Origin of the sequence: Pseudomonas gregormendelii (genome assembly GCF_017114825.1) — a bacterium.
GTDB lineage: Bacteria > Pseudomonadota > Gammaproteobacteria > Pseudomonadales > Pseudomonadaceae > Aquipseudomonas > Aquipseudomonas gregormendelii.
In genome coordinates this window covers 1-56,511 of record NZ_JADEVO010000029.1, presented here as the reverse complement: position 1 = coordinate 56,511, position 56,511 = coordinate 1, and the positions used below count along the sequence as shown (strand labels likewise).

55 protein-coding genes (1 of these 55 only partly in view) are annotated in these 56,511 nt (G+C 60.1%); 23 read left to right on the top strand and 32 right to left on the bottom strand.

Annotated features, from left to right (window positions below; all coding sequences use genetic code 11):
* Together IMW75_RS19205 and IMW75_RS19200 are read right to left on the bottom strand one after the other, a co-directional pair.
* Positions 1-584 carry the 5' portion of an NAD(P)H-dependent glycerol-3-phosphate dehydrogenase gene (locus tag IMW75_RS19205; protein WP_045061763.1) on the bottom strand. The gene continues 442 nt to the left of window position 1, outside the view, so only the first 584 of its 1,026 coding nucleotides appear in the window; it begins with the start codon at positions 582-584; its stop codon lies off the left edge, out of view.
* Positions 585-594: 10 nt separating this feature from the next.
* Positions 595-786: a hypothetical protein gene (locus IMW75_RS19200; RefSeq protein ID WP_205893467.1), complete on the bottom strand. Its 192-nt coding sequence runs from the start codon at positions 784-786 to the stop codon at positions 595-597.
* Here IMW75_RS19200 and IMW75_RS19195 point away from each other — a divergent pair.
* The 6 genes from IMW75_RS19195 (at position 780) to IMW75_RS19170 (ending at position 8,297) form a co-directional block, all read left to right on the top strand.
* Entirely contained in the window at positions 780-2,903 is a 2,124-nt protein-coding gene (locus tag IMW75_RS19195; protein ID WP_205893466.1) for a TonB-dependent receptor domain-containing protein, read from the top strand. The two genes, IMW75_RS19200 and IMW75_RS19195, sit on opposite strands and share 7 nt — an antisense overlap.
* A 1-nt stretch (position 2,904) precedes the next feature.
* Complete coding sequence (locus IMW75_RS19190; RefSeq protein ID WP_045061765.1) at positions 2,905-3,837, top strand: ABC transporter substrate-binding protein; 933 nt, start codon at positions 2,905-2,907, stop codon at positions 3,835-3,837.
* Positions 3,834-5,735 carry an ATP-binding protein gene (locus IMW75_RS19185; protein WP_205893465.1) on the top strand — a complete coding sequence of 634 codons (1,902 nt, stop codon included), beginning with the start codon at positions 3,834-3,836 and terminating at the stop codon, positions 5,733-5,735. The genes IMW75_RS19190 and IMW75_RS19185 overlap by 4 nt, the downstream gene beginning before the upstream one ends.
* Positions 5,736-5,983: 248 nt before the next feature.
* On the top strand, positions 5,984-6,499 hold the full coding sequence (gene fabA, locus IMW75_RS19180; RefSeq protein WP_010211704.1) for a 3-hydroxyacyl-[acyl-carrier-protein] dehydratase FabA: 516 nt from the start codon (positions 5,984-5,986) through the stop codon (positions 6,497-6,499).
* 11 nt (positions 6,500-6,510) lie between these two features.
* Positions 6,511-7,731 carry a beta-ketoacyl-ACP synthase I gene (fabB, locus tag IMW75_RS19175; RefSeq protein ID WP_045061767.1) on the top strand — a complete coding sequence of 407 codons (1,221 nt, stop codon included), beginning with the start codon at positions 6,511-6,513 and terminating at the stop codon, positions 7,729-7,731.
* Between the two features lie 377 nt (positions 7,732-8,108).
* Complete coding sequence (locus tag IMW75_RS19170; protein ID WP_045061768.1) at positions 8,109-8,297, top strand: hypothetical protein; 189 nt, start codon at positions 8,109-8,111, stop codon at positions 8,295-8,297.
* Between the two features lie 83 nt (positions 8,298-8,380).
* On the opposite strand, the gene IMW75_RS19165 is transcribed toward IMW75_RS19170, so the two are convergent.
* The 8 genes from IMW75_RS19165 to IMW75_RS19130 form a co-directional block, all read right to left on the bottom strand.
* On the bottom strand, positions 8,381-8,923 hold the full coding sequence (locus tag IMW75_RS19165; RefSeq protein WP_045061769.1) for a DUF2058 domain-containing protein: 543 nt from the start codon (positions 8,921-8,923) through the stop codon (positions 8,381-8,383).
* A 28-nt stretch (positions 8,924-8,951) separates the two neighbouring features.
* Complete coding sequence (gene mazG, locus IMW75_RS19160; RefSeq protein ID WP_045061770.1) at positions 8,952-9,785, bottom strand: nucleoside triphosphate pyrophosphohydrolase; 834 nt, start codon at positions 9,783-9,785, stop codon at positions 8,952-8,954.
* Between the two features lie 143 nt (positions 9,786-9,928).
* Positions 9,929-12,172 carry a GTP diphosphokinase gene (gene relA / locus IMW75_RS19155; protein WP_045061771.1) on the bottom strand — a complete coding sequence of 748 codons (2,244 nt, stop codon included), beginning with the start codon at positions 12,170-12,172 and terminating at the stop codon, positions 9,929-9,931.
* A 74-nt stretch (positions 12,173-12,246) separates the two neighbouring features.
* The gene (gene rlmD / locus IMW75_RS19150) at positions 12,247-13,647 is read right to left on the bottom strand and encodes a 23S rRNA (uracil(1939)-C(5))-methyltransferase RlmD (RefSeq protein ID WP_045061772.1); all 1,401 of its coding nucleotides are present in this window, start codon (positions 13,645-13,647) and stop codon (positions 12,247-12,249) included.
* Positions 13,647-14,549, bottom strand: a complete 903-nt coding sequence (cysM, locus tag IMW75_RS19145; RefSeq protein ID WP_205893464.1) for a cysteine synthase CysM — start codon at positions 14,547-14,549, stop codon at positions 13,647-13,649. The genes rlmD and cysM overlap by 1 nt, the downstream gene beginning before the upstream one ends.
* 108 nt (positions 14,550-14,657) lie before the next feature.
* Complete coding sequence (locus IMW75_RS19140) at positions 14,658-15,680, bottom strand: PDDEXK nuclease domain-containing protein (RefSeq protein WP_045061774.1); 1,023 nt, start codon at positions 15,678-15,680, stop codon at positions 14,658-14,660.
* 190 nt (positions 15,681-15,870) lie between these two features.
* Positions 15,871-17,307 carry a sensor histidine kinase gene (locus IMW75_RS19135; RefSeq protein ID WP_205893463.1) on the bottom strand — a complete coding sequence of 479 codons (1,437 nt, stop codon included), beginning with the start codon at positions 17,305-17,307 and terminating at the stop codon, positions 15,871-15,873.
* The gene (locus IMW75_RS19130; protein WP_205893462.1) at positions 17,294-18,016 is read right to left on the bottom strand and encodes a response regulator transcription factor; all 723 of its coding nucleotides are present in this window, start codon (positions 18,014-18,016) and stop codon (positions 17,294-17,296) included. Before IMW75_RS19130 ends, IMW75_RS19135 begins: the two co-directional genes overlap by 14 nt.
* Before the next feature lie 216 nt (positions 18,017-18,232).
* On the opposite strand from IMW75_RS19130, the gene IMW75_RS19125 reads away from it, so the two are divergent.
* The 4 genes from IMW75_RS19125 to IMW75_RS19110 all read left to right on the top strand — a co-directional run bounded on the left by IMW75_RS19125 (position 18,233) and on the right by IMW75_RS19110 (position 22,922).
* Positions 18,233-20,986 carry a response regulator gene (locus IMW75_RS19125; RefSeq protein ID WP_205893461.1) on the top strand — a complete coding sequence of 918 codons (2,754 nt, stop codon included), beginning with the start codon at positions 18,233-18,235 and terminating at the stop codon, positions 20,984-20,986.
* Positions 20,987-21,013: 27 nt separating this feature from the next.
* Complete coding sequence (locus IMW75_RS19120; protein WP_045061778.1) at positions 21,014-22,006, top strand: 2-hydroxyacid dehydrogenase; 993 nt, start codon at positions 21,014-21,016, stop codon at positions 22,004-22,006.
* A 77-nt stretch (positions 22,007-22,083) separates the two neighbouring features.
* The gene (locus IMW75_RS19115) at positions 22,084-22,518 is read left to right on the top strand and encodes a hypothetical protein (protein WP_205893460.1); all 435 of its coding nucleotides are present in this window, start codon (positions 22,084-22,086) and stop codon (positions 22,516-22,518) included.
* Positions 22,518-22,922 (top strand): META domain-containing protein, encoded by a 405-nt coding sequence (locus IMW75_RS19110; protein WP_045061780.1) that lies wholly within the window; start codon positions 22,518-22,520, stop codon positions 22,920-22,922. Before IMW75_RS19115 ends, IMW75_RS19110 begins: the two co-directional genes overlap by 1 nt.
* Before the next feature lie 80 nt (positions 22,923-23,002).
* Here the strand turns inward: IMW75_RS19110 and IMW75_RS19105 are convergent, their stop codons facing one another.
* Positions 23,003-23,470 carry a TlpA disulfide reductase family protein gene (locus IMW75_RS19105; protein ID WP_205893459.1) on the bottom strand — a complete coding sequence of 156 codons (468 nt, stop codon included), beginning with the start codon at positions 23,468-23,470 and terminating at the stop codon, positions 23,003-23,005.
* Between the two features lie 114 nt (positions 23,471-23,584).
* On the opposite strand from IMW75_RS19105, the gene arsC reads away from it, so the two are divergent.
* The 3 genes from arsC to IMW75_RS19090 are packed head-to-tail and all read left to right on the top strand — an operon-like array spanning position 23,585 to position 24,958.
* Complete coding sequence (gene arsC, locus IMW75_RS19100) at positions 23,585-23,938, top strand: arsenate reductase (glutaredoxin) (protein ID WP_045061782.1); 354 nt, start codon at positions 23,585-23,587, stop codon at positions 23,936-23,938.
* Positions 23,935-24,531 carry an NAD(P)H:quinone oxidoreductase gene (wrbA, locus tag IMW75_RS19095; protein WP_205893458.1) on the top strand — a complete coding sequence of 199 codons (597 nt, stop codon included), beginning with the start codon at positions 23,935-23,937 and terminating at the stop codon, positions 24,529-24,531. Before arsC ends, wrbA begins: the two co-directional genes overlap by 4 nt.
* Before the next feature lies 1 nt (position 24,532).
* Positions 24,533-24,958 (top strand): DUF2069 domain-containing protein, encoded by a 426-nt coding sequence (locus tag IMW75_RS19090; protein WP_045061784.1) that lies wholly within the window; start codon positions 24,533-24,535, stop codon positions 24,956-24,958.
* 99 nt (positions 24,959-25,057) lie between these two features.
* Here IMW75_RS19090 and IMW75_RS19085 read toward each other — a convergent pair whose 3' ends face one another.
* A complete protein-coding gene (locus IMW75_RS19085; RefSeq protein WP_205893457.1) occupies positions 25,058-25,732 on the bottom strand; it encodes a DNA-3-methyladenine glycosylase I in 675 nt (224 codons plus the stop codon).
* Between the two features lie 41 nt (positions 25,733-25,773).
* Positions 25,774-26,598, bottom strand: coding sequence for a tRNA 2-thiocytidine(32) synthetase TtcA (gene ttcA, locus IMW75_RS19080; RefSeq protein ID WP_205893456.1), 825 nt, complete (start codon positions 26,596-26,598; stop codon positions 25,774-25,776).
* Positions 26,599-26,868: 270 nt separating this feature from the next.
* On the opposite strand from ttcA, the gene IMW75_RS19075 reads away from it, so the two are divergent.
* Both IMW75_RS19075 and IMW75_RS19070 read left to right on the top strand, forming a co-directional pair.
* Complete coding sequence (locus IMW75_RS19075) at positions 26,869-27,471, top strand: Yip1 family protein (protein WP_045061787.1); 603 nt, start codon at positions 26,869-26,871, stop codon at positions 27,469-27,471.
* 149 nt (positions 27,472-27,620) lie between these two features.
* The gene (locus IMW75_RS19070) at positions 27,621-28,115 is read left to right on the top strand and encodes a SprT family zinc-dependent metalloprotease (protein WP_045061788.1); all 495 of its coding nucleotides are present in this window, start codon (positions 27,621-27,623) and stop codon (positions 28,113-28,115) included.
* A 175-nt stretch (positions 28,116-28,290) separates the two neighbouring features.
* On the opposite strand, the gene IMW75_RS19065 is transcribed toward IMW75_RS19070, so the two are convergent.
* Positions 28,291-29,472, bottom strand: coding sequence for a CaiB/BaiF CoA transferase family protein (locus IMW75_RS19065; protein ID WP_045061789.1), 1,182 nt, complete (start codon positions 29,470-29,472; stop codon positions 28,291-28,293).
* A 142-nt stretch (positions 29,473-29,614) separates the two neighbouring features.
* The gene (locus tag IMW75_RS19060; protein WP_045061790.1) at positions 29,615-30,949 is read right to left on the bottom strand and encodes a dicarboxylate/amino acid:cation symporter; all 1,335 of its coding nucleotides are present in this window, start codon (positions 30,947-30,949) and stop codon (positions 29,615-29,617) included.
* Between the two features lie 339 nt (positions 30,950-31,288).
* Here IMW75_RS19060 and IMW75_RS19055 point away from each other — a divergent pair, with 339 nt between their 5' ends.
* Positions 31,289-32,287 (top strand): AraC family transcriptional regulator, encoded by a 999-nt coding sequence (locus tag IMW75_RS19055; RefSeq protein ID WP_045061791.1) that lies wholly within the window; start codon positions 31,289-31,291, stop codon positions 32,285-32,287.
* 5 nt (positions 32,288-32,292) lie between these two features.
* Here the strand turns inward: IMW75_RS19055 and IMW75_RS19050 are convergent, their stop codons facing one another.
* The 3 genes from IMW75_RS19050 to IMW75_RS19040 form a co-directional block, all read right to left on the bottom strand.
* Positions 32,293-33,639, bottom strand: coding sequence for an ATP-binding protein (locus IMW75_RS19050; RefSeq protein WP_205893455.1), 1,347 nt, complete (start codon positions 33,637-33,639; stop codon positions 32,293-32,295).
* Complete coding sequence (locus IMW75_RS19045; protein ID WP_045061793.1) at positions 33,636-34,313, bottom strand: response regulator transcription factor; 678 nt, start codon at positions 34,311-34,313, stop codon at positions 33,636-33,638. Before IMW75_RS19045 ends, IMW75_RS19050 begins: the two co-directional genes overlap by 4 nt.
* Before the next feature lie 123 nt (positions 34,314-34,436).
* Positions 34,437-35,033, bottom strand: a complete 597-nt coding sequence (locus IMW75_RS19040) for a hypothetical protein (protein ID WP_205893454.1) — start codon at positions 35,031-35,033, stop codon at positions 34,437-34,439.
* Positions 35,034-35,181: 148 nt separating this feature from the next.
* On the opposite strand from IMW75_RS19040, the gene IMW75_RS19035 reads away from it, so the two are divergent.
* Both IMW75_RS19035 and IMW75_RS19030 read left to right on the top strand, forming a co-directional pair.
* On the top strand, positions 35,182-35,973 hold the full coding sequence (locus tag IMW75_RS19035) for a dienelactone hydrolase family protein (RefSeq protein ID WP_205893453.1): 792 nt from the start codon (positions 35,182-35,184) through the stop codon (positions 35,971-35,973).
* Between the two features lie 108 nt (positions 35,974-36,081).
* Positions 36,082-36,807, top strand: a complete 726-nt coding sequence (locus tag IMW75_RS19030; RefSeq protein WP_201777876.1) for a 4'-phosphopantetheinyl transferase family protein — start codon at positions 36,082-36,084, stop codon at positions 36,805-36,807.
* Between the two features lie 55 nt (positions 36,808-36,862).
* On the opposite strand, the gene IMW75_RS19025 is transcribed toward IMW75_RS19030, so the two are convergent.
* The 3 genes from IMW75_RS19025 to IMW75_RS19015 all read right to left on the bottom strand — a co-directional run bounded on the left by IMW75_RS19025 (position 36,863) and on the right by IMW75_RS19015 (position 39,777).
* Positions 36,863-38,473, bottom strand: a complete 1,611-nt coding sequence (locus IMW75_RS19025; protein WP_045061797.1) for an ATP-binding protein — start codon at positions 38,471-38,473, stop codon at positions 36,863-36,865.
* Positions 38,470-39,183: a response regulator gene (locus IMW75_RS19020; protein ID WP_045061798.1), complete on the bottom strand. Its 714-nt coding sequence runs from the start codon at positions 39,181-39,183 to the stop codon at positions 38,470-38,472. Before IMW75_RS19020 ends, IMW75_RS19025 begins: the two co-directional genes overlap by 4 nt.
* Before the next feature lie 330 nt (positions 39,184-39,513).
* Positions 39,514-39,777 (bottom strand): hypothetical protein, encoded by a 264-nt coding sequence (locus IMW75_RS19015; protein ID WP_045061799.1) that lies wholly within the window; start codon positions 39,775-39,777, stop codon positions 39,514-39,516.
* Between the two features lie 142 nt (positions 39,778-39,919).
* Between IMW75_RS19015 and IMW75_RS19010 the strand changes: the two genes are divergently transcribed.
* Positions 39,920-42,814 carry a ribonucleoside-diphosphate reductase subunit alpha gene (locus tag IMW75_RS19010; RefSeq protein ID WP_205893452.1) on the top strand — a complete coding sequence of 965 codons (2,895 nt, stop codon included), beginning with the start codon at positions 39,920-39,922 and terminating at the stop codon, positions 42,812-42,814.
* 265 nt (positions 42,815-43,079) lie between these two features.
* Here IMW75_RS19010 and flgE read toward each other — a convergent pair whose 3' ends face one another.
* From flgE to IMW75_RS18975, 7 genes are all read right to left on the bottom strand, one after another.
* Complete coding sequence (gene flgE, locus IMW75_RS19005; RefSeq protein ID WP_045061801.1) at positions 43,080-44,402, bottom strand: flagellar hook protein FlgE; 1,323 nt, start codon at positions 44,400-44,402, stop codon at positions 43,080-43,082.
* Between the two features lie 31 nt (positions 44,403-44,433).
* The gene (flgD, locus tag IMW75_RS19000; protein ID WP_045061802.1) at positions 44,434-45,159 is read right to left on the bottom strand and encodes a flagellar hook assembly protein FlgD; all 726 of its coding nucleotides are present in this window, start codon (positions 45,157-45,159) and stop codon (positions 44,434-44,436) included.
* Positions 45,160-45,174: 15 nt separating this feature from the next.
* On the bottom strand, positions 45,175-45,618 hold the full coding sequence (gene flgC, locus IMW75_RS18995) for a flagellar basal body rod protein FlgC (protein WP_045061803.1): 444 nt from the start codon (positions 45,616-45,618) through the stop codon (positions 45,175-45,177).
* Positions 45,619-45,621: 3 nt separating this feature from the next.
* Positions 45,622-46,029, bottom strand: coding sequence for a flagellar basal body rod protein FlgB (gene flgB, locus IMW75_RS18990; protein ID WP_045061804.1), 408 nt, complete (start codon positions 46,027-46,029; stop codon positions 45,622-45,624).
* A gap of 169 nt (positions 46,030-46,198) precedes the next feature.
* Positions 46,199-46,387: a hypothetical protein gene (locus tag IMW75_RS18985; RefSeq protein WP_205893451.1), complete on the bottom strand. Its 189-nt coding sequence runs from the start codon at positions 46,385-46,387 to the stop codon at positions 46,199-46,201.
* Positions 46,388-46,437: 50 nt separating this feature from the next.
* Positions 46,438-47,265: a protein-glutamate O-methyltransferase CheR gene (cheR, locus tag IMW75_RS18980; RefSeq protein ID WP_045061805.1), complete on the bottom strand. Its 828-nt coding sequence runs from the start codon at positions 47,263-47,265 to the stop codon at positions 46,438-46,440.
* Between the two features lie 46 nt (positions 47,266-47,311).
* Positions 47,312-48,244, bottom strand: coding sequence for a chemotaxis protein CheV (locus tag IMW75_RS18975; RefSeq protein WP_045061806.1), 933 nt, complete (start codon positions 48,242-48,244; stop codon positions 47,312-47,314).
* A gap of 84 nt (positions 48,245-48,328) precedes the next feature.
* Here IMW75_RS18975 and flgA point away from each other — a divergent pair, with 84 nt between their 5' ends.
* From flgA to IMW75_RS18955, 4 genes are all read left to right on the top strand, one after another.
* Positions 48,329-49,090 carry a flagellar basal body P-ring formation chaperone FlgA gene (gene flgA, locus IMW75_RS18970; RefSeq protein ID WP_045061807.1) on the top strand — a complete coding sequence of 254 codons (762 nt, stop codon included), beginning with the start codon at positions 48,329-48,331 and terminating at the stop codon, positions 49,088-49,090.
* Between the two features lie 177 nt (positions 49,091-49,267).
* On the top strand, positions 49,268-49,594 hold the full coding sequence (gene flgM / locus IMW75_RS18965) for a flagellar biosynthesis anti-sigma factor FlgM (protein WP_045061808.1): 327 nt from the start codon (positions 49,268-49,270) through the stop codon (positions 49,592-49,594).
* A gap of 48 nt (positions 49,595-49,642) precedes the next feature.
* Complete coding sequence (locus IMW75_RS18960; RefSeq protein WP_205893450.1) at positions 49,643-50,110, top strand: flagella synthesis protein FlgN; 468 nt, start codon at positions 49,643-49,645, stop codon at positions 50,108-50,110.
* Positions 50,111-50,202: 92 nt separating this feature from the next.
* The gene (locus tag IMW75_RS18955) at positions 50,203-50,949 is read left to right on the top strand and encodes a flagellar regulator YcgR PilZN domain-containing protein (protein WP_205893449.1); all 747 of its coding nucleotides are present in this window, start codon (positions 50,203-50,205) and stop codon (positions 50,947-50,949) included.
* A 63-nt stretch (positions 50,950-51,012) separates the two neighbouring features.
* Here the strand turns inward: IMW75_RS18955 and IMW75_RS18950 are convergent, their stop codons facing one another.
* The 4 genes from IMW75_RS18950 to IMW75_RS18935 form a co-directional block, all read right to left on the bottom strand.
* Positions 51,013-52,410, bottom strand: a complete 1,398-nt coding sequence (locus tag IMW75_RS18950; RefSeq protein ID WP_205893448.1) for an MFS transporter — start codon at positions 52,408-52,410, stop codon at positions 51,013-51,015.
* A 70-nt stretch (positions 52,411-52,480) separates the two neighbouring features.
* A complete protein-coding gene (locus IMW75_RS18945) occupies positions 52,481-53,722 on the bottom strand; it encodes a glutamine synthetase family protein (protein WP_205893478.1) in 1,242 nt (413 codons plus the stop codon).
* 199 nt (positions 53,723-53,921) lie between these two features.
* Positions 53,922-54,614: a sensor histidine kinase gene (locus IMW75_RS18940; protein WP_205893447.1), complete on the bottom strand. Its 693-nt coding sequence runs from the start codon at positions 54,612-54,614 to the stop codon at positions 53,922-53,924.
* Positions 54,611-56,215: a tetratricopeptide repeat-containing response regulator gene (locus IMW75_RS18935; RefSeq protein WP_045061814.1), complete on the bottom strand. Its 1,605-nt coding sequence runs from the start codon at positions 56,213-56,215 to the stop codon at positions 54,611-54,613. Before IMW75_RS18935 ends, IMW75_RS18940 begins: the two co-directional genes overlap by 4 nt.
* Positions 56,216-56,511: the final 296 nt, after the last annotated feature.

Below are 56,511 nucleotides of genomic sequence, written 5' to 3'. Positions count from 1 at the left end.
GCGTAGACGTTTTTCAACGCCCCGCCCAATTCCACGCCGTAGCGGTCGGCACTGGCATAAACGCGGAACGTGCGGCCATGCAACGCCGCCTGCACGCGCTGGCACAGCTCTTCGTCTTCACTGGCCACCACTGTGGCGGTCAGCGCATGCTCGGCAATCTCCCGGGCGAGGTTCGGCCCGGAGATCACGCCAATGCGGGCCTGCGGGGCGATTTCCTCAAGGATCTGGCTCATCAACTTGAAGGTGTGGGCTTCGATGCCTTTGGTCAGGCTCACCAGCAACTTGCCGCTCAAACGTTCGGCATGCGGCATCAGCACCGCGCGCAACGCGCTGGAGGGCAGCGCGACGAAACACAGGTCGCAGGCGTCCAGCGTGGCCTGCAGGTCGGTGACCGGCTCCACCGCTGGCAAAATCTTGATGCCCTTGAGGTAACGCGGGTTCTCACGATTGACCCGGATGGCCTCGGCCTGCTCCGGATCTCGCATCCACTGTCGGACCTGATGCCCGTTTTCAGCCAGGAGATTGGCCACGGCGGTACCAAAACTTCCGCCTCCCAGGACCGCGATTGGGCGCTGTTCAGTCATATGCAATCCGTTAATCCATACCAATGGCGATGCCGGCATTATACGGAGCGTCCCGGTCGCGGCCAGCCCTCACGTCAATTAGCCTCGCGAACCGGGACACGCGCAACAAATCCTCGGAAATGCCGGCATCCTCCATGGAAAAGTCGACCGGCTCGGTTAACATGCGCGCCCATTCACCACGATCAGGGATGTGTTGTGTCATTTGGTTCCACGTCATCGCGCTCGCCGCTGGTTCTGGCGCTGGTTTTCAGCTCGCCATTGCTGGCAGACGACCTGTTCCTCGACGGCGAACCCTTGCCGCAAGTCCTGACGGCGACTCGGCTGAAGCAGTCGCCGGCGGCGGTACCGGGCAGCATGACGGTGATCGACAGCCAACTGATCACGGCCAGCGGCGCCCGGGACATCAGCGAACTGCTGCGCCTGGTGCCGGGGATGATGGTCGGCAACATCAGCGGCAACCAGGCAGCGGTGAATTATCACGGCACCAGCGCCAGCGAAGCACGGCGCATGCAGGTGCTGCTCGATGGTCGCTCGGTTTATCGAGCCGGCTTGTCCACAGTGGACTGGAGCGATATTCCGGTGCCCATGGACGACATCGAGCGCATCGAGGTATTCCGCGGTCCGAACACCGTCAGCTACGGCGCAAATGCCTTGATGGCGGTGGTCAATATCATTACCCGCCGCCCCGCCGACAGCCATGGCTCCCGGATGAAAATTATCCGCGGTCAGCGTGACATCAATGATTACTACGCCAGCCAGGGCTTGGGCTGGGATTCCGGCGATCTGCGCCTGTCGCTGTCCGGCCTGCAAGACGACGGCTTTGACTCTGACCGCAACGGCGCCGACTACCGCGACAGCCGTCGCCTCAACCGCATCAACCTCGCCGTGAGCCAGACACTCGATGAACGACAGAGCATTGACTGGCAGCTCAACGCCAAGGACGGCAGCAACCAACGGCCTTACACCTACAGGCCGGTGTTCTCGGGGATTACTGACGCTGGGAACAATTCCGACGTAGTTGCCAAGACCTACGCAGGCTCACTGCGCTGGAACCTCGACGTCGATCCCGATCACAGCCTTTATATCCAGGGCACCGCCCAGCACTGGGACCGCCAGCAGACATGGCGTGCCTGCGATGCCGAAGTGTCATTCAGCCCGGAACTGACCCGGCTGTGGCAGCTCAACCCCAACTACACCGAAGCGCTGGCGCGCAATATTGCACGCTTCACCACCACCGGTGCGCCGCCGGGCCCGGCTGCGGAACGGGAGCTGGGCAATCAGGTGCTGGGGCAATGGAACAACGGCGCCCGCCAGACCCTGTGCGGCGATATCGACCAGAGTACCCGGGAATCACGCTTCGACCTGGAATTGCAGGACACCCTGAGCCTGTCCGACGGCCTGCGCCTGGTCAGCGGCCTGAACTATCGTTACGACCGGGCAGATTCCGAAACCTACTTCAATGGCACCCTGAATGACACTACCTGGCGCGCGTTCGGCCAACTGGAGTGGCGCGCCACCGAGCACTGGTTGCTGCAGGGCGGCGCCATGTTCGAAGACACACGGTTGATCGGCAGCTCCCTGACCCCGCGACTGGCCGTCAACTACCTGATCAACCCGCGCCATGGCCTGCGGGCCGTGTACTCCGAAGCGATCCGTTCGCCGGACATGTTCGAGAACAACGTCGACTGGAGCTACCGGGTAACCAACCTGCGCCCCAGCGCATACGGACAATCCAGTGCGCGCTATTTCGTCAGGACCCGAGGCCCCGGTGACCTCGAGCAGGAACACATGCGCTCCCGGGAGCTCGGCTACAACGGCTACTTCATCGAGCTGGGGCTGGCGCTGGACGTAAAAGTGTTCCACGACGAAATCAGCGGGATGATCAGCGAACCTTTGCGCAACAATCAGTACATTGCCAGTAACGCCAACCAGGCCCGCTTTACCGGGGCCGAAACGCAAATGGACTGGAGCATCAACCGCACCGACCGCCTACGCCTGACCTATGCCTACGTCGATGCTCACGCGAGCAATCCGGAAGATGAACTGCAGACCGCGCGCAACAGTGGCTCGGCCGGCTGGCTGAGAGACTGGGGGCACGGCTGGAACAGCGCCCTGTTCTACTACGGCGACGATGCGCTGAACGGCTACCGCTTCGAACGGGTCGACACACGTATTGCCAAGCGCATTCAGCTGGGTAAAGCCAGCCTGGAACTGGCCGGCGTGCTGCAGCAGCGCCTGGACCATCAACCCACCACCTTTATCGACAACCAGTACGACCAGCGCCAGGTGATGTACTTCAGCGCGCAGCTGGAGTTTTAGAATGCCAGGTCGTTTGTCAGGGAAGACGCCGACCATCGGCCGCCTGTTGGCCGGTTTGTGCCTGGCCATTGGCGGCCTGCTGAACCTGCTGACGGCAAATGCCGCCGACATTCTGCTCACCGGCGCCGACGACAGTCCCGGCATGCGCTCCTTCGCCGCGGCACTGAGCGAGCGGCGGCCGGGCGACCGGGTCCGTTTTGAAGCACTGGCCAATCTGCCTGCGCCGGGAAAACTGCCACGCGACACCCGACTGATACTGCTCGACCCGCCAAGTCTCGACTGGCGCCTGCAGGATGCCCAAGGCCCGCCCACACTGGTGTTGCGCATCAGTCGTCTGCAGGCACGACAGCGCCTGGGCTCCGCCCTCCCCCAGCACCTGAGCCTGCTGTGGAGCGATCCGCCACTTGAACGCCAATTGCGCCTGATCCGCATTCTGTTGCCCCAGGCAAAACGGATCGGCGTGCTCTACGACCAGCACAGTGAGTTCCTGATCAAGGAACTGCGCCAGGCTGCGGCCCCCCTGCGCATGGAGATCGTCGCCGAGCACTGGGACGACATCAACGACAGCCGCCCCCTGCAAAGCCTGTTGAAAAACAGCGACGTGTTGCTGGGCCTGGACGATCCGGACCTGTACAACCCCAAAACCGTCAAAAACCTGCTGCTTAGCAGCTATTCACGGCAAATGGCGCTGGTCGGCCCCAACGCCGCCTTCGTCAAGGCGGGCAGCCTCGCCAGCACCTACAGCGACCAGAACGACTGGCTGGCCGTGCTCGACCGGTTGCTCGACCGCTCGCCAGCCACCTGGCCACGCACGCACTATCCCGATCGGTTCAAAGTCCTGAGCAACCCGCAGGTTGCTCGTTCATTAGGTATTGAACAGATCAATGAAGCATCTGTCGCAACACAGTTGGCCGAAGGAGTAAGCCGCCCGTGACCTTCCATCGTCGTTGGGACATCAACACCCGCACGCAACTGATCAGCCTCGGCCCTGCCCTGTTGCTGACGCTGCTGTTGATCAGCTTTTTTACCTTCGTGCGCATCCAGGACTTGCGCCAGGAGCTCAATCACACCGGTCAGCTGATTGCCAACCAACTGGCGCCCGCCGCTGAGTATGGCGTCATTTCCGGTAACAACGAGGTGCTCGAAGGCCTGCTCAAGGCCACCCTGGCCACGCCCAATGTGCGTTTCCTTGAAGTCCAGGACAGCGCCAACCGCATCCTGGTGTATGTCGAGCAACCTTCCGAAACCCATAACCGTTCACAGCAGGTCGAAGTGTTCCAGGCCCCCGTGCGCCTGCAACGGATCGCGCTCAACAACGATTTCTTCCAGAACAGCCGAGTTGCCAGCATCGCCCCCACCGAGGACTACCTTGGGCGGGTAATCGTCGGCCTGTCGAACGACGCATTCAATCAGCGCCAGCAGGAAATCCTGCTCAAGGCCGCGATCCTGGCATTGTTTGCGCTACTGTTTACGTTCCTGATCGCCAGGCGCCTGGCGGGCAGCCTGTCGCAACCGATTCGCGACATCGGCAACGCGGTCAAGGCCATCCAGGAAGGTGACTACAAGACGCCCCTGCCGATTGTCGATGATACCGAGCTGGGCGCACTGTCTCAGCACATCAACAACCTCGCCAGCGGCCTCGAACAAGCCAGCCGCGAACAGCACCAGGCGATGGAGCAGCTGATCCAGACACGCGAAGAAGCGGAGAAGGCCAACAACGCCAAATCCGACTTCCTGGCGATGATGAGCCACGAACTGCGCACCCCGATGAATGGCGTGCTGGGCATGCTGCAGTTGCTCGAAACCACCGAGATGACCGACGAACAGGTCGAGTATGCAGCACTTGCTTCGGAGTCCACCGAACACCTGCTCAAGGTGATCAACGACATCCTCGACTTTTCGCGAATCGAGCGTTCCGCGCTGGAGCTTGAGCACATCCCGTTCAACCTCGCGGACCTGATCAGCAGTTGCGCCCAGACGTTCCAGCACAGCGCGGCGCAGCGTGGGCTGGAGTTGGCGCTGCTGATCCCCGAAGACATGAGGCCGCTGCAGGTTCAAGGCGACCCGACGCGCATCCGGCAGATTCTGGTGAATCTGGTCGGCAATGCGCTGAAATTTACCGAGCACGGTCGCGTCAGCATCGAAGCGCAATGGCAATCGCTCGATCATGAGCTGTTGTGGTTGACCTGCACCGTGCGCGACAGCGGCATCGGTATTTCGGCCGAAAGCCTGGAGTTGATGTTCAACGCATTCCAGCAGGCCGACAGCTCCATTTCCCGGCGCTACGGCGGCACCGGGCTGGGCCTGCCGATTGCCCGAACCCTGGCCGAACGCATGGGCGGCACCTTGCGCGCCAGGAGCGAAGAAGGCCTGGGCTCGGTGTTCACCCTGGAAATTCCCCTGGCGCTGTATAAGCAGAAGCTGCCTGTCATCACGCAGCGCCTGCCGGCGGACCTGGGGGGTGGCATGGGACGCAACGTGCTGCTGGTGGAGGACAATCCGGTCAACCAGACCGTCATCGAAGCAATGTTGCGCAGTCTGGGCTTTACTGTCAGCGTCGCCGTTGATGGTGCACAGGCGGTACGCAGCGCCGAAAGCCTGATGTTCGAGGCCATCCTGATGGACTGCCGCCTGCCGGTCATGGACGGCTACGAGGCCACCCGGGAAATCCGCAAACTGCCCGGCTGCGACAACGTGCCGATCATCGCCCTGACCGCCAACGCCCTGCAGGGCGATCGCGAAGCGTGTTTAACGGCGGGAATGAACGATTACCTGGCCAAGCCCTTCAAACGCAATGACCTACAGCAAATTCTGCAACGTTGGGTGCAGTAGTACAGGCCTTTTGACCATCTGCGACTGGCGTGAAAGGCGAAAGTGCGGCAGTCTTAGGCACCCGAACAGGCCCGAAAAGGGGCTTGAAAAATAATTTCAGTGCACAAGTGTACTTTCATGTCCTTGGTGCTGTGACTTTCACCACAACGCAATAGTCTATGAGTAGGCTGCTGACTCGAGGCATTAAACGCTTCGATCGGCCGGGAAGATTCGCCCCACCTGCCGCATCGGATTATTGAGGAGCTCGCATGACCAAACAAAACGCCTTTACTCGGGAAGACCTGCTGCGCTGCAGTCGCGGTGAGCTGTTCGGCCCAGGTAACGCGCAACTGCCCGCCCCCAACATGCTGATGGTTGATCGAATCACCCATATCAGCGAAGAGGGTGGCAAGTACGGCAAAGGTGAATTGGTCGCCGAGCTGGATATCACTCCGGACCTGTGGTTCTTCGCCTGTCACTTCGAAGGTGATCCGGTGATGCCAGGCTGCCTGGGCCTCGACGCCATGTGGCAACTGGTCGGCTTCTTCCTTGGCTGGCAAGGCCTGCCAGGTCGCGGTCGCGCACTGGGTTCGGGCGAAGTGAAGTTCTTTGGTCAGGTCCTGCCGACCGCGAAGAAAGTTACGTATAACATTCAGATCAAGCGTGTGCTCAAAGGCAAGCTGAACCTGGCCATCGCCGATGGTTCGGTCAGCGTCGACGGCCGCGAGATCTACACCGCCGAAGGCCTTCGGGTCGGCGTATTTACATCCACTGACAACTTCTAAGGGTTATCCGCATGCGCCGCGTCGTTATCACTGGTCTGGGCATCGTTTCGTGCCTGGGCAATGACAAAGAGACCGTCTCCGCTAACCTGCGTGCAAGTCGCCCGGGCATCCGGTTCAACCCGGAATATGCCGAAATGGGTCTGCGTAGCCAGGTTTCCGGCTCCATTGACCTTCCTCTCGAAGAACTGATCGATCGCAAGATCTATCGCTTCGTTGGCCACGCGGCGGCTTACGCCTACCTGGCCATGAAAGACGCCATCGCCGACTCCGGTCTGACCGATGAGCAGGTCTCAAACCCGCGTACCGGCCTGATCGCCGGTTCCGGTGGCGCCTCCACGCTGAACCAGATGGAAGCGCTGGACATTCTGCGCGAGAAAGGCGTGAAGCGCGTAGGCCCGTACCGTGTCACGCGGACCATGAGCAGCACCGTTTCCGCTTGCCTGGCCACCCCGTTCAAGATCAAGGGCCTGAACTACTCCATCGCTTCTGCCTGTGCTACCAGTGCTCATTGCATCGGTACCGCCATGGAACAGATCCAGATGGGCAAGCAGGACATCGTGTTCGCCGGCGGCGGTGAAGAGGAGCACTGGAGCCAGTCGTTCCTGTTCGACGCCATGGGCGCACTGTCCAGCCAGTACAACGAAACCCCGGAAAAAGCTTCCCGTGCCTACGACGCCAAGCGTGACGGTTTTGTCATTGCCGGCGGTGGCGGCATGGTCGTGGTCGAAGAGCTCGAGCACGCCCTGGCGCGCGGCGCGAAGATCTACGCGGAAATCGTCGGCTACGGCGCGACCTCCGACGGCTACGACATGGTCGCTCCGAGCGGCGAAGGCGCCATCCGCTGCATGCAGATGGCCATGTCCACCGTTGACGCCCCGATCGACTACCTGAACACCCACGGCACGTCGACTCCAGTCGGCGACGTCATGGAGATGAAAGGTGTACGTGAAGTGTTCGGCGACAAGGCCCCGGCCATCAGCTCCACCAAGAGCCTGTCGGGTCACTCCCTGGGCGCCGCCGGCGTTCACGAAGCGATCTACTGCATGCTGATGATGGAAGGTAACTTCATGGCGGGCTCGGCCAACATCGACGAACTGGACCCGGAAGTGGCAGACATGCCGATCCTGACCAAGACTCGCGAAGACGCCACCATCAATACCGTGATGAGCAACAGCTTCGGTTTCGGTGGCACCAATGCCACTCTGGTACTGAAGCGCTGGTCGGGCAAGTAATACGCCCTGCCGCTGCTGCGCTACACAAAAAACGCCCCGACTGGTTCGGGGCGTTTTTTTTGGTTTGGGCGCCGCCATTTCCTGCAGGCGCTGGCGAAACCTGCGATCTTCTGATGTGAAAAATCAGGATCAAAAGATCGCAGGCTTCGCCAGCTCCTACGGGCTATCGTGGGTCAAAATCCTCTTTGAACATGAAGCTTTTGTCATGAAACCAAACGCCCTGCGACCGAATGTCGCGGATTTAAAGGGCTGCAGGGCTTTCTCGATTTTCATGAAAAACTGTTACCCAAATGGCCTGTTTACTTAGCCTGCTATCAAAACTTATAACAGAGACCTGCACATGCCTTGGTGCAGGTAACTGAAATTGGAGCAAGCAGATGACTGTGAAAGTAACTGAACGCGACGATTCACACATGTCCCATGAAGGTGTAGCCGCCGGCATCCGGATCTGGGATGTGCATCAGCAAGACCTGCTGGTCGGCATGTTCCACTCAGAGACCGACGCGCACAACTACAAAGCCGAACTGGAAACACTGGAGCAGCAACGCGAACTTCGTTCCGCCTAGGCGCTGCGCCTGAGTCACTACAGCATTGAAAACGACAAACCCCGCCATGAGCGGGGTATGTCGTCGTTGGGCGCTCTAACGGCTTACCACATCAAGTCGTCAGGGATCTGATAGGCCGCGTATGGATCGTCTTCGGCAGCGACTTCTTCGGTCTGCACATTCATGTAGACGATACGTTGCGGATCCCGCTCCTGGATCTTCAGGGCTGCCTCACGCGGTATGACTTCATAGCCGCCGCCGTGGTGCACGATCGCCAGCGAACCGCTGCTGAGCTTGTTGCGCATCAGCGTATTGACGCAGATCCGCTTGACCTTCTTGTCGTCGACGAAGTTGTAGTAGTCCTCGGTCGTCAACTTCGGCAGGCGCGAGGCTTCGATCAGTTGCTTAACCTGTGCGGCACGGGCCTTGGCCTCTACTTTCTCTTGCTGCTGACGATTGAGCTCCTGGTCACGCTTGACCTTTTCGGCCTGCGCCTCCTGGGCCAGGCGCTGCTGGGTATCATCCTGCTCGGCCTGACCTTTATGGACCAGACGCTGCTGCTTCTGCTTTTCTTTGCCGACCTGTTTGGCCTGCTTCTGGTTGACCAGCCCTGCTTTGAGCAACTGGTCGCGAAGGGAAATGCTCATGGTGCTTAGTACTCACTTAGGCAACTGCTCAACCGCAGTTGGGCATATTCTTTTCCTGGCGTTTGGCTTCGCCCCACAAGGCGTCCAACTCTTCGAGGGTGCAATCTTCCATGGGACGGTGGGTGTCGCGCAATGCCTGTTCGATGAATCGGAAGCGTCGTTCGAATTTGCCGTTGGCGCCGCGCAGTGCGGTTTCCGGATCGACCTTGAGGTGGCGCGCCAGATTAACCACGGAAAACAGCAGGTCGCCAACCTCATCGGCCACCGCCGCAGGGTCGTTATCGGCCATGGCCTGGAGCACTTCATCGAGTTCTTCACGAACCTTGTCCAATACCGGCAAGGCGTCCGGCCAGTCGAAACCGACCTGCGCTGCGCGCTTCTGCAATTTTGCCGAACGGGACAGTGCGGGCAACGCGGCAGGCACGTCATCGAGCAGTGACAGCTGCTGGGGCGTCGTGCACTGCTCGGCGCGCTCTTGGGCCTTGATCTCTTCCCAGCGCTGCTTGACCTGTTCCTCGCTCAAGCGCGGAACATCCAGCGGCGCGTACAGATCGCCAGTAGGGAACACGTGGGGATGACGGCGAATCAGCTTGCGGGTGATGCTATCGATGACGCCGGCGAATTCGAAGCGCCCTTCTTCCCGCGCCAGCTGGCTGTAGTAAACCACCTGGAACAGCAAATCCCCCAGTTCACCCTGCAAGTGATCGAAATCCCCCCGCTCAATGGCGTCGGCCACTTCGTAGGCTTCTTCGAGGGTGTGCGGGACGATGCTGGCGTAGGTTTGCTTGATGTCCCAAGGGCAACCGAACTGCGGGTCGCGCAGGCGGTTCATCAGGTGCAGCAGATCTTCAAGTGAATACATCAATCAATCTCTATCCGCTCTTTGTAGGAGCGAGCTTGCTCGCGATGAACCCGAGAGCGACGTGTTCATCCAGACAGCACGCGTTATCGTTGACGTCCATCGCGAGCAAGCTCGCTCCTACAGTAAAGAGTCAAGCCCCCAACTTAGGGGGTACGGTTACGCCGGGTTTCGATGATGTTCGGCAACTGGGAAATCCGCCCCAGCAACCGACCCAATGCATCCAGCCCCGGAATCTCGATGGTCAGGGACATCAGTGCGGTGTTGTCCTCTTTGTTCGAGCGGGTATTGACCGCCAGCACGTTGATCCGCTCGTTCAGCAACACCTGGGACACGTCACGCAGCAGACCGGAACGGTCGTAGGCGCGGATGATAATGTCCACCGGATAGGTGAGCACCGGCACCGGGCCCCAGCTGACCTGGATGATGCGCTCCGGCTCGCGCCCGCCCAGTTGCAGCACCGAGGCACAGTCCTGGCGGTGAATGCTCACGCCACGCCCCTGAGTGATGTAACCGACGATGGCATCCCCCGGCAACGGCTGGCAGCAACCGGCCATTTGCGTCATCAGGTTGCCGACGCCCTGGATCTGGATGTCGCCGCGCTTGCCCGGTTTGTAGCCGGTGGCTTTGCGCGGGATCAGTTCCAGCTGCTCGTTGCCGCGTTCCGGCTCGACCAGTTGCTGCGCCAGGTTCACCAGTTGCGCCAGGCGCAAATCGCCGGCACCCAGGGCAGCGTACATGTCCTCGGCGGTTTTCATGTTGGCCTTGTCGGCCAGCTTGTCAAAATCCACCGCTGGCAGACCGAGGCGATTGAGTTCGCGTTCGAGCAGGGTTTTACCGGCCGCGACGTTCTGGTCGCGCGCCTGCAATTTGAACCAGTGAACGATTTTCGCCCGCGCCCGCGAAGTGGTCACGTAACCCAGGTTCGGGTTCAGCCAGTCGCGGCTCGGCGTGCCGTGCTTGCTGGTAATGATCTCGACCTGTTCGCCGGTCTGCAGGCTGTAGTTGAGCGGTACGATGCGCCCGTTGATCTTCGCGCCACGGCAGTTGTGGCCGATTTCGGTGTGCACGCGGTAGGCGAAGTCCAGCGGCGTCGCGCCTTTGGGCAAGTCGATGGCGTGACCGTCCGGGGTGAAGATGTAGACCCGGTCCGGCTCGATGTCGACCCGCAGTTGCTCGGCCAGACCACCGATATCGCCTAGCTCCTCATGCCACTCGAGCACCTGACGCAGCCAGGAGATTTTCTCTTCGTAGTGATTGGAACCGGACTTGACGTCGGTGCCCTTGTACTTCCAGTGCGCACACACGCCCAGCTCGGCTTCTTCGTGCATGGCGTGGGTGCGGATCTGTACTTCCAGCACCTTGCCCTCGGGGCCGATCACCGCCGTGTGCAGCGAGCGGTAGCCGTTCTCTTTCGGGTTGGCGATGTAGTCGTCGAATTCTTTCGGGATGTGCCGCCACAGGGTGTGGACGATGCCCAGCGCGGTGTAGCAATCGCGCATTTCCGGCACCAGCACTCGAACCGCGCGCACGTCGTAGATCTGGCTGAACTCCAGGCCTTTGCGCTGCATCTTGCGCCAGATCGAATAGATGTGTTTGGCCCGGCCACTGATGTCGGCATCGACACCGGTTGCCTGCAGCTCGACCTTCAGCTGGTTCATCACGTCGGCGATGAACCGCTCGCGATCCAGCCGGCGCTCGTGCAGCAACTTGGCAATCTGCTTGTACTGATCCGGCTCCAGGTAACGGAAGGACAGGTCCTCCAGCTCCCACTTGATATGGCCGATGCCCAGGCGGTGAGCCAGCGGCGCGTAGATGTCGAACACCTCGCGGGCCACCCGGTTGCGTTTCTCGTCGTCAGCGGTTTTCACCGCGCGGATCGCGCAGGTGCGTTCGGCCAGCTTGATCAGTGCCACACGGACGTCGTCGACCATCGCCACCAGCATCTTGCGCAGGTTTTCCACCTGGCCCTGGGTACCCAGCACCAGGGATTGCCGGGGGCTTAGGCTGGCGCTGATCGCCGCCATGCGCAGCACACCGTCGATGAGTTTGGCGACGACCGGCCCAAACCGCTGGCTGACTGCCGGCAGCTCGATCTGGCCTTCGCGCACGCCGCGGTACAGCACCGCAGCCACCAACGAGTCCTGATCAAGCTTGAGGTCGGCGAGAATTTCGGCGATTTCAAGCCCGGTGCGAAAACTCGAAGTGCCTTCGGACCACAGGTTCTTCGCCGCATTGGCCTGTTGCTCGGACGCGCGGGCGAACTCGCACGCTTGCTTCAAGGCTTCGCGATCCAGTGCCAGATCGACACTGACCGCATGATCGAGCCAAGCCTCGAGATTGATACTGCCGTCGGTGTTGATCGGCTGGTGTGCTCTCACCTGTACCATCTTGCTTACCTTCCCTACGACGCAGATTCAATGCGTCAAATCGCTGACCTTTATTGCCGGGTACGCTCGTGGGGCTAATTCGAGCGCTGTACGGGCGGGTCAGTCGGACCAGACGAGCCGTCCTGGCTCGCTTCAAATAACGCCATGGCCTCGACATGTGCCGTCTGAGGAAACATATCGAGAATCCCGGCACGTTTTAACCGGTAGCCCTGCTTGATCAATTCGACCGTGTCACGCGCCAGCGTTGCCGGGTTGCACGACACATATACCAGGCGCTCGGCGCCCAGCGCCTTGAGCTTGCGCACAACCTCATAGGCACCGTCACGCGGTGGGTCCAAGAGTACCGCACAAAAGCCTTCGACTGCCCACTCGGCATCAGTCAAAGGCTGGGATAAATCGGCCTGAAAAAAATGAGTGTTATGCAGATTGTTGCAAGCTGCGTTGGCGGCTGCACGCTCGACCATGGTCTGCACACCCTCCACCGCCACCACTTCGCGCACCACCTTGGCCAATGGCAGGGCAAAGTTGCCCAGGCCACAGAACAGGTCAAGTACCCGCTCATCCGGCTGCGGCTTCAGCCAATCCAGTGCTTGGGCGACCATGGCCTCGTTGACGCCGGCATTGACCTGAACGAAGTCGCCGGGTCGGTAGGCCAGTTCCAGATCCCAGCGCTCCAGGCGATAGCCCAGGGACTGATCGGCATTCACCGGTTGCGGCTCGCCTTCACCCTGCAGCCACAGTTGCGCGCCATGGAAAGCGCAGAACTCCTTGAGAATGGTCAGGTCCGCCTCGGACAACGGCGCCATGTGCCGCAGCAGCACCGCCAGCGAGGAGCCACTGAACAGTTCAACATGCCCCAGCGCCTGAGGTTTGCTCAAGCGCCGCAACATTTCCGGCAATCGCGTCATGATCGGCTGCAAGGGCTGTACCAGCACCGGACATTCGCTGATTGCAACGATGTCCTGACTGCCAGCAGCACGGAAACCGACTTCGAGTTTCCTGGCTTTCATGTCCCAACGCACCGCCACTCGGGCGCGACGCCGGTAACCGAATTCCGGACCGCTCAACGGCGCTGCCCACTCCTGAGGTTCGACACCGGCGACCTTGGATAATTGCTCGGCCAGCATGCGTTGTTTCAGTGCAAGCTGTTCGTCATGGGGCAGGTGCTGCACGCTGCAGCCACCACAGCGACCGAAGTGTGGGCAAGGTGCAGGGCGGCGCAGCTCACTGGCCTGGAACACCCGCTCGGTACGCGCCTCCACCACCTTGCCGTGAGTACCGAGCACTCGCGCTTCAACTTCTTCACCCGCCAAGGCCCCCAGGACAAACCAGGTGCGACCTTCAAAAAATGCGATCCCGCGGCCGTCATTGGCCAGGCGCTCGATCGTCAGACGCTGCTTCTTGCCAGTCGGGATCTGGGGTGCCTTGCTGCCGCCTGTCGGCTGGAAGCGCAGGCCTCTCTCGTGCTTGGCCATCAGTTGGCCGCGTCGAAAATGCCGGTCGACAGGTAACGGTCGCCACGGTCGCAGATGATCGCAACGATCACCGCGTTTTCAACTTCTTTGGACAGGCGCAGCATCGCTGCCACCGCACCGCCCGAGGACACGCCGCAGAAAATGCCTTCTTCACGAGCCAGGCGACGGGTCACGTCCTCGGCTTCGGCTTGCGCCATGTCGACGATGCGGTCCACGCGATCAGCCTGGTAGATTTTTGGCAGGTATTCCTGCGGCCAGCGGCGGATACCTGGGATGGCCGAGCCTTCCATCGGTTGCAGGCCGACGATCTGCACGCTGTCGCTCTGCTCTTTGAGATAGCGCGAAACGCCCATGATGGTGCCGGTGGTGCCCATGGAGCTGACGAAATGGGTAATGGTGCCTTGGGTCTGGCGCCAGATTTCCGGGCCGGTCGTGGTGTAGTGCGCTTCAGGATTGTCGCCGTTGGCGAACTGGTCCAGCACTTTGCCCCGACCTTCGGCTTCCATGCGCTGGGCCAGGTCACGTGCGCCTTCCATGCCTTCTTCCTGGGTTACCAGAATAAGTTCGGCACCGTAGGCGGTCATGGCGGCCTTGCGTTCGGCACTGGAGTTGTCCGGCATGATCAGGATCATCTGGTAACCCTTGATCGCGGCCGCCATCGCCAGCGCGATCCCGGTATTACCCGAAGTTGCCTCGATCATCGTGTCGCCAGGCTGAATCTGCCCGCGCAATTCTGCACGGGTGATCATCGACAGCGCAGGACGGTCCTTGACCGAACCCGCCGGGTTGTTCCCTTCCAGCTTGAGCAGAAGAGTATTGCTGGTGGCGCCAGGCAGGCGCTGCAAACGAACCAGCGGGGTGTTGCCGACGCAATCGGCGATGGTTGGGTACTGCAATGTCATGGCGTATTCGCAATCCAGACTGCGGGGGCGCCCATCATACCGGCAAACCCGCAAAGGCCATATCACGCAAAGTGCAGTGCTTATGGCTTGTGGGAATAAGCAGCTAATTCAACATCCTGACGACTGCGTCGTGTTCAAGACGTAAAACTCATGCAGCTTGGCTTGCAACAACTGTTTGTCGGGCAGCTGGACCTGGTACTCCGCGATCAGCGCCGGAGAGAGGCTTCGATTAAGCGCGTACTCAACTACTTCGTCATCCTTGCTGGCACAAAGCAAGACACCTATCGCAGGGTTCTCGTGGGATTTACGCTCATGGCGATCCAGTGCCTCCAGATAAAAGTCCAGCTTACCAAGATATTCCGGCTCGAAACGACCGACTTTGAGCTCGATCGCCACAAGACAGTTGAGGCTGCGGTGGAAAAACAACAGATCAAGCGAGAAATCTCTCCCGCCGACTTGGAGCGGATACTCAGAGCCGACGAAGCAGAAATCGCGGCCGAGTTCGATCAGGAATTCCTTAAGGCGAGCCAGTAGCCCGTGATGCAAATCGGTCTCGGCATGGGCGCCCGACAGGCCGAGAAACTCAACCATGTATGCGTCACGGAAGATTTCCAACGCTGAGGGATGAGTTTTTCTCAGCGCGGCCGACACCTTCGCCGGCTCAGTGATGCTTCGTTCAAACAAGGCAGCTTTGAACTGTCGCTCCAGCTCACGCTTCGACCATTTTTCCTGGACGGTCATCCGCAGGTAAAATTCGCGTTCTTCCGGATGTTTGCTCTGACTCAGGATGACAATGTTGTGGGTCCAGGGTAATTGTCTCACCAGCGGTGAGACAATTACGTCATCGCGATATGTCTCATAGAACTGGCGCATGCGGAACAGATTTGGCCGGGTAAATCCACGCAATCCAGGCTGTGTCCAAGCCAAATGCTCGGCCAACTGGCTGATCACCGCATCGCCCCATTCAGCTTGCTCCTGCTTTCGACTGATATACGCACCGACCTGCCAATACAACTCGATCAGACAGGTGTTCACCGCTCGCATCGACTGTTGTCGAGCAGAATTAATCAGCTCCAACACTTCATCGAAACGGTCGTCGGAGGCGTTGCCGGGGACGGTACTTTCATTCATACCAGGCTCCATGGGGACAGTTATAGGCGAGAGCTTAAACCGTCAAGGAAGCTGGAAAATGCCAGCGACATCCTTTGGGAAATATCTTACAAAAAAACAGGAGCATTCCGGCATTCCAGTGGGGCCAGTAACGGCCTCTTAAGAGCAAGTCGAATCTTTGCACCGCCGCTCACACGGCGATTTGCGTCGTTCAGATGACTTGTGACCGACGCGGGTGCACTGTGGGAGTAGCGCAAGGAGCGGGCTCGCCCGCGAAGACAGCTGCGCTGACAGCGCCTTCATCCGCCACCAGTCGCATATTCAGCCGCAAACCAGTCCCGGTATTCTGCGCCCAGATACTTCCGCCCTGGCGCTGCACGGCATTGCGCGCGATGCTCAGGCCCAGGCCGAATCCGCCGTTGCCCGGGCGCGAACCGTCGAGCCGGGTGAAGGGTGAGAAGATTCGCTCAAGATCGGTTTCAGCCACGCCGCCGCCCTGATCCTCCAGCCACAGGTGCCAGAAGTTGCCGTCGCGCCGGCCTCCCAGGGTCACCACTGCTCCTTGGGGCGAATGGCGGATGGCGTTGCGCAGGATATTTCCCACCGCCTGGGCCAGGGTGTTGAGGTTGCCACGCACCCAACAGGAGGCATCCACGGTGCACACCAATTGCCCGCTCGACCAGCAACTCTCGTAGCAGGCATTTTCCGTGAGCATCTCCCACAGTGCCTGAATCTGGATCGCTTCATCGGGCAACGGCGCGCGCTCTGTGTCGAGCCACGCCAGCTGCAGGGTGTCCTCGACCAGCCGCTGCATGCCATCGACTTCCCGACCGATACGCTCGCGCAGTTGCGCCAGGTCCTGCTCGCTGTCGCTGGCCACCCGCAGGCGGCTCAGGGGCGTACGTAATTCGTGGGACAGATCGCGCAGCAGTTGCTGCTGCAGGGTCACTGTGCCCTGCAACCGCTCGGACATGTGATCGAAGGCGCGGCCCAGCTCTCCCAATTCATCCTGTCGATCAGTGGTGCGGCTCGACAGGCGCACGCCCAACTGGTCGGCACGCCAGGCATTGGCCTGTTCACGCAGGTTGTTCAGCGGTACCACCAGCAGGCGATACAGCCCGACGCACAGCAGCAAAGTGAACAGCCCGGGAATCACGCCATTGGTGATGACCCGCCAAAACAGCCGATACTGGCCAGGTACAAAACGTTGCGGCAACTCGATCACCAGGCTGCCCGCGGACGAGTCGCCAGGAAAGGGTACTCGCAGCCACGGCAGGCCTTTCTTGTGGATGGGCCAGTCGAGGCCGCGCAGAAAGGTCAGGTGCTGGATCTCTTTGTCCGTCAGCTCCTGGCTGCTTAACGACTGCAGATCCCCACTGATGACGCCGACCCACCCCGCTTCACGCTGGCGAATGCCCTGCAACCAGCTATCGACGCCGGTCTGCTGGCCCTGCTCCCAGGCGCGCTCGGCCTCGGCGGCGTAGCGCGTCAAGGTGCCCCGGGCTTCATCAGAAAGAAACTGATTGCGCTGTTCCATGTAGCGGCCCCAGGACCAGCTCAGCCAGATCATCAGCAAGCAGAACGCCACCAGCAAAAACGCCAGTTTCCAGAATAGCGAATGCCGCCCCGGCAGGTCAGACCACTTCATCAGCAGCACTCAAGACATAGCCTTTGCCCCAGACCGTGCGTACTTCGCGTTCCAAATAGTCGATGGCCTTGAGTTTGCGGCGAATCTGGCTGATGTGCATATCCAGGCTGCGATCGTGGGCGGCATAGCCGCGCTGCAGGACTTGCTGATAAAGGAAGGCCTTGCTCAATACTTCATCGCCGTTGCGGTTCAAGGTTTCCAGCAGGCGGTACTCGCTGCGAGTCAGGCCTGCGGCCCGATCCCGATAGACGACGTCAAAGCAGCCGTCGTCGAACCGCAGGCAGTCGGCCGCAGGCGCAGGGGCGACCGGCGCCGGTCGACGGTCCAGCGCCACCCGCCGCAATATCGCTTCGATACGCACCCGCAACTCCGCCATGCTGAACGGTTTGGGCAGGTAATCATCAGCCCCCAGCCGAAAGCCACTGATGCGATCGGCTTCCGCCCCGAGCGCCGACATCAGCAGCACCGGAGTCGAATGGCTCTCGCGCAACTGGGTCAGCGCCTTGAGCCCGTCCAGGCCTGGCAGCAGAATATCCATCAGCACTACGTCGAAGCGTTGCTCACGCGCCAGGTCCAGCCCCTCCTGGCCGTTTTGGCACCAGGTCACCTGGAAGCCGCTGCGCTCAAGATGCTCGTGCACATAGGCACCGAGAACGAGGTCGTCTTCGATGGAAAGTATGCGCGGATGATCGCTAGAGATGGGAGTCATGAGTATCTGCAAATAATTCTCAGTTGACAGATTATTCAAGATTGCCTCGCCAGGGGCAACACAAGCTTCGCCCCGGACCTCAATAGGCTAAGTGGGCCGACGAATGACCGGCACAATTTTTACGGGGATCGGCCGCGAGCAAATCGCTACACTGCGCAGGTGGCGCGTACCGGACGTAAGCGCAGGTCATTAAATCGCTGGATGCAGGAGAGATGCGTGCTCAAGAAACTGGGAATAAAAGGCCGTGTATTGCTGCTGACGCTGTTGCCGACCAGCCTGATGGCACTGGTTCTGGGCGGCTACTTCATCTGGATGCAGCAGTCCGACCTGCAAACCCAGTTGATGCAGCGCGGCGAAATGATCGCCGAGCAACTGGCGCCACTGGTCGCCCCCGCCATGGGTCACCACAACAACGAGCTGCTCGAACGCATCGCCACCCAGTCGCTGGAGCAGCAGGACGTGCGCGCGGTCACCTTCCTCGCCGCCGACCGCACGCCGCTGGCTCACGCCGGCCCGACCATGCTCAATCAGGCCCCCCTGGGCGACGGCTCGCAACTGCTGCGCCGCAGCGGCAATGACGCGACGCGCTACCTGCTGCCGGTCTTCGGCAAGCACCGCAACCTGGCCGGCGACCTGATCCCCGACGAGGCTAATCGCCTGCTCGGCTGGGTTGAACTCGAACTGTCCCACAATGGCATGCTGCTGCGTGGTTATCGCAGCCTGTTTGCCAGCCTGCTGCTGATTGTCGCGGGCCTGGGCGGTGCGGCGCTGCTGGCCTTGCGCATGGGCCGTACCATCAACCGCCCGATCGGCCAGATCAAGCAGGCCGTGGCGCAACTCAAGGACGGCCACCTGGAGACCCGCCTGCCACCCCTCGGCAGTCAGGAGCTGGACGAACTGGCGGCGGGCATCAACCGTATGGCCGGGACCCTGCAAAACGCCCAGGAAGAACTCCAGCACAGCGTCGACCAGGCCACCGAAGACGTGCGCCAGAACCTGGAAACCATCGAAATCCAGAACATCGAGCTGGACCTGGCGCGCAAGGAAGCCCTGGAAGCGAGCCGGATCAAGTCCGAGTTCCTGGCCAACATGAGCCATGAAATCCGCACCCCGCTCAACGGCATCCTGGGTTTCACGCACTTGCTGCAAAAAAGCGAATTGACCCCGCGGCAACTCGACTACCTGGGCACCATCGAAAAGTCCGCCGACAGTCTGCTGGGCATCATCAACGAGATTCTCGACTTCTCCAAGATCGAAGCCGGCAAGCTGGTGCTCGACCATATTCCGTTCAACCTGCGCGACCTGTTGCAGGACACCCTGACCATCCTCGCCCCCGCCGCCCACGCCAAACAGCTGGAGCTGGTCAGCCTGGTTTATCGCGACACGCCGTTGTCGCTGGTAGGCGATCCGCTGCGACTCAAGCAGATCCTCACCAACCTGGTGAGCAATGCAATCAAGTTCACCCGCGAAGGCACCATCGTCGCCCGTGCCATGCTCGAAGATGAGCATGAAGACAGCGTGCAACTGCGCATCAGTATTCAGGACACCGGCATCGGCCTGTCGAGCCAGGACGTACGCGCCTTGTTCCAGGCCTTCAGCCAGGCCGACAACTCACTGTCGCGGCAACCCGGCGGCACCGGCCTGGGCCTGGTGATCTCCAAGCGCCTGATCGAGCAGATGGGCGGCGAGATCGGCGTCGACAGCACCCCGGGCGAAGGCTCGGAATTCTGGATCAGCCTGAGCCTGCCCAAGACCCGCGACGACGCCGAGGACCTGCCCGGCCCGCCGCTGCTGGGGCGCCGCGTTGCGGTGCTGGAGAACCATGAGCTGGCGCGCCAGGCCCTGCAGCATCAACTGGAAGACTGCGGTCTTGCGGTGACGCCTTTCAACACGCTGGAAAGCCTGGCCAATGGCGTGACCGGTGTGCACCAGACCGAGCAGGCGATCGACCTCGCTGTGTTGGGCATTACCAGCAAAGACATGCCACCCGAACGCCTCAACCAGCACATCTGGGACCTCGAACACCTGGGCTGCAAAGTGCTGGTGCTGTGCCCGACCACCGAACAGACGCTGTTCCACCTGTCCGTGCCCAACCCCCACAGTCAGCTCCAGGCCAAACCGGCCTGCACCCGCAAACTGCGACGGGCGCTGTCCGACCTGGTCAACCCGCGCCACATCCGCAGCGAGCCGGACGAGCCGTTGTCCAGTCGGGCGCCCAAAGTGCTGTGTGTCGACGACAACCCGGCCAACCTGTTGCTGGTGCAAACCCTGCTCGAAGACATGGGCGCCAAGGTGCTGGCGGTGGAAAGTGGCTTTGCTGCAATCAAGGCGGTACAGAGCGAGACCTTCGATTTGGTGCTCATGGATGTGCAAATGCCCGGGATGGATGGGCGCCAGAGCACAGAAGCGATTCGCCAATGGGAGAGTGAGCGCCACTGCACGCCGCTGCCGATCGTCGCGCTGACCGCCCATGCCATGGCCAACGAAAAACGCGCCCTGCTGCAAAGCGGCATGGATGACTACCTGACCAAGCCGATCAGTGAGCGGCAACTGGCGCAGGTGGTGTTGAAGTGGAGTGGCCTGGCCCTGCGCAATCAGGGGCCCGAACGCGCGGGCGATCGACACAGCGGCGCCCCGGAACTGCAGGTGCTCGATCACGAGGAAGGCTTGCGCCTGGCTGCCGGCAAGGCAGACCTGGCGGCGGATATGCTGGCCATGTTGCTCGCGTCCCTGGAAGCCGACCGCGAAGCCATTCGGTTTGCCCGGGACATCGACGACCACAACGCGCTGATCGAGCGGGTCCACCGGCTGCATGGTGCGACCCGCTACTGTGGCGTGCCGCAATTGCGCGCCGCCTGCCAACGCAGCGAAACCCTGCTCAAGCAGCAAGACCCGCGCGCCTACAGTGCCCTCGAGGAGCTCGACCGGGCGATCAATCGCCTGGCGGCACAGGCCCGCATCAACGCCTGACCGAACGCTGATCAACCGGAGGATCCGATGCGCACCCTTTTATTCAGCAGCCAAACCTACGACCGCGACAGTTTTCTTGCCGCCGAGCTCCCCGCCGACCTCGAACTGCAGTTTCAACCCGCGCGCCTGAGCATCGATACAGTGGCCCTGGCTGAAGACCACGAGGTGGTTTGCGCCTTCATCAATGATGACCTCAGCGCGCCCGTGCTCGAACGCCTCGCTGCGGGAGGCACGCGCCTGATCGCGCTGCGCTCGGCCGGCTACAACCACGTCGACCTGGCCGCGGCCAAGCGTCTGGACCTGCCCGTCGTGCGCGTGCCCGCCTACTCGCCGCATGCCGTGGCCGAACACGCGGTAGCGCTGATCCTGGCGCTCAATCGGCGCCTGCACCGCGCCTACAACCGCACCCGCGAAGGGGATTTCAGCCTGCACGGCCTGACCGGCTTCGATCTGGTGGGCAAAACCGTCGGCATTGTCGGCACCGGGCAGATCGGTGCGACTTTGGCGAAAATCATGCACGGGTTTGGCTGCCAGTTGCTGGCGTATGACCCCTACCCCAACCCGCAGGTCGAAGCCCTCGGCGCTCGCTACCTGAGCCTGCCGCAATTGCTCGCCGAGTCGCAGATCATCAGCCTGCACTGCCCGCTCAACGACCAGAGCAAGCACCTGATCAACCGTGAATCACTGGCGCACATGCAACCCGGCGCCATGCTGATCAACACCGGGCGCGGTGGCCTGGTGGATACGCCGGCACTGATTGACGCACTCAAGGATGGGCAACTGGGTTACCTGGGCCTGGATGTCTATGAAGAGGAGGCGCAACTGTTTTTCGAGGACCGCTCCGACCTGCCGTTGCAGGATGACGTGCTGGCGCGGCTGCTGACCTTTCCGAACGTGATCATTACCGCGCACCAGGCCTTCCTGACGCGCGAAGCATTGGGCGCGATTGCCGCCACTACATTGCAGAATATTGCCGCGTGGGCGGCCGGAACCCCGCAAAATCAGGTGGATGCCGGTTGAACCGGATCGAAGGTCGAAGGCCCACACCATGATCAGCGGATGTCCGTGCTAGCATGCCGCGCATATTTGGAGGACCCATGGTCGAACACGATTTCCGCTATACCCTGATGAACCCGCAGCACACCCTCACCGAATGCCGCGCCCTGGTCCCAGGGCGTTATCAGGTCACCGGCAACGGTGGCTCGATTCGCAACAATGACGTGCTGGTCGTGACGCTCAAAGGCAGCAAGGACCTGGCCATGCGCCTGACCGTGGAAACGGTTCGCCACCTGATCAACCCACCCGGGCAATGGGTGGCGGTGGCCAGTGGCCCGGTGTTCGGCGAACTGGCGATCCACACCTGGAAAGTCAACTGCGACAGTTGTGCCAAAGAGCTGAGTTTCGAGTTTGCAGTCGACGCCAAGCTGGGCAACAAGGCTGAAAAGCCAGCTGCCACTGCGCGGATCGCCGAGTTGGGCTGGAGCACTGTCGGTCAGACGCACCTGTGCCCGAAATGCCAGGAGCCTGCGTGATGAAACGCCTTGCCCTGACCGCATTGGTTGGCGCCAGCCTGCTGGGCTGCGCCGCTCAACCGGTGCAACTGCAACAGAACCGCAGCTACATTCTGGAGTGGATCGGCGAACGTCCTTTGATGGACTACAGTCACCTGACCATCACCCTGGGTGAAGACGGTCGTGCCTATGGCAATGGCGGCTGCAACCACTGGTTCGCGCCCTACACCCTGGAAGGCGACAAACTGAGCTTCGGCAAGGTCGGCAGCACACGCAAACTCTGCGCGCCGGCGTTGATGGAGCAGGAGAAACGTTTCCTCCAGGCCCTGGAGCACGTGCAGCGCTGGGATGTGTCACCGATCGACCAGGTGCGCTTCTGGCCGGCTGAAGGCAAGCCGATGCGCTGGTGGCTTGAAGAGGGTTAAATCCTGAAAAGATCGTAGCCTTCGGAGACCGCTGAACACCGTAGGAGCTGCCGAAGGCTGCGATCTATTCCTGAGCCCCCTTAATTCCTGGCCTGCAACGCCTCCAGCTTCGCCAGCAGCCCCGCCGCTGTCTTCTCACCCATCAATTGCTCACGCACCTTGCCCTTGTCGTCGATGATGTAGGTCACCGGCAACGCCTCGCTACGCGGCACCTCGAACAGCTCTGCAGGATCCTGTGCCAGCACCGTGAAGCCGATGCCCAGCTTCTCACTGGCGCTTTTCAGTTCTTCGCCCTGCACGTTATCGAAGTTGACCCCGAACACGCCGATGTTTTTGTCCTTGAGCTGCTCGGCCAGGGCATTGAGTTCTGGAATCTCGGTGCGGCACGGCCCGCACCACTCGGCCCAGTAGTTGAGCACCAGCCATTGTTTGTCCAGACGCTCGGCAGCCACTTTCCGGCCGTTCTGGTCGACCCCGTAATCGTTGCCACACCCCCCCAGCAATAATGTGCCGATGATCACCAGTGTCGCTGCCAGTCGTCTGTTCATGTCGTGATCCTTGTCAAAAAAAGAATACTGCCGCGACCCATTGCCTCCCGAGGTTCTGGAATACGCGCCGCACAGTTAGAATAGCCGCCACCTTACGCAAGATGCGACCCGCACATGACCGATCTGACGCTTTATCACAACCCGCGCTGCTCGAAATCCCGCGGTGCGCTCGAACTGCTCCAGGCCCGCGGCCTGACACCTGAGGTAGTGCGCTACCTGGAAACGCCGCTGGACGCCGCGCAAATCCAGAGCCTGCTGAAAAAACTCGGCATCGGCGCCCGGCAACTGCTGCGCTCCGGCGAGGACGAATACAAGACCCTCAACCTGGCCGACGCCAGCCTCAGCGAAGCACAATTGATCGCAGCCATCGCCGCGCACCCGAAGCTGATGGAGCGGCCGATTCTTGAGGTAGGCGACAAAGCCGTGATCGGCCGGCCACCGGAGAACGTGCTGGAGTTGCTGCCGTGAGCGCGCCGTACATTCTGGTGCTGTATTACAGCCGCAGTGGCTCGACCAATGAAATGGCCCGGCAGATCGCCCGTGGCGTTGAGCAGTCCGGGATGGAGGCTCGCTTGCGAACTGTCCCGGCGATCTCCACCGAATGCCAGGCCGTATCGCCAGATATTCCGGCAGAAGGTGCGCTGTATGCGAGCCTCGACGACCTGAAAAACTGCGCAGGCCTGGCGCTTGGCAGCCCGACTCGCTTTGGCAACATGGCCGCGCCACTCAAGTATTTTCTCGACGGCACCAGCAACCTGTGGCTGACCGGCGCTTTGGTCGGCAAGCCGGCCGGTGTATTCACTTCCACCGCGAGCCTTCATGGCGGCCAGGAAACCACGCTGCTCTCGATGATGCTGCCGTTGCTGCACCACGGCATGTTGATCACCGGCCTGCCGTACAGCGAATCGGCCCTGCTGGAAACCCGCGGAGGCGGTACGCCATATGGTGCCAGTCACCACGCCGGGGCAGATGGCAAAAGCGGCCTGAATGAACACGAAGTGGCGCTGTGCCGGGCGTTGGGCCTGCGGCTGGCAAAGACTGCGCAAAAGCTGGGGAACTGACGTGGCGAAAAAGCCGAAGGTATTGCCGTCCATTGAATGGCTCGAACCGCGGGTTCGGGCCATGCGAGTGATCAGCCTGCTGTGCTATCTGGGGCTGGTGGGCTTGCTGTGCGTTTATTACCTGCTGATCGCCGACCTGCATGGCGCGCGACCGTGGGTAATCCTGCTGATCGAGCTGGTGCCGCTGTTGCTGCTGGCACCAGGGATGATCCTGGGCAGCGCCCGCGGGCATTCGTGGATGTGTTTTGTGGTGAACCTGTATTTCATCAAGGGCGCACTGGCGGCCTATGACCCGAACCGGCAATTGTTTGGCCTGTTGGAGATGGGCGCGAGCGTGGCGGTGTTCTGCTCGGCACTGATGTATGTGCGGTGGCGGTTTCAGCTCAATCGCAAGTTGGCGGGTGAAGGTGACATCTCCGTCGCCTGATAGATCGCCTTCGCGGGCAAGCCCGTTCCCACAGGGGATTTGTGCACAACCCCAATCCCCGGCGGGAGCGGGCTTGCTCGCGAAGGGTTCAACTCGCTCTCAATGATTCACGGTATATGCCAGCATCATCGAAATCTGGCTCATCGCCCGCCCGCCACTCTGCTCATGCCACTGGTTGAACACATCCTGCACCAAGGCCAGGTCGCGCTGGCTGGTCGGGACCTTGTCGACGATCTTTTGCGCATTCAATCCCGCCACCACGTCATAGCTCGGCACGAACGTGTCCTTGCCGACCATCCGCAGGAATCTCGGCGCCGACAGCCCGCCCAACTGATGGCCACGCTTTTTCAGGAAGGTCCACAGCCCGACGATATCGGTCACCGGCCAATCGGCAATCATCGCCCCGAAACTGCCCTGCTCGTGGGCGACATCGAGGATGAACTGCGCGTTGCGCGGCACGCTCTTGAGTTTGCCCAAATGCCGGATGATCCGCGCATCCTGCATCAGGCGCTCCAGATGTTCGGCACTCATCAGCACGACTTTTTCCGGGTCGAACCTGAAGAACACTTCCTCGAAGGCCGGCCATTTGGCGTCCACCAGACTGTGCTTGAGCCCGGCGCGGAAAACGCGCAAGGCCATGGTGGACAGGTAACGATCATCACTGATCTTGCGCAACTGCGCAGGTGACTTGGGAACGGGCAGATGGGCTTCCAGTTCAGCTGCCGAACCGAAGCGGTTCAGGCAGTATTCGTGTAGCCACTTGTAATCGCGCATGCCCTCTCCTGAGGATTAAAAAAGTAAAACCGGTGTTTTGATCAGAGGTTGACAACGTTGACGAACCGCGACGCGGCGGCTTCATCGATCTTGAGACTGGTGAAGTCGAACAAGGTGCGATCGGCCAGCTGTGACGGGATCACATTCTGCAAGCTGCGGAAAATGCTCTCGGTGCGTCCCGGGGTCTTGCGCTCCCACTCCAGCAGCATGTCCTTGACCACCTGACGCTGCAGGTTCTCCTGAGAACCACAGAGGTTGCACGGAATGATCGGGAATTGCTTGAAGTCCGAATAAGCCCGGATGTCCTTTTCGTTGCAATACGCCAGCGGGCGAATCACCACGTTGCGGCCATCATCGGCGCGCAATTTTGGCGGCATGGCCTTGAGCGAGCCATTGAAGAACATGTTCAGGAAAAACGTTTCGACAATGTCGTCGCGGTGATGACCGAGGGCCATCTTGGTCGCGCCAATTTCATCGGCAAAGGTGTACAGCGTGCCACGGCGCAAGCGCGAGCACAGCGAGCAAGTGGTCTTGCCTTCCGGGATCAGTTCCTTGACCACCGAATAAGTGTCTTTCTCGACGATGTGATACTCGACGCCCAACTCCTTCAAGTAGGCCGGCAGGACATGCTCGGGGAAACCCGGCTGCTTCTGGTCCATGTTCACGGCGACGATGTCGAACCTGATCGGAGCCACCTTCTGCAAATGCAGCAGCACATCGAGCATGGTGTAACTGTCCTTGCCGCCGGACAGGCACACCATCACCTTATCGCCATCTTCGATCATGTTGAAATCGGCGACAGCTTCACCCGCCTGGCGGCGAAGGCGCTTCTGCAGTTTGTTCTGGTTGACGGTAAGAGTGCCCATGACGCGAAATCCGTGAGGTGTGACGAAAGGCGAGCATTTTACGCAAAAAGCCGATCTCGGCGTAATACCCCGGCCAACACACAAACCCATCGCGATTAAGTCGGGCATTTACAGCGCAATTTGCTCTAAGCCCTATCACCTCTACGGTTAAGTCCTTCCTATACTGCGACATAAGGTCGCATGACTATCCAGACCTATCCCTTACTTGGCCACCTTGGCCCGTAGGCGCTCCACCGGGGGGCGATGGTAAAAACAAGAGGAGTGACTGGCATGATCCATCACGTAGTGGGGCTCTTCACCCACCCTGACCAAGAATGGAAAGAGATCCGTGGCGACCAGGAGGAAAGCATCAGCCACATGTATCTCACACACACCCTGATTCTCGCGGCGATTCCGGCCGTGTCGGCGTTTATTGGCACCACCCAGGTGGGTTGGGTCATCGGCAACCGGGCACCCGTGATGCTGACCCAGGAAAGCGCGCTGTGGATGACCATCATGTCTTACCTGGCGATGCTTGGCGGCGTGGCCGTGATGGGCGCGTTCGTGCACTGGATGGCTCGCACCTATGATGCCAACCCGAGCCTGGCCCGCTGTGTTGCCTTCGCGACCTATACCGCAACGCCGCTGTTCATTGGCGGCCTGGCGGCGCTGTATCCGCACATGTGGCTGGGAATGGTCGTCGGCACCGCAGCCATTTGCTACACCGTGTACCTGTTGTATGTCGGCCTGCCGACCTTCATGAACATTCCATCGGACGAAGGTTTCCTGTTTTCGAGTTCTGTACTGGCCGTAGGGTTGGTGGTGCTCGTGGCCATCATGGCGTTCACGGTGATTGTCTGGGGACTGGGCGTGGGGCCCGTCTATACCAACTGACTTCTTATAAAAAATATCTGCCAATACAGGCCGCCGTAAGGCGGCCTCTTAATGTCCGGGATTTGATCGGCCACGACCATTCGGCGCCCGGACGATTCGCAACCACCCGGGGTTGCGGCATACTCGACGTCTCTGGAGACCCATCAAGCATGCCCGAGCAACTCAATACCCGCGTCGAAGATTGCTACCAACTCGCTGAATCCTTCTTTAAACGTTCATTCAAACGCCCTGTGGTGAGCCTCAAGCTGCGCGGGCAGAAAGCCGGTGTCGCGCATTTGCACGAGAACCTGCTGCGCTTCAACCCGCAGCTGTATCGGGAAAATACCGACGATTTCCTCAAGCAGACCGTGGCTCACGAAGTGGCGCACCTGATTGCCCATCAACTGTTCGGCGACCGCATCCAGCCCCATGGCGAAGAGTGGCAGCTGATCATGCGCGGGGTTTACGAACTGCCGCCCAACCGCTGCCACACCTATGACGTCAAACGACGCAGTGTCACCCGCTATATCTACAAATGCCCGTGCGCCGACAGTGACTTCCCGTTTTCTGCCCAGCGTCACGGCCTGGTGAGGCAGGGCCGCCGGTATCTGTGCCGCCGGTGCCGCAACACCTTGGTGTTCAGTGGGGAGATGCGGGTCGAGTAGTACCTTTTTTTTGCAGTGACAGTGCCGGCCCCATCGCGAGCAAGCTTTGCTTCCACAGGGCAATGGCTAAGTGAAGGCTATCCTGTGGAAGCAAACTTGCTTTCACAGGGCAATGGATGAGTGAAGGCTTTGCCTGTGGGAGCAAAGCTTGCTCGCGATGCCGTGCTCAAGGCCGCTACAGAACCACCTTGGCACGCCGTAAGTCCAGGATCCGCTCGGCGCTGAACCCCAACTCCCGCAACACCTCATCCGTATGTGCCCCCAGCTGCGCACCGATATGTCTGGGCTCCGGCAAGCCTTCAGAGAACTTCAGCGCACAGGCGATCTGCGCCTGGGTCGTGCCATCTCCGCGGGGCACCTGCGTAACCACCTGGCGCGCTTGCAGTTGCGGATGCCGCACCGCCTCACCCAGGCTCAATACCGGCTCGACGCATGCATCGAGCTCGGCAAACAGCGCGCTCAATTCGGCAAAGTCGTGTTTCTCGAATTCAATCCTCAACGCGTCCTTGAGCTTTTTCTGATGCTCCGGTTGTGGTGACAGCGCCAGTTTAGCCATGTCTTCCAGGCCCAACGCCGTACACAACTGCTTCATGAACGCAGGCTCCAGGCTCCCCACCGACAACCAGCGCCCGTCGCGAGACCTGTAGTAATCGTAGAAACTGCCACCATTGAGTACCTGGTTTTCCCGCGCAGGCTCCTCACCACAGGCCAGGAAACCCGCACCAGACATGGCATTCAGGGTGAACGCGCAATCGGTCATGCTGACATCGAGGTATTGCCCCAGCCCCGTCTGCTGGCGCGCAATCACCGCAGCCAGCAGGCCGATCACACCATGCAGCGAGCCTCCCGCGATGTCGGCCACCTGCATGCCCAGTGGCAATGGCCCACTGTCGGCCCGGCCGGTATGGCTGGCCAGCCCCGCCAGCGCCAGGTAATTGATGTCGTGGCCGGCGCGATCCTTGTAGGGGCCGGTCTGGCCGTAACCAGTGATCGATACATAAATCAGCCTGGGGTTGATTGCCTTGAGGGCTTCATAACCCAGGCCCAAGCGCTCCATGACCCCAGGGCGAAACTGCTCGAGCAGGATGTCGTGGTCGTGCAGCAACTGCCTGATGACTTCCAGGGCTTCAGGCTGCTTGAGGTCCAGCGCCAGGCTGCGCTTGTTGCGATTGAGATAAGCATGGCTCGCCGACACACCCTGGTCGTGGGGTGGCAACACCCGGAGCAGGTCCATGCGAGTCGGCGACTCGATGCGCAACACGTGCGCCCCCATGTCCGCCAGCAACAGCGAGGCGAACGGCCCGGGTAACAGCGTCGAAAAATCCAGGATCTTCAGTGAAGCCAGTGGCCCGAACATGAGTAACCTCCAATGCGTTCCCCCAAGCCTAGGCAGACGATGGCATTGCAGCAATTACCGGATGCATCAGTCGCAGTGACCGTTGCGCTCAAATCCCAACCATGAAAAACCCGCCGAAGCGGGTTTTGTCAAAACAGCAGTCTTATTTGACGTTGCTTGGGGTCGGACCTTCGGCTACGCCCAGGTCGTCCTCTTCACGCTCTTCGGCAATACCACGACCGCCGGAAGCCAGTTCGGCTTGCATGACATCGACGTCCAGTTCCTTGACCCACTTGGCCACGACCAGGGTCGCAACGGCGTTGCCCACCAGGTTGGTCAGGGCTCGGGCTTCAGACATGAAGCGGTCGATACCAAGGATCAGCGCCAGGCCGGCAACTGGCAGGTGGCCAACGGCGGACAAGGTCGCGGCCAGCACAATGAAACCGCTCCCGGTCACGCCGGCAGCCCCTTTGGAGGACAGCAGCAACACCACCAGCAGGGTGATCTGGTGAGTGATGTCCATGTGGGTATCGGTTGCCTGGGCAATGAACACCGCAGCCATGGTCAGGTAGATGGCTGTACCGTCGAGGTTGAACGAGTAGCCGGTCGGGATCACCAGACCTACCACGGATTTCTTAGCGCCCAGACGTTCCATCTTGATCAGCATGCGCGGCAGTACCGATTCCGAAGAAGAAGTACCCAGCACGATCAGCAGTTCTTCACGGATGTAGCGAATCACTTTCAGCACGCTGAAGCCGTGGGCGCGGGCGATACCGCCCAATACGATCAGGATGAACAGCAGGCAGGTGATGTAGAAGCAGGCCATCAGTTGACCCAGCTGCACCAGCGAGCCAACGCCGTAGGCACCGATGGTGAATGCCATCGCACCGAAGGCACCGATGGGCGCAAGCTTCATGATCATGTTGATGATGTTGAACATGACATGGGCAAAGCGATCAATGAAGTCCAGCAGCGGCTTGCCGTAGGCACCCAGGCGATGCAGGGCGAAACCGAAGATCACCGAGAACATCAGCACTTGCAGGATGTCGCCGGTGGCGAACGCACCCACGATGGTGGACGGGATCACATTCAGCAGGAAGCCAACGACGCTTTGATCAGCACCAGCCGCCACATACTGGGCGACTTTGGACGCATCCAGAGTGCTCACATCAATGTGCATGCCGTTGCCTGGCTGCACGATGTTCACCACCACCAGGCCAACCAGCAGGGCGATGGTCGAAACGATTTCGAAATAGAGCAGCGCGTAACCGCCAGTCTTGCCGACCGACTTCATGTTCTGCATGCCAGCAATACCGCTGACGACGGTGCAGAAGATGATGGGGGCAATGATCATTTTGATCAGTTTGATGAACCCGTCACCCAGCGGCTTGAGGGCTACGCCGGTCTGCGGATAGAAGTGACCGAGCAGGATGCCGATGGCGATAGCAACGATCACCTGGAAATACAGGGATTTGTACAGTGGCTGACGAGTCGTCATTGCAAAGTTCCTCAAGAGTGCCCGCGAACAACATCCATCTGTTGTCCCTGACACCTGAATTGCGAACCCTCCTGCACTGGAGGGATTTGTTTTTTCGAGCTGCGCGATGGCAGACATCTACCCGTTACATCGCAAGGCCCGTGCCACCTTTATAAAACTGCCTGCAAGCCGTTGGACATCAAGCCTTGCAAGTTTTTCAGCATCCCCGGGGCGCCGGGCGCAAGTGGCGGATTTCCGCCCATCAGCCCGATGACGTCCGGTAAATTGGCGGATATCCGCCTTGTTGAGACGCCAGTCTCGTGTCTACTATCCGCCGTTCAACGGACGGACTTTCACTCTATGCGCGAACGCACCATCGCCAGCCACTTCGCCCGCGCCGCCCTCGGTGGTGCTCGCCGAAGCGGGTACGATTATTCAGGCCTGCTCCAGCAACTGGGCATTAGTCCCGAGCTGCTTGAGGAGCCCCGTGCGCGGATTGCTCCAGAGCAATTTACCCGACTGCTCCAGGGACTATGGGCAGCGCTGGATGACGAATTTCTCGGTTTCGGGCCAACAGTCAGTCGGCCCGGCAGCTTCGCGATGATGTGTCACGCCCTGATCCACTGCCGTAATCTGGATAAGGCCCTGCATCGCGGCTTATTGTTTTATAGCCTATTCCCCGACGGCCCGCGCCTGACCATCAGCCGCGAGGGCGAAATGATCCGCCTCAGCCTGGACGATTCGCAGTTCCGTGATCCGGACCACTTCCTCACCGAAAGCCAGCTGATGGTCTGGCATCGACTGGGTAGCTGGCTGATTGGCCAGCGCATCCTGCTGGAACAGGCGACATTCAGCTATGCGCGTCCCGAACACGGCGCCGAATATGACCTGCTGTTCTCCTGCCCCCTCGAATTTGCCGCCAGGCAGAGCAGCCTGGTGTTCCACAGCCGTTACCTGGATAGGCCGCTGTTGCAGGACGAGCGCACCCTCAAGCACTTTCTGCAGCGCTCGCCTGCCGACCTGCTGGCACGCCCCGACGATGGCAACAGCTTGAGCAGCCGGCTGAGACGACTGCTCAGTCGGGACAGTTCGCGCTGGCCTGACCTGGAAGCAGTGGCCGCGCACCTGAACATCAGCCCGCAGACCCTGCGCAGGCATTTGCGCGAGGAAGGTACAAGTTTTCAAGGGTTGAAGGATCAACTGCGCCGGGACATCGCGATTTACCACCTGAGCCGCTCAGACCTGTCGTTGCAACAGATCGCCGAACAACTGGGATTCTCCGAGCCATCTGCGTTCCACCGGGCGTTCAAGAAATGGACCGGATTGACGCCGGGAGCCTATCGGGCGCAGGAAAACTGAGCACTCTAGAGCACCGGAAAATGAATCCGGAACGCCGCCCCCCCCATGGGCGAGTCGTCGAGGGTCAGCTTCGCGCTGTAGCTTTCGATGATGTCCTTGACCACGGCCAGGCCGATCCCCTGCCCCGGATGCTGACGATCCAGACGCTCGCCACGCAGCAGAATTCGCGCACGCTGGTCCGAAGGCACACCGGGACCGTCATCCTCGACGCACAATTCGATGCCCTCTGCGGTGTCGCGCATACTGACTCGCACCTCACCCAGGCACAGGCGATAGGCGTTCTCCAGCAGGTTGCCCAACATTTCCAGCAGCGCCCCCTGTTCGATTGGCACATAGCAAGGCTCTGGCAGGTCAAAGGACACCTGCACACGCTTGTCGCGATACACCTTGTCCAACGTGTCACACAGGCTTTGCAATACCGGGCGCAAGAGCACCTGATGGCGTACCAGACCACTCTTGCGCAGGCTGGCCCGTTGTAACTGGTAGCTGATCTGCTGGCTCATGCGCTCAATCTGGGTTTGCAGCACCCAGGCCTGTTCGCGATTTTCAGGACGCTGCGCCATGTCTTCGCTGACTCCCTGAAGAACAGTCAGCGGCGTTTTCAGGCTATGGGCCAGGTCATCGAGGGAATCACGGTAGCGACTGCGTTGCTCACGTTCACCGTGCAGCAAACGGTTGAGGGAGCCGGTCAGACGCAGCAGTTCACGGGGATGTTGCTCACTCAGGCTTTCACGGGTTCCGCCTTCGATTTCGTCCAGTTCCTGGCTCAGCCGGCGCAACGCGCGCAAGCCCCAGGTCAGGCCGATCCACAGCAACGCCAGCAGCACCAGCAGTGCAGCGCCGAAGCCCAGGTAGAGATTTTCCCGCAGCCCGTCGAGGGTGAACTCGTACTCACGTACCGGCTGCAAAGCGACGATACTGAACGCCGCGCTCTGGCCGCCGAGCAACTTGACCTCGACGTCGTAGACGAAAAACTCCTGGCCATTGGCTTCGCGAATTCTGGCGAACTCGTTGCCGCGCCCGTCGTAACGGGGCGTGTAATTGATGTGTTCCTCCTGGTTACCGTTCGAGCGCCACACCAGGTGACCATCGCGATCGTAGATGTAACCCAGCAGCCGGCCGTCAGTCAGGTTGAACCGCTCGTCAGGCAGTTGCTCCGGCATCTTCAGTCGGTTGTCTTCAACACGGGCGGCAGAGATCAACGTGGTGACGTCCGACGCCAGGCGCTGTTCGATGGAGTCTTGCAATGCCAGACTGAAAGCGCCCTGCATCGCCGGCAGTAACGCCAGCATGAACAACACTGCCAGGATCGTGGCAGCGAGCATCAAGCGCACACGTAGCGAACGAATCAAGTGCAGCGCTCGGTAAACAGGTAGCCGAGGCCACGGACGGTATCGATCGGTTTAAATCCGCCAGGCCCCTCGAGCTTGCGGCGCAGGCGTCCCACCAAGACTTCAATGACGTTCGGATCGCGCTCGTCATCATCAGGGTAGAGTTGCTCCATCAAGCGGTCCTTGGGTACCACCTGCTGATGGTGGCGCATCAAATACTCCAGGATACGGTACTCATAGGCGGTCAGTGCCAACGGTTGATCATCCAGGCAGGCCTGCTTGCGATTGAGGTCGAGCAGCAACGGCCCAGCCACGATCGTTGACTGGGTAAAGCCACTGGAGCGGCGCAACAGGGCATTGAGCCGGGCGTCCAGCTCCTCGAACTGAAACGGCTTGACCACGTAATCGTCGGCGCCAGCGGCAAGGCCTTCGACTTTATCCTGCCAATTCCCGCGGGCGGTCAGAATCAGGATGGGAAAGACCTTGCCCTGCGAACGCAACTGGCGAATAAGGTCGAGCCCGCCCATGCCTGGCAGCCCCAAGTCGATCACCGCGAGATCATGGTTGAATTGCTCGGCCTGGTAGAGGGCCTCTTCCGCATTGGCCACGGACTGCACCACATGACCACTGTCCGTGAGGCGGGTTTGCAGGTGATGGCGCAACAGCGCTTCATCTTCTACGACCAGCAATTTCATAACGCCCTCCCAGGCACACATCAACATCTGCCGAGGCACGACAGCGCACCTCTATGGTTAACACGGCGACGCCGCATCCCCCTGTTCAGGTCGATACGGCGCAAACCTTTCGCGATGTACCGCTTAGAAAGCGTAGTTCGCCGCCAGATACGTCTGGGCGCTGCTGGTCAAATCCACCGAGCCCCACTTGCTACCGCCACGGCTCAATTCGGTGCTGGCATTGCTACGTAGATAACGGTAACCCAGTTCCAACGAGGTTTTTTGAGAAACCTGTTGCAAGATCCCCAACTGCCCTCCGATGGCATAGCCAATATTGCTGTCGCGGCTGAAGCCTCGTGTTTCCTGCGACAATTTGGCCAAACCGGCGGTGGCACCGCCAAACAGTTTGGTGCTACCGCCCACCGGGTAGAACACATCATAGCTACCCAAGAGGTTTTCCTGGCGCAGGTTCAGGCCGTCGTGGTTCATGTCCGACACGTTGTCGTATGTGGCGTAGTAGCGACCTTGGCTGTTTTGCTGACCGACGCGAACACCAAAAGTAGTGCTTTTGTCGATCGCGGCGGCGCTCGGGTGGTTGAAGTTGCTGTTCATGGCATGGGACTTTTTGATCTTGTCGCTGGTCTGTCCAAGAGTAAAGCTGACGAAGTTGTCATTGGCCATGGCAGCGGTACTCGCGCCCATAACGGTGATAGCCAGCAGCAATTTTTTGAATCCAGTCATTAGGTGTTTCCTTGTGTTGTCATGTGCTTGTTGGGTATGGGAGAAGATTACTCAGCTCGCCCTGAACTCACCCTGAACACCTTCTGAACCTGGGCTGAACCAGACAGAACCGACCTTTTTCGATGACTGACTTGCGGGAGATCCAACCATGCGCGCGTTTCTTGCCCTCGTATTAATCGCCTTGAGCGGACTCAGCCAGGCGGCTATCCAGACCCGGGAAATCCCCTACCAAAGCGCCGACGGCACCCGGCTCATCGGTTATTACGCCTACGACGACTCGATCAAGGGCCCGCGCCCGGGGGTTGTGGTGGTGCATGAATGGTGGGGACTCAACGACTATGCCAAACGCCGCGCCCGCGATCTGGCAGGCCTGGGATACAGCGCCCTGGCCATCGACATGTATGGCGATGGCCAGAACACCGAGCACCCCAAAGACGCCATGGCCTTCATGCAGGCCGCTCTCAAGGACAGCTCGACGGCGAGTGGGCGCTTTCAGGCCGGGCTTGACCTGTTGAAACAACAACCGCAGACCGACCCACAAAAACTCGCGGCCATCGGTTACTGCTTCGGTGGGGCGGTGGTGCTCAACGCCGCACGCCAGGGCGTGCCGTTAGCGGGTGTGGTGAGCTTCCATGGTGCGCTGGTAACCCAGACGCCGGCGTCACCCGGAACCGTGAAGGCGAAAATCCTGGTGGAGCACGGGGCATTGGACAGCATGGTCACTGCCGACAACGTCGCGGCATTCAAGACGGAAATGGACAAGGCCGGCGCGGACTACCGCTTCGTCAGCCTGGAAGGCGCCAAGCACGGCTTCAGCAATCCGGATGCCGACCGCCTCGGTCACGGCGAGCATGGCGGGCCGGATATCGGTTACAACAAGGCTGCCGATGAAAAATCCTGGGCGGACATGCAGGCCTTTCTCAAGACAATCTTTTCCTGACTGAAAGGTGAGAACGTCTGGGTGGCGAGGCAGCGTCCTTGTCACCCGGAGCAGCCAAAAGCTCTTCGACTCTACCCAGCCAGGAGGCAACCCGGCAAAATGCCTGACATGAACCATTCCCCCGCCCTGCCCGCCTGCTGCACGCCACTCGACGCTCATTGGCCACTGCCGTTTGCGCTGCCCGAAACTGTCCTGCTCAGCACTCACTTCGACAGTACGCTGCTGACCAACGATGACTTTGCACGCAGTGCCATCGCCGTGCCTGCCAGCATCCAGCGCTCGGTCGCCAAACGCCAGGCGGAGTTTCTCGCCGGGCGGGTGTGTGCCCGGGCGGCGTTGCAGCAACTGGAGGGGCTGGATTTCAGCCCGGCGATAGGTGAAGACCGGGCGCCGGTCTGGCCGGCGCACATCAGTGGTTCGATCACCCACAGCACCGGGCGTGCAGCAGCGATCGTCGCGAAAAAAGCCCACTGGCGCGGCCTGGGCATGGACTTGGAAAATATCCTGAACCCGGAGCGAGCCGAACGGCTGGCCGGGGAAATACTGACGGCACCTGAATTAAAGCGCATGGCGGCCGGTCGGCGCGAGCAGCTGGCGATGCTGGTGACGCTGACGTTCTCGGTAAAGGAAAGCCTGTTCAAGGCCTTGTATCCGATCGTGCAGCAGCGTTTTTACTTCGAGCATGCCGAAGTGCTCGAGTGGGACGAAGCCGGGGAGGTGAAATTGCGATTACTCACGGACCTGTCCAGCGAATGGCGTAACGGGGCCGAGCTGCAAGCGCAGTTTGCGGTGATGGACGGGCAGTTGTTGAGCCTGGTCAGTATCCAGGCCTGATGGTTTCAGTGCTCGAGAGGACCCCATCGCAAGCCAGCCCGCTCCCACAGGGGGCTCAACGCTTTTCCTGATGTCTCGGCCAGCTCAGGCTGAAACAGGCGCCGCCCAGGCTCTTGCTCTTGCCGATCAGCGCACGGCCATCGTGCCAATGAATGATCCTCCGGACGATCGACAACCCCAACCCATGCCCACCCGAGGCCCGGGTGCGACTGTCGTCCAGGCGTAAAAACGGGGTGAAGATTCGTTCCCAGGCCACCTCTGGCACGCCGGGCCCGTCGTCCTCGACATCGATCCGGCAGCGCTGTTGCCCCACCTGATAGCTGACAGTCACCCTGGTCGTTGCGTGACGCATAGCGTTGCTCACCAGGTTCTGCAACGCCCGGTGCAGGTAACGCGGTTCGGCCTCGACCCAGGCGTCATCACAATCGGCGGCAGACAGGCACAGACCTCGTTGCACCGTGACACCGGCCCGCAGTGGCGCCAGCTCCTCGATGACCTGGCTGACCAGTGCATCCAGATCGATCCGCTGAAAATTCAAGGCCGGGGAACCCTGCTCGAGGCGCGCGTAGGTAAGCATTTCGTCCACCAGCTTATCGAGGTCCTCGATGTCGTGGTCCATGCCCTCGCAATACTTGTGCAGCGCTTGAGGCGTCGTGGCCGAGCCGATCATCTCCAGGCCAAAGCGCAGGCGCGCCACTGGCGTGCGTAACTCGTGGGACACCGCGCGCACCAGTTCACGCTGAATCGCCAGCAACTGCTGCAAGTGTTCGGCCATGCCATTGAAGGCCGACGCCAGGCGCCCTACCGAGTCCGCACCGCGGGCTGGCACCCGGGTTTCCAGGCTGCCCTTGGCGATGCGGGTGGCGGCGGCTTCCAGCCCGCGTAAGCGGCGCTCCAGCTGGCGCACCAGCAGGTAGACAATCAGCCCGATCAGGCTCAAGCCGAGGGCCGCGATCAGGACCAGCCACTGTGCAGGGTAAGGGTTCATCTGGTACAGCGGACCGATCTCCAGCACCCACGGGGTACCGACCATGCCGGCAAACACCCGGATCGAATCGCCCTCCTTGCCCAGCGCCATCACCGTGTCGCCCTCGGACACCCGCCGACTCTGGTCTTCGTCCATGTCCGCCTGATCAACAGTGACCAGACGCAAGTCGAAGCCAAAGCCCTTGTCTTCCTTGAGCTCGGCCAGGCGCCTGGGCTGCTCGGCCACCGGAACGCGCACCAGTTCGTCAGCCAGCAGGTAAATGGTCGCCCGGGCCAATTGCTCGCTGATCTGCTGCACCTCCCCGGTCAGCATCAACTGTTCCTTGTCACTGACCAGCCTGTAAACCCTCGCTGCGTGCGGCCCGGTCTGTTCCACCAGCGCCTGGCCGCGGAGCACGCGGGTACGCTGGGTTAGATCGAGGTCGGTCTGGGCAAACGTCTTCAGCGTGAGTGGAATGCCCAGCAGCCGCTCCCAGACCAGCAGCGCCCGGTGGCGCTCGGTCTGGTTCATCGGTTGCAGGTTGTCAGCCATCAGCGAGAATGTGCCATGGGCCAGGCGTTCACGGTATTGCTCGCTGCGCACCTCGTTAAGCAGGTGCAGGGCGAGCACGCCGAGTACCGCTACCAGGATCAGTGCTGCGCACATCCCGCCGTAGATTCGCAGGAAGATCGAGTTCACAGGGTGCAGGCTTCCGGAACGAACAGATAACCCTTGCTACGGATGGTTTTGATCAATCGCGGGTGGTCCGGGTCGTCGCCGATTTTCGGGCGGATACGCGAGATGCGCACGTCGATGGAGCGGTCCTGGCCGTCATAGCCGATGCCGCGCAGTGCGGTGAAGATCTCTTCCCGGGACAGAATGCGCCCGGCGTTGTCCACCAGCAGCCACAGCAGATCGAATTCGGCGCTGGTCAGTTCGATGCTGACATCACGCAGCCAGGCTTCGCGCAATGCGTTGTCCACCACCAGCGGACCGAATTGCAGGCGGCGTTGTTTTTCCGGGGCCACTTCCGGCCCTTCGCTGCGGCGCAACAACGCCTGGATACGCGCCAACAGCAGCCGCGGACGGACCGGTTTGCACACATAGTCATCAGCCCCCAGATCGAGGCCCAGAATCTGATCGGTGTCGTCGGTGCGGGCGGTCAGCATCAGGATCGGCCCGTCGTAGCGGTCGCGGACCTTGCGACAGATGCTCAAGCCGTCCTCGCCGGGAAGCATCAAGTCGAGAATCACCAGGTCAGGCTGTTCCTTGAGGATCCGCGCTGCGGCCAGGGCGCCATCGCCCTCGATCGAAACGCGCAGGCCGTTGGCTTCCAGGTAATCGCGGGTCAGTTCGGCCAGACGCTGATCGTCCTCCACAATCAATACCTGCCAGGCTTCTTGCTCCACGGTGACCTCTGCTTGCCGAAACGCTCATAAAGGAAGGCTCCCCCCGTCTTTTTGTAATGAATAGGGAGGAAAATAATGCGTGTGTACAGGCCGATTGTATAAACGGCGGCCACCGAGAACACAAGCTGGCAAATGCGTTCGGATATGACCATTTTTTGTGGTAGGGTTCGCGCCCTTAAAAAACCACCCGGCTGTTTTCGACCGGCAAAAAACCGTGACAAACGGTCTGATCCAGCAGGGTCGCGGGCTACGGGCGCGTTCCAGGTTTCACGCACAATATACGCACAGGTTTATCCACAGGTAGTACGTTGCAACACCCTCCAAAACGCACTATCTTGTAGCCCGACAGAAAAAAAACCCTACATGTAGGGTTTTGCAGAAAAAACCAAACACAAACCGGATATCAAATTCAAGCGCTTTAATCGCCTCTGTCTGGTTGATTTTTACGTATTTATGAAAGACCAGACCGTGCAAGCGGATGGCTACTGTTTTTGGGCCGAAATCGGCAAAAGCGGTACGGGTGTTGCAGTCGTCAACTGTCACCCAAATGGAATGCGGATCCAGGTTCAAGGCCTGGACCCAAGACTTCGGCATGGAAGCGGCGCCCCAATAGCCCCTTCCTGATCTGTCCCGAAGTTGTATGCCCGGCGGCTCGCCGGTTGTAGTGCTTCAGGACAGAACGGTGGGCACCGTGATGGTGCCCAAACAAACATAGAGAATGTGGAGACAACCCCCCATGCAAACCGACACAACTCGCGAGAACCCGCAGGGCTCCTTGCCGCAGGCCGCTGATTCGACTTCGGATCTGTCCGCGACCGCGCCTGGCCAGCTGCGCGTGATCAAGCGTAACGGCACTGTCGTTCCTTACACCGACGACAAGATCACCGTCGCGATCACCAAAGCGTTTCTCGCAGTTGAAGGCGGCACCGCTGCCGCTTCGTCGCGAATCCATGACACCGTTGCGCGCCTGACCGAACAGGTCACTGCAACCTTCAAGCGTCGCATGCCATCGGGCGGCACCATCCACATCGAAGAAATCCAGGACCAGGTCGAACTGGCCCTGATGCGTGCCGGCGAGCAGAAAGTGGCTCGCGACTACGTGATCTACCGCGACGGTCGTTCGAAAGAGCGCGCTGCCCACGCCCCTGCCGAACAATCGGTCAACGCTCACCCGTCGATCCGCATCACCCGCGCCGATGGCACCTTTGCGCCTCTGGACATGGGCCGCCTGAACACCATCGTCACCGAAGCGTGCGAAGGCCTGGAAGAAGTCGACGGCGACCTGATCCAGCGCGAAACCCTGAAGAACCTGTACGACGGCGTGGCCCTGACCGACGTCAACACCGCCCTGGTAATGACCGCCCGTACTCTGGTCGAGCGTGAGCCAAACTACTCGTTCGTCACCGCGCGCCTGCTGATGGACACCCTGCGTGCCGAAGGCCTGGGCTTCCTGGGCGTCGCCGACAGCGCGACCCACCATGAAATGGTCGACCTGTATGCGCAGGCCCTGCCTGCGTACATCACCAAGGGTATTGAATTTGAATTGCTGAACCCGATCCTGGCCACTTTCGACCTGGAAAAACTCGGCAAGGCGATCAACCACGAGCGCGACCAGCAGTTCACGTACCTGGGCCTGCAGACCCTGTACGACCGTTACTTCATCCACAAGGACGGTATCCGCTTCGAACTGCCGCAGATCTTCTTCATGCGCGTGGCCATGGGCCTGGCGATCGAAGAGAAGAACAAGGAAGATCGTGCGATCGAGTTCTACAACCTGCTGTCGTCCTTCGACTACATGTCGTCGACCCCGACGCTGTTCAACGCCGGTACCCTGCGTCCACAGCTGTCCAGCTGCTACCTGACCACCGTTCCGGACGACCTGTCGGGCATCTACCACGCGATCCACGACAACGCCATGTTGTCCAAGTTTGCCGGTGGCCTGGGCAACGACTGGACCCCGGTGCGTGCCTTGGGTTCGTACATCAAGGGCACCAACGGCAAGTCCCAGGGCGTTGTGCCGTTCCTGAAAGTGGTGAACGATACCGCCGTTGCCGTTAACCAGGGTGGCAAGCGCAAAGGCGCTGTATGTGCCTACCTGGAAACCTGGCACATGGACATCGAAGAGTTCATCGAGCTGCGCAAGAACACCGGTGATGATCGCCGTCGTACCCACGACATGAACACTGCCAACTGGATCCCTGACCTGTTCATGAAGCGTGTCTTCGATGACGGCAAATGGACCCTGTTCTCGCCATCCGAAGTGCCGGACCTGCACGACCTGACCGGCAAGGCCTTCGAAGAGCGTTACGAGTACTACGAAGCCCTCACCGAGTACCCAGGCAAGGTCAAGCTGTTCAAGACCATCCAGGCCAAAGACCTGTGGCGCAAAATGCTGTCCATGCTGTTCGAAACCGGTCACCCATGGCTGACCTTCAAGGACCCGTGCAACCTGCGCAGCCCGCAGCAGCACGTGGGCGTGGTCCACAGCTCGAACCTGTGCACCGAGATCACCTTGAACACCAACAAGGACGAGATCGCCGTTTGCAACCTGGGCTCGATCAACCTGCCGAACCACATCGTCAACGGCAAGCTGGACACCGCCAAGCTGGAACGTACCGTGAACACCGCCGTACGCATGCTCGATAACGTTATCGACATCAACTACTACTCGGTGCCACAAGCGAAGAACTCCAACTTCAAGCACCGTCCGGTCGGCCTGGGCATCATGGGCTTCCAGGATGCGCTGTACCTGCAGCACATTCCTTACGGTTCCGACTCGGCCGTCGAGTTCGCCGACAAGTCGATGGAAGCGGTCAGCTACTACGCGATCCAGGCTTCCTGCGACCTGGCAGACGAGCGCGGCGCCTACGAGACGTTCCAGGGTTCGCTGTGGTCCAAGGGCATCCTGCCGCTGGATTCGCAACAGATCCTGATCGAGCAACGTGGCCAGAAGTACATCGACGTGGACCTGAACGAATCCCTGGACTGGGCACCGGTTCGCGCCCGTGTACAGAAAGGCATTCGTAACTCCAACATCATGGCCATCGCACCGACCGCGACCATCGCCAACATCACTGGCGTTTCGCAGTCGATCGAACCGACCTACCAGAACCTCTACGTGAAATCGAACCTGTCGGGCGAATTCACCGTGATCAACCCGTACCTGGTTCGGGACCTGAAGGCTCGCGGTCTGTGGGACGCGGTCATGATCAACGACCTGAAGTACTACGACGGTTCGGTACAGCAGATCGAGCGCATCCCGCAAGAACTCAAAGAGCTCTATGCGACTGCCTTCGAAGTGGACACCAAGTGGATCGTTGACGCCGCCAGCCGTCGTCAGAAGTGGATCGACCAGGCTCAGTCGCTGAACCTGTACATCGCCGGCGCTTCGGGCAAGAAGCTGGACGTCACCTACCGCATGGCCTGGTACCGTGGTCTGAAAACCACTTACTACCTCCGTGCCCTGGCCGCCACCAGCACTGAGAAGTCGACCATCAACACCGGCAAGCTGAACGCTGTTTCCAGCGGCGGCAACCACGGTGACGATTCGGTCCTGGCAGCGCCAGCCGGCCCTGCTCCAGTGCCGAAGGCTTGCGCCATCGACGAGCCGGATTGCGAAGCTTGCCAATAAGCTGAGCCCGTAAGCGCTGAAAAGCGCTTACCTGAGAACCCCCGATCAGTCCTCTGGATTGCCGGGGGTTTTCTTTTGCCTCGTGTAAATGCTTAAAAGATCGCAGCCTCGTTGCACTCGGCAGCTCCTACATTGAAATGCGATTCACGCAGAAACTCTGTAGGAGCTGTCGAGTGCAACGAGGCTGCGATCCCTTGACCCACACCTGCCACCCACAACAAAAAAGCCCCTCTATAGAGAGGGGCTCCTGTCCAGCACTGCACCATCAAGTCATCTGAATAATGGTCTGCATCAAAGTGCTCTGGGTCGAGATGGTCTTCGCGTTCGCCTGATAGTTGCTCTGCGCCTTGATCAGGTCGACCAGCTCGTTGGTCACGTTGACGTTGGACTCTTCCAGCGAGTTGGAGCGGATCGTGCCCAGACTGCCGGTGTCCGGCGAATCGTAGCCCGCGATACCCGACGAGTAGGTCTCTTTCCAGCTGGTGCCACCTACCGCTTGCAAGCCTTGTTCGTTGGTGAAGCTCGCCAGAGAAATCTGACCGATCGGCTTGGTCTGGTAGTTGCTGAAGTTGGCCAGCAATACGCCGCTGCCGTCGATGGTCAGGTTGGTGATCTGGCCGGTGGCATAACCGTTCTGCACTGGAATTGAACGCGCAGTGTCGGCGTTGTACTGCGTGGTATTGCCCATGGCGATAGTCATGCCATCAGGGTTGGCGGCTGCGCCGTTGGCCGTCCAGACGCCGTCGGTGACGGTGCCCGGCACCCAGTTGGTCACCTTCAGATCATTGCCGAGGGTCGAGGTTGGCGGTGTGGTCGGCGGAGTCACGGGCGTGCTGATTTGGGTCAGCTTGCCGGCAGAGTCGAAACTCAGCGTCGAGGGCTGCGGAGTGGACAGGCTGCCGTCCATGTTGCGGCCATCGATCAGGGTGTAGTTGTCCCACGTGTTCGGACCGGTCTTGACCATGAATTGCTCCATGACGTGGGAATTGCCCTGGCTGTCGTAAATCGGCGTGTTGAATTTCTTGCTGTAGGTTTCGGCCTTGGTCGGGTCGAACTTGTTCGTGGCAATCGTTTGGTCGATCACCTTGTCCGTGGAGTTCAGGTTGATCGTGGACGAGATCGCGTCGGTGGTCTTCGGCGCCAGGTTGGACGTGTCGATGCGCAGATCAGTCAACATACCGTTCTGGATCTTGCCATTGGCATCCACGCCATAGCCCTGCAGGCGCGCAGTGCCGTCGGTGTTGGTAACGTAGCCTTCGCTGTCGACCTTGAACGTGCCGGCGCGGGTGTAGGACAGCGAACCGCTGTCGTTCAACACGAAGAAACCGGAGCCGTTGATGCCCATGTCCAGCACGTTGCCGGTGTTGGTGATATCACCCTGGGTGAATTGCTGCGACACGTTGGCCAGGCGTACACCGCTGCCTACGGTCTTGCTTCCGGAACCCAGCTTGCTCGCCGAGTAGACATCTTCGAATTCCGCACGGGACGACTTGAAACCTGTGGTCGCGACGTTGGCGATGTTGTTGCCGGTGACGTCCAGTTGTTTGTTGGCTGCAAAGAGACCGCTAAGGCCGATATTGAAAGACATGGTTCACTCCTTTATGCCGGGTTAGTCGGCTTTACATACCAATAGTTTGTACTTTGGACAGGGCGATGCTGCCCAGGCCCGCCAGGTTGAGCATCAACTCGCCACCGGTCTGGCTGATGGTCACGCTGTTGACGGTGGCCGGCAGGTTGGTGACCAGGGAAACCGCCTGACTGTCGATGGTGGCTGATGCTGCAAAAGTGTAAGTACCCGATTCGACCGTCTTGCCGGCGTTGTCCTTGCCGTCCCAGATGAAGCTCGCGTTGCCGGCTACCTGGCTGCCCATGTCGATGGTGCGCACGACCGTGCCGTCCTTATCGGTAATCTTCAGCGTGGCGGCCGGCACGGACGTCGGAATGGCCACGGTGCCCGTCATGCTCTTGGAGGTATCAACCACGGCCTTGTCGCCCGGGGCAATCACCGAACGACCCACCAGCGACGAGGCCTGCAGCGCCTGGGACGAGTTGTAGTTGCCGGCAATGCCACTCACGGTGTCGTTAAGCGTAGTGATGCCTTCCAGGCTGCTAAACTGCGCCAACTGAGCGACGAACTCGCCGTTGTCCTGAGGCTCGAGCGGGTTCTGGTTCTTCAGCTGGGTGACCAGCAATTGCAGGAACGCATCTTTGCCCAGGGCCTTCTTGCCGGCGGCACTGCCGGTGGCCGAAGCCAGGCCATCACTGGTGGTGGAGGTGTTCTTGACGGAGGAGTTGGCCAGAATGTCGTTGAGGCTCAAGCTGCTTGTCGTATCGGTAACACTCATCTGAGTTGCCCCTTATCACTGACCGAGCGTCAGGACCTTCTGCATCATGGTTTTGGCGGTGTTCATCATTTCGGCGTTGGTCTGGAACGAACGACTCGCGGAAATCATGTCGGCCATTTCCTCCACCACGTTGACGTTCGGGTAGTAGACGTAGCCCTTGGCGTCAGCAGACGGATGGTTGGGTTCGTAGCGGGCTTCCAGATTGCTCTGGTCCTCGACCACGCCCAGCACCTGCACGCCCTGACCGGCCCCGTCCTGGTTCTGGAACAATGAATCGCTGCCGCCGCTCTGCGCACCCTGGAACATGGTGGCGAATACCGGGTGCCGTGCGCGGTAGGTCTGGTCCAGGCTGGACGACACGGTCTCGGCGTTGGCGATGTTACTGGCGACGGTGTTCAGGCGAGTGGTCTGGGCACTCATGCCGCTACCGGCAATGTTGAAAACACTGGACAGGGACATGATTTATTCTCCTCGCAAGGCTGAAATCAGCCCTTTGAATTTGCTATTGAGCAGGGTGAAACTGGCCTGGAAGTTGACCGAGTTCTGCGCGTAGTTCGACTGTTCGAGCTGGGCGTCCACGGTGTTCTGGTCAATCGATGGCTGCATCGGCGTGCGGTACAACAGCGACTCGTCGCCGCTGCCCAGGCCTTGGGCCTCGATATGCCGGCTGTTGGTCATGTTCAGCGCAAATCCGCCGCCCTTGGTTTTCTCGCTCTGCTCGGCGAGCACTTTGGAGAAGTCCAGGTCCCGCGCCTTGTAGTTCGGGGTGTCGGCGTTGGCGATGTTGTTGGCCAGGACTTCGGCACGCTGGGCGCGGAAGTTCAACGCCTGTTCGTGGATACCGAGCGCTTTATCGAAGCTGATGCTCATGTCGGGAAACCTTCGGGTGACCGGATTTTCGTAGGATGGACATAGCAAGCTGCGTGCCAATTGAAAAAACCCCGTAAACCGGGGCTTTGCGGGCACGGGCCCCGGCGGCAACGACAGAAAAGCGGCAACGGGTTTCCGCTGCCTGCCGCTTTTCTGCCGCTTGTTCCAGTTAGACATCTCCTGTAGGAGCTGCCGAAGGCTGCGATCTTTTGATCTTGATCTGAAAAAACAGGATCAAAAGATCGCAGCCTTCGGCAGCTCCTACGGGATGCAAAGCGGTCTTTTGATCTCGCTCTAAAAACAGGATCAAAAGATCGCAGCCTTCGGCAGCTCCTACGTGATGCAAAGCGGCAGGCATAAAAAAAGGGAGTCCTTGGGGACTCCCTTTTTTATGCCTGCCGCTTTGCATCACTTCGCCTGGTAAATAATCCCCGGGCTGCACTGAACCATCTGGTAGTGATCCGGCAAACCATTGAGTGCCTCGGAAGCGCCCAGGAACAAATACCCACCCGGTTTCAACGTACTGTGGATCCGCAGCAGAATGTCCTTCTTCACCTCAGCGGAAAAGTAGATCAGCACATTGCGACAGAACACGATGTCGAACTTGCCCAGCGCCGCGTAGCTGTCCAGCAGGTTGAACGAGCGAAACTCCACGCGGCTTTTGATCGGCGCCTTGATGGCCCAGCGCCCCGGCCCTTTCGGGTCGAAATAGCGCTGCAAACGTTCCGGCGACAGGCCGCGACCGATGGCCAGGCTGTCGTATTCGCCCGTCTTGCAGTTGGTCAGCATGGTGCCGGAAAGGTCGGTGGCAACGATCTGCACCCCCATCTTCAACTGACCCAGGTTGACCCGCTCGAACTCATCGATCGACATCGACAACGAGTACGGTTCCTGCCCCGACGAACAGGCAGCCGACCAGATCCGCAGGCGCTGACCAGGAGCGGCCTTGATCGCTTCCGGCAGCACCTTGTTCTTCAGCACTTCAAACGGATAAGTGTCACGAAACCACAAGGTTTCGTTGGTCGTCATGGCATCGACCACCATCTCGCGCAGACCACTGCGCGGTTGGGTCTGGATGCGCTGGACCAGCTCCCCCAGGGACTTGATGCCTTGCTGCTCCATCAGTTTGTTGAGGCGGCTGGACACCAGGTATTGCTTGTTTTCACCGAGCAAAATGCCACAGGCTTTTTCCAGGAATACCCGGAACTGTTCGAAATCCAAATTACCCGTAGACAATGGTGCCGCCTCTTAACTCGTATTGATCGCCAGGAGCAAAAGGCCCCTAGCTGATATCTGCTGCTTTGATCCGGTCGACTACCCGGGATGCCAGGTCATCAGGACGGAATTTGGCCAGGAAGTCATCGGCACCGACTTTCTTGACCATCGCCTGATTGAACACACCCGACAACGAAGTATGCAGGATGATATGAAGCTTTTGCATGCGTGGGTCGCTGCGGATCTCGGCGGTCAGGGTATAGCCGTCCATTTCCGGCATCTCGATGTCGGAAATCATCATCAGAAACTCTTCTTCCGGCTTCTTCCCTTCGTCCACCAGCTTGCGCAGGTAATCCAGGGCCTGCCGACCGTCGTTCAACGCCACGACTTCCACACCGACCGTCTGTAGACAACGCGATACCTGCTTGCGTGCCACGGACGAGTCATCAACCGTCAGCACCCGCAAAGACAGGGCCTTGTGCTGGGTCTCGACGTCCACCACACCAACGGAAATCGCTTCCGGCGTGGGTGCCACTTCCGCCAGCACTTTCTCCACGTCGATGATTTCGACCAACTGATTGTCGACCCGGGTCACAGCCGTCAGGTAATGATCGCGGCCGGTGCCCTTGGGTGGCGGATGGATCTCCTCCCAGTTCATGTTGACGATTCGCTCCACCGAGCGCACCAGGAACCCCTGGGTCTTGGTGTTGTACTCCGTGATGATCACGAAGGGATTGCTTTGATCCAGCAGCCGACCGGCACCGGTCGCCATCGCCAAATCGAGAATCGGAATGGTTGCCCCCCGAATACTCGCTACACCGCACACGACAGGATTGGATTTGGGCATCACGGTCAGCTTGGGGCATTGCAGCACCTCACGAACCTTGAATACGTTGATCCCATAGAGCTGCTGGCCGTCGAGACGGAACAACAACAGCTCCAGGCGATTCTGCCCTACCAGTTGCGTGCGCTGGTTTACCGAATCCATTACACCAGCCATGCCCAGACCCCCTAACACCAACGCTTAAGTGTGTTGCGACGCACATTCATTGCTAAACGGCACGGCGCTTGCTTTTTAACTCTTATGAGCACAGAACCGACATTTTTCCGACGCCTGACCGCACATTTGCACACATTGCTGTGCGCGACGGCGGCTGCCTGCCTATTTAACGCTGGCAGCCCTGCCCTTGCCGACTCGGTTACCTTGCCTGACATGCTTATCGGCGTGACCCAGGGTTTTCTTGAATTCACCGTAGAAGACTATTTGGCGACAAGTCAGACCGAGGGTCGATATGAAATCGAAGTCAACCAACTCGACCCGCGCCTTCGCATGCCGATGTGCGACAGGGAATTGACAGCCAGCCTTGAAAGCCCGGCCAGGCCCTTGGGGCGTGTCACGGTCAAAGTTCGTTGCGAAGGCGCCTCTCCGTGGACGGTTTTCGTGCCGGCGCAGGTCCGCCTGTTTCGCGAAGTCGTCACCGCCACTCGGCCGCTGCGACGCCTCGGGGTGATCGAACCTGAAGACGTCATGTTGCGCGAGCGCGACATCAGCCTGATCAGCCAGGGCTACCTGACGTCCCTGGACCAGGCGATCGGACAGAAGTTGACCCGACCAATGGTCGCCGATCAGCTGGTCACCCTGGTGAACATCGAACAGGCGGAAGTCATCAGCAAGGGTGACCAGGTGGTGATCACCGCCCGCAGCGGCACGCTCAGCGTACGCATGCCCGGCGAGGCGCTGTCCAATGGCGGGTTGCGCGATCAGATCCGCGTGAAAAACCTCAATTCCCAGCGAGTCATCAAGGCGCAAGTGATCGCGCCCGGCCAGGTGGAAGTCGCCATGTAGAGGCCGGGCCTGGCAAGCAGCCGCTTGAAGAGATGGCGCACCCTGCGACTGTTCCCTAAACTAGGGCGTGCAGGGGCCAGCGCTGACGCGCGCAAGCTCATTGATAAATGGGCCTAAAGTTTTCTCGGGTATGGCCGAAAACATGGCAAGCGTCCAAATACCCAGAGGTTTTTTATCATGGTCATCGATTTCAACTCATCGAACAGCGCTCTGCCACTAAAGGGCAGTACACGTACCAGTGCCAGCAAGGAAGCGGCTGAAAATGCCAAGGCTGCGCCGCTGAATACCCCGGCACCGGAAGCCACTACCGTGAAAAGCGGAGAATCGGTACATTTCAGTAATGAGGCCCAGCAGTTGCAGAAGGTCACTGACAAGCTGCGCGATCAGCCTGAAGTCGACAAAGCCCGCGTGGCCGAGTTGAAAGCAGCGATTGCCGATGGCAGCTATAAAGTCGACAGCAAAAGCGTAGCCAGCAAACTGATCAACTTCGAACACCAGCGCTAGGCTCCGGTCTGCGCCAGGCTTTTGGACGCTTAAAACCCAAGGCTAGCCATGCACGATACCCAATTACTACAACTGATCATCGACGACTTTGCGCCAGCGCAACAATTGCTCGAGCTACTGCAAACCGAGTCCCTCGCCTTGCATGGTCGCGACATGCGCCTGCTCGAGGATATTCTGGCGCGCAAGCAGGCACTGATCATTTTGCTGGAACAGCATGGCCGCAAGCGCAGCGAAATCCTTGCCAGCCTCAACCTGCCGCTCAATCGACAGGGGCTGGAGCAACTGGCCAGCCAGTCAAGCGTTGGCGACCGCCTGTTGTCGCAAAGTGATGTGCTGACCGATCTCCTGGCCCAGTGCCAGGACGCCAACGTGCACAATGGCCGGTCCATCATGATGCAACAGGCCGCCACGGCCACCCAGCTGAAAATCCTTCATGGCGGCGACACACCCTCGCTTTACGACGCGCGCGGTTCAACCTCCACCCTGGCGAAACGGGGTCCCCTCAGTCAGGCCTGAACCTGACATCGAGCCCGCACTATCAAGACGAGAAACATGCTGGCAAAATGCCGGCAAGCAGCTGTCAAATTTTGTCTGGAGATTGATGAACCGTGTTCAATGCCTCAAGCGCGGATGATGCTCCGCAGCCACCCAAGGTGCTCACCACGCCCCTTGAGATCTCCGGCACCCTTCGTCAGCTGCAAGACAGCCACGACCCGCTGATCATCACGTTTCACGAGCGCGCCCAACGCTTCCAGAGTTATCTGGTGGGGATTGACCGTGACAACGGCACCATGGCCCTGGACGAAATGATCCCCCGTGACGGCGAACGTTTCCTGCTGGCAGGCGAGCCGTTCAAGGTCGAAGGCTTTCACGACGGCGTGCGAATCGCCTGGGAAAGCAACGGCGCGCTGACCATCGACGAAACCAGTGGCAGCCGCTGCTATCACGGCCCCCTGCCGGACGAAGTGGTATACCACCAGCGCCGCAACGCCTTCCGCGCAGCATTGAAGCTGGCGCAACTGGTGGACGTGGACCTGGACGGTGAAAAACTCATGGCGCCGATCAAGGGCAAGTTGCTCGACATCTCCGCCACCGGCTGCAAATTGCGTTTCGACGGCGACATCGGCGGCAACCTGCAACTGGGCCAGGTCTACGACCGTTTCATGGCTGCCCTGCCGTTCGGCAAAATGACTGCCCCGGTTGAACTGCGTTACCTGCATTTCGAAGAGAAAATTTCCACCACCTTCGCCGGCGTGCGCTTTCACAACATGAGCGGCCTGGTGCAGCGCCAGGTCGAGCGCTTTGTCTATCAGCTGCAGCGCGAAGCCCGCCGATTCGATAAAGACGACCTCTGATACAGGCGCCAATAAAAACGGGCAGTCCCTTGCGGTGACTGCCCGTTTTTTTATGCGCCGAACTTAAGGACGCGCTTCGGTAAAGCTCTGTTCACGCCCCTCATCCGGGTCGTCGCCCGAGGGTTCATCCGTTTCAGATTTCGGCTCTGGTTCCAGCTCTGGTCCCACCTCAGGCTCAGGCTCAGGCTCAGGCGCAACCGGATTCTGCATCTGATCCTGCACCACCTGCTCATCCACCCGCGGATCGAGCGCCGCTACCAATGGCGAACTCGACATGCTGTCCGGCATCGCCACGTGATGCAGCGGCGCGTCGTCGACCTGGTGCAGGTTGGTCACCGCTTTCGGGCGGATTCGCCACACCAGCACCAGCGCGAAGAAGCTGAAGAACGCATACAGCATCTGGCTGCCGAATAGCTTCATCAAGACCCCTGCCACCAAAGGCCCGATACTCGCACCCACGCCATAGGTCACCAGCAGCATCGCGGTCAGAGAGACCCGGCGATCACCTTCGACGTGGTCATTGGAGAAGGCCACGGCCAATGGATACAGGCAGAACTGCACCAGCGAGCAGAAGAACCCGGCGATGAACAGCACCTCCAGCGGCACTTGCTTGAGGATCGCCAACGGCAACGCGGCCACCGCCAGGCTGAACGCAAAGCAGCGGATCAACAGCGCCCGGTCATAGCGATCGGACAGCCAGCCCAGCGGCCACTGCACCAGCAGGCCGGCAAAAATGCAGCTACCCATGAACAGACCGACCTGCTCGGTGGACAGCCCTTGCTGCGAGGCATACAGCGGCGCCAGGCCGTAGAACGAACCGACGATCAGGCCCGCGCCCAGCACCGTGCTGAGTGACTGCGGCACCCGCTTGATAAAGAATCGCGGCTCCATGGGCGCAGGATGCAGGGGGGCGGGGTGAATCCGCCGGGTCAGGGCCACCGGCACCAGGCACAGGGCGAAGCACAGGGCGACCAGCATCAACAACTCCAGGCCCAGCGCCGGGTGCATGACCAGAATCAACTGACCCAGAACCAATCCCAGGTACGAGGCAATCATGTAGCCGCTGAACACCAGGCCACGCTGCTTGGCTTCGGCCTGCTCATTGAGCCAGCTTTCGATAACCATGTACTGGCACATCATGCCCAGGCCGACAATCACCCGCAGGAACAGCCAGGCGGGCAGCCAGTCGATCAATCCATGACCGAGCACCGCAGCACCGACGATACCGGCACAGGTCGCATAGGCCCTGATATGCCCGACCCGGGCGATCAGCCGGTGGCCGATCTTGCCACCCAGCACCAGGCCGAAATAGTTGGCCGCCATCAAGGCACCCACCCACAGGCTGTCGACATTGTCGGCGGCCAGGCGCAGGCCCAGATAAGTACTCAACAAGCCTGAGCCGATCAACATCATCAGCGAGGCGAAATAAAGCGCTCGAAAGGATTTCCAGATTTGGCGCATCGGCGTTCCGAGCGGCTCCTTGCAGTAAGTGTCGGGCTATCCGAAAAGATAGCCCGATGGCGCTGATTCGTCAGGCCTGGGCGGCCAGGACACGACGCTCCCAGGGCGTAATTTCGTCGAAGAAGCTGGTTAACTCAAGGGTCTTCGAAGCGACGTAGCCTTCGATGAACTCAGTGCCAAACAGTTCCTTCGCCAATTGACTACGTTTCAGACGCTCGAGAGCGGCATGTAAGGTACAGGGCAACGAAAGATTATCCGGCACCTGGAATTCACCCTGGATCGGCTCGCTCGGTTCCAGCTGGTTTTCAATGCCATGCAGCCCGGCGGCCAGGCTCGCGGCGATGGCCAGGTACGGGTTGGCATCCGCCCCCGGCAAGCGATTCTCGACCCGACGGGCGACCGGTGAACTGGCGGGAATGCGCAAGCCTGCCGAACGATTGTCATGGGACCAGCAGGCATTGTTCGGCGACGCAAACGGATGGCACAAGCGCTGGTAGGAATTCACATTAGGCGCAAACAACGCCGTGAAATCCGCCATGCCCGCCTGCTGCCCCGCAATGAAATGACGGAACATCGCCGTCGGCTCGCCCGCCTCGTCACTGAACACATTTTTGCCACTGCCGATCTCGACGATGCTTTGATGAATATGCATCGAACTGCCAGGGGTGTGCGCCAGCGGCTTGGCCATGCACACCACGATCAGGCCATGCTTGAGCGAGACTTCCTTGAGCAGGTGCTTGAACAGGAACGTCTGGTCGGCCAGCAGCAAGGGATCGCCATGCAGCAGATTGATCTCGAACTGGCTCACACCCATCTCGTGCATGAACGTATCGCGCGGCAGGCCCAGCGCGGCCATGCATTCGTAGACCTCGCGGAAGAACGGTCGCAGGCCGTTGTTGGAGCTGATACTGAACGCGCACTGTCCGTCCTCGCGACGTCCGTCCAGGCCGGCCGGTGGCTCAAACCCCAGCGTCGGGTCAGGGTTGGGCGCGAACACGAAAAATTCCAGCTCGGTTGCCACCACCGGCGCCAGGCCCAAGGCGGCATAACGAGCGATGACCGTCTTGAGCTGGCCCCGGGTCGACAGGCTCGAGCTTTCGCCACTGAGTTCATCGGCATCACAAATGGCCAGCGCTCGCGGATGCTTGCTCCAAGGCAGGCGATGGATCTGTGCCGGATCCGGCACCAGCGCCAGGTCGCCGTCATCACTGCCGTAGAAACGCGCCGGCGGATAACCGCCCATGATGCATTGCAGCATCACCCCCCGCGCCAGCTGCAGGCGTCGACCTTCGAGGAATCCCTCTGCGGTCATCACCTTGCCACGGGGAACGCCGTTCAAATCCGGCGTGACACATTCGATTTCATCAATGCCCGTCAGTCGCTGTGCGAGTGAGCGCTGGCCATCGGTTGTCATGACGCAATCCTTGTTGTTGTGCGAGCCACGAAGGGCAACCCGTACAAAATAGGCTCCGCGTGTTCGGAATATCAAGCAGCGCCAGGCAAAAATTACCTCAGGGCAGATAGAGGCTGAACAAACCGCCGCCCAACGGGCCGCCGTTGCCGATCTCGGTGCGCCCTTCCACGCCATTACGCTGGTGCAGTGCAGCAATCCGCGCGGCAAAATACAGGCCCAGGCCGGTACTGCCGGTGGTGTGGTTGATGCCCTGAACATAATTGGCCTGGTGTTCAATCATCTGCGACGAATACCCCTCGCCATCGTCATTGACCGTGATCACCAGTTGCCCAGCCGTATCACTCACACTGATCAGCACCGCCTGGCGAGCGTAACGGATGGCATTGTTGATGCAGTTTCCCAGTACCGAGGCGATCAGTTCGCGGTCGAAGAAACCCAGGGGGCTCAACGGGTCCACTTCAAAGGTGGCCATGATGCCGCGACTGGCGAACACGTCCTGATGACAGGCCAGTTGCGCCTCAATGAAATCGTCCAGCTCATGATAGGCCGGCTGCAAAGGCAGCTGGTTGATGCCTATTTTGTAAAGCCCCAACAGTTGCACCAGCATGCTATTGAGGTGGGCGAACTCGAATTCGATCACACCCTGCTCCGGCGCCTGCCGCGCGGGGGCCGGCAAGCGCCCCAGCCATTGGCTGTGCGCCTGCATCAGCATCGCGAGGGAGTTCTTCATGTCGTGCACGGTGGAAGCGATTACCGTGGAAAAGTCCAGTGCCGGGTCGTTGTGGTTCATGCGCCGAACGCCTTGGTTTTCAGTTTCTGGTAGCGCGGGAAGCGCGGATCGGAATCGGGCATCAGGCCAACCATTTTCAGGCAGGTCCGGCACTCGATGAGTTCGGCCGAAGGCAGGCTGGTATCGGTGCCATGCAGCAGTGACTGCGCCATATTCAGTGCGATACTGATGTTCTTCGGCTGCAGCCCCAGGGCTTTGCGGAACACCGCACGGGCTTCCACCAGGTTGCCGGTCTTGTACACCCGCACGCCCTGACGGTTGAGGTCGGCGGCCAGGTTGCCGGAATTGAGAATGGCCGGGTCATCGGTCAATTTGGCGATGCCCTTCATCACCGCCGGATCGTCGCCGTAGATTTCCGCACAGTTCTTCAACATGCTGGCGCCTGCATCGGGCTGTCCGAGCATCTGCAACTGCTTGGCCACCAGCAGCGCCGCCTCGGCGCTCATGAACTGCTCCATGCCATCGAGCCGCTGCATCGCCTGCTCGGTGAGCTTCTCGGCCGTCTCGGCATCGTTGAGCAACAAGCTGGTGGCCTTCATCAGGCGCGCACGGATCTGCAAGCCGGGGTCGGACGGGTTGTCCTTCGCCACGGCACTCAGCGTGGTGTTGATTTCCAGGCGGGTGCGGGTATCCAGGCCTTTCTCGCTGCCCTTGCTGATCAAGGCATGGGCCAGGCCGAGATTGCTCTCGGCGTCCTTGAAGCGAGACTGGGCACCTTGCGCCACCGCCTGGCGATAGGCCTTGGAAGCCGTCTCGAAATCCTCGTTGGTCATCGCCAGTTTGCCCAACTGCGCCTGCCTGCGAACCGCCAGGGGCGAGAGGCGGATCGCATCTTCCAGCACCCGCTGGGCGCCGCGAGTGTCTCCTTCGGCCGCCAGCACATCGGCCATGCCGTCGTAGAGCGCGGGCATCATCGGAAACACTTTCAGGGCCTTCTCGTACACGCCCTTGGCCTGGGTGATCTGGCCGCGCTTGAACAACAGCTTGCCCAGACCGGCGAACGCCCAGGGCAACGGTCGGTCGGCAATGATGCTGTCGTACAGACGCTCCAGCGCCTCGTTCTGGTTCAGGTCGCGCAGTGCATCGGCTCTGTAGCGCAGGCACAGGGGAGAGTAGCGAATGTCCTGCTTGCACAGGGCAATACAGGCATTGAGCACCTCCAGCGGCTTGCCGCGATCAAGGGCCTGCAGGATCGGCTTGAGCAGGGTTTTGCGTTGCACCAGGCGCTCCAGGCGCTGGGCCAGGCCGGACCGGTTGAACGGCTTGGTCAGGTACGCATCAGGCTCGTGCTCCAGGGCACTCAACACCATCGCCTGGCTGGTCTCGGCAGTGACCATCACGAACACACTCTCATGACTGATCAACTTCTCGACCATCAAGTCTTCGAGCACCTGTTGCCCATTCTTCTTGCCGTCACCCAGGTGGAAGTCCTGCAGGATGAAATCGTAGGACTTCTGCGAACACATGCGCAACGCTTGCTCGCCGGTATCCGCGGTATCCACGTCCTTGATCCCCAACTCCCGGAGCATCGACCTGACAGCACTGCGAAAGTCCGAGAAATCATCGACGATCAGGAACCGCTTTTGGTGATACGACAGCATCGAGGATTTCCAGGCAGTTTTAGAAAATGACATTGGCCGTCTGGGTTATCGGCCAGAAGTCATCATCTCTTGAGCGCAGGGATGCGTAGCGAGAGGTAAAAAACAAGCAGTGCAATCCACCCCCGAATGACCCGCCAATGTCGGTCGTCGGGCCAATAGCTGAGGGTATTTTCCTGCGGACAAAAACAAAACCCCTACCTGCATACGCAGATAGGGGTTTCGGAATTTAATCTTGACGATGACCTACTCTCACATGGGGAAACCCCACACTACCATCGGCGATGCATCGTTTCACT

Excerpts from the sequence above, each read along its gene's own strand:
- IMW75_RS19190 (WP_045061765.1), top strand. The coding sequence starts at position 2,905 with ATGCCAGGTCGTTTGTCAGGGAAGACGCCGACCATCGGCCGCCTGTTG.
- IMW75_RS19030 (WP_201777876.1), top strand. The coding sequence starts at position 36,082 with ATGAACCATTCCCCCGCCCTGCCCGCCTGCTGCACGCCACTCGACGCT.
- IMW75_RS19165 (WP_045061769.1), bottom strand. The coding sequence starts at position 8,923 with ATGAGCATTTCCCTTCGCGACCAGTTGCTCAAAGCAGGGCTGGTCAAC.
- IMW75_RS19130 (WP_205893462.1), bottom strand. The coding sequence starts at position 18,016 with ATGACTCCCATCTCTAGCGATCATCCGCGCATACTTTCCATCGAAGAC.
- flgE (WP_045061801.1), bottom strand. The coding sequence starts at position 44,402 with ATGTCTTTCAATATCGGCCTTAGCGGTCTCTTTGCAGCCAACAAACAA.
- IMW75_RS18945 (WP_205893478.1), bottom strand. The coding sequence starts at position 53,722 with ATGACCGCAGAGGGATTCCTCGAAGGTCGACGCCTGCAGCTGGCGCGG.
- IMW75_RS18975 (WP_045061806.1), bottom strand. The coding sequence starts at position 48,244 with ATGGCTGGTGTAATGGATTCGGTAAACCAGCGCACGCAACTGGTAGGG.
- IMW75_RS19065 (WP_045061789.1), bottom strand. The coding sequence starts at position 29,472 with ATGTTCGGGCCACTGGCTTCACTGAAGATCCTGGATTTTTCGACGCTG.
- IMW75_RS19170 (WP_045061768.1), top strand. The coding sequence starts at position 8,109 with ATGACTGTGAAAGTAACTGAACGCGACGATTCACACATGTCCCATGAA.
- ttcA (WP_205893456.1), bottom strand. The coding sequence starts at position 26,598 with ATGGGCACTCTTACCGTCAACCAGAACAAACTGCAGAAGCGCCTTCGC.
- arsC (WP_045061782.1), top strand. The coding sequence starts at position 23,585 with ATGACCGATCTGACGCTTTATCACAACCCGCGCTGCTCGAAATCCCGC.
- flgM (WP_045061808.1), top strand. The coding sequence starts at position 49,268 with ATGGTCATCGATTTCAACTCATCGAACAGCGCTCTGCCACTAAAGGGC.
- flgA (WP_045061807.1), top strand. The coding sequence starts at position 48,329 with ATGAGCACAGAACCGACATTTTTCCGACGCCTGACCGCACATTTGCAC.
- IMW75_RS19105 (WP_205893459.1), bottom strand. The coding sequence starts at position 23,470 with ATGAACAGACGACTGGCAGCGACACTGGTGATCATCGGCACATTATTG.
- IMW75_RS19015 (WP_045061799.1), bottom strand. The coding sequence starts at position 39,777 with ATGCCGAAGTCTTGGGTCCAGGCCTTGAACCTGGATCCGCATTCCATT.
- IMW75_RS19135 (WP_205893463.1), bottom strand. The coding sequence starts at position 17,307 with ATGAAGTGGTCTGACCTGCCGGGGCGGCATTCGCTATTCTGGAAACTG.
- relA (WP_045061771.1), bottom strand. The coding sequence starts at position 12,172 with ATGGTACAGGTGAGAGCACACCAGCCGATCAACACCGACGGCAGTATC.
- IMW75_RS19120 (WP_045061778.1), top strand. The coding sequence starts at position 21,014 with ATGCGCACCCTTTTATTCAGCAGCCAAACCTACGACCGCGACAGTTTT.
- IMW75_RS19110 (WP_045061780.1), top strand. The coding sequence starts at position 22,518 with ATGAAACGCCTTGCCCTGACCGCATTGGTTGGCGCCAGCCTGCTGGGC.
- IMW75_RS19140 (WP_045061774.1), bottom strand. The coding sequence starts at position 15,680 with ATGAATGAAAGTACCGTCCCCGGCAACGCCTCCGACGACCGTTTCGAT.
- IMW75_RS19085 (WP_205893457.1), bottom strand. The coding sequence starts at position 25,732 with ATGCGCGATTACAAGTGGCTACACGAATACTGCCTGAACCGCTTCGGT.
- IMW75_RS18985 (WP_205893451.1), bottom strand. The coding sequence starts at position 46,387 with ATGCCTGCCGCTTTGCATCACGTAGGAGCTGCCGAAGGCTGCGATCTT.
- IMW75_RS19010 (WP_205893452.1), top strand. The coding sequence starts at position 39,920 with ATGCAAACCGACACAACTCGCGAGAACCCGCAGGGCTCCTTGCCGCAG.
- IMW75_RS19060 (WP_045061790.1), bottom strand. The coding sequence starts at position 30,949 with ATGACGACTCGTCAGCCACTGTACAAATCCCTGTATTTCCAGGTGATC.
- IMW75_RS18950 (WP_205893448.1), bottom strand. The coding sequence starts at position 52,410 with ATGCGCCAAATCTGGAAATCCTTTCGAGCGCTTTATTTCGCCTCGCTG.
- mazG (WP_045061770.1), bottom strand. The coding sequence starts at position 9,785 with ATGTATTCACTTGAAGATCTGCTGCACCTGATGAACCGCCTGCGCGAC.
- rlmD (WP_045061772.1), bottom strand. The coding sequence starts at position 13,647 with ATGGCCAAGCACGAGAGAGGCCTGCGCTTCCAGCCGACAGGCGGCAGC.
- flgC (WP_045061803.1), bottom strand. The coding sequence starts at position 45,618 with ATGTCCCTGTCCAGTGTTTTCAACATTGCCGGTAGCGGCATGAGTGCC.
- IMW75_RS19115 (WP_205893460.1), top strand. The coding sequence starts at position 22,084 with ATGGTCGAACACGATTTCCGCTATACCCTGATGAACCCGCAGCACACC.
- IMW75_RS19040 (WP_205893454.1), bottom strand. The coding sequence starts at position 35,033 with ATGACTGGATTCAAAAAATTGCTGCTGGCTATCACCGTTATGGGCGCG.
- IMW75_RS19055 (WP_045061791.1), top strand. The coding sequence starts at position 31,289 with ATGCGCGAACGCACCATCGCCAGCCACTTCGCCCGCGCCGCCCTCGGT.
- IMW75_RS18935 (WP_045061814.1), bottom strand. The coding sequence starts at position 56,215 with ATGCTGTCGTATCACCAAAAGCGGTTCCTGATCGTCGATGATTTCTCG.
- IMW75_RS19075 (WP_045061787.1), top strand. The coding sequence starts at position 26,869 with ATGATCCATCACGTAGTGGGGCTCTTCACCCACCCTGACCAAGAATGG.
- IMW75_RS18940 (WP_205893447.1), bottom strand. The coding sequence starts at position 54,614 with ATGAACCACAACGACCCGGCACTGGACTTTTCCACGGTAATCGCTTCC.
- fabB (WP_045061767.1), top strand. The coding sequence starts at position 6,511 with ATGCGCCGCGTCGTTATCACTGGTCTGGGCATCGTTTCGTGCCTGGGC.
- IMW75_RS19035 (WP_205893453.1), top strand. The coding sequence starts at position 35,182 with ATGCGCGCGTTTCTTGCCCTCGTATTAATCGCCTTGAGCGGACTCAGC.
- IMW75_RS19200 (WP_205893467.1), bottom strand. The coding sequence starts at position 786 with ATGACACAACACATCCCTGATCGTGGTGAATGGGCGCGCATGTTAACC.
- IMW75_RS18960 (WP_205893450.1), top strand. The coding sequence starts at position 49,643 with ATGCACGATACCCAATTACTACAACTGATCATCGACGACTTTGCGCCA.
- cysM (WP_205893464.1), bottom strand. The coding sequence starts at position 14,549 with ATGACATTGCAGTACCCAACCATCGCCGATTGCGTCGGCAACACCCCG.
- flgB (WP_045061804.1), bottom strand. The coding sequence starts at position 46,029 with ATGAGCATCAGCTTCGATAAAGCGCTCGGTATCCACGAACAGGCGTTG.
- IMW75_RS19070 (WP_045061788.1), top strand. The coding sequence starts at position 27,621 with ATGCCCGAGCAACTCAATACCCGCGTCGAAGATTGCTACCAACTCGCT.
- IMW75_RS19045 (WP_045061793.1), bottom strand. The coding sequence starts at position 34,313 with ATGAAATTGCTGGTCGTAGAAGATGAAGCGCTGTTGCGCCATCACCTG.
- fabA (WP_010211704.1), top strand. The coding sequence starts at position 5,984 with ATGACCAAACAAAACGCCTTTACTCGGGAAGACCTGCTGCGCTGCAGT.
- flgD (WP_045061802.1), bottom strand. The coding sequence starts at position 45,159 with ATGAGTGTTACCGATACGACAAGCAGCTTGAGCCTCAACGACATTCTG.